Source organism: Bordetella sp. 15P40C-2, from assembly GCF_009763235.1.
GTDB lineage: Bacteria > Pseudomonadota > Gammaproteobacteria > Burkholderiales > Burkholderiaceae_B > Bordetella_A.
Genome location: NZ_WSJA01000034.1, coordinates 57672 through 114694, shown reverse-complemented (window position 1 = coordinate 114694; position 57023 = coordinate 57672). Strand labels below are relative to the sequence as shown.

55 protein-coding genes and 1 pseudogene (2 of these 56 cut by a window edge) are annotated in these 57023 nt (G+C 59.7%); 13 read left to right on the top strand and 43 right to left on the bottom strand.

Annotated features, from left to right (window positions below; translation table 11 throughout):
• Nucleotides 1–516, bottom strand: the 5' portion of a protein-coding gene (locus tag GOQ25_RS14920; RefSeq protein WP_160351269.1) for a hypothetical protein. It extends 63 nt beyond the left edge of the window; the window shows 516 of its 579 coding nt (coding positions 1–516); it begins with the start codon at nucleotides 514–516; the stop codon falls past the left edge of the window.
• Nucleotides 517–543: 27 nt separating this feature from the next.
• Nucleotides 544–1443: a LysR substrate-binding domain-containing protein gene (locus tag GOQ25_RS14915; RefSeq protein ID WP_160351268.1), complete on the bottom strand. Its 900-nt coding sequence runs from the start codon at nucleotides 1441–1443 to the stop codon at nucleotides 544–546.
• Between the two features lie 144 nt (nucleotides 1444–1587).
• On the opposite strand from GOQ25_RS14915, the gene GOQ25_RS14910 reads away from it, so the two are divergent.
• A complete protein-coding gene (locus tag GOQ25_RS14910) occupies nucleotides 1588–2574 on the top strand; it encodes a tripartite tricarboxylate transporter substrate binding protein (protein WP_236844589.1) in 987 nt (328 codons plus the stop codon).
• Nucleotides 2575–2594: 20 nt separating this feature from the next.
• Nucleotides 2595–3974 carry an amidase gene (locus GOQ25_RS14905; protein ID WP_160351267.1) on the top strand — a complete coding sequence of 460 codons (1380 nt, stop codon included), beginning with the start codon at nucleotides 2595–2597 and terminating at the stop codon, nucleotides 3972–3974.
• A gap of 286 nt (nucleotides 3975–4260) precedes the next feature.
• Here the strand turns inward: GOQ25_RS14905 and GOQ25_RS19575 are convergent, their stop codons facing one another.
• A complete protein-coding gene (locus tag GOQ25_RS19575; RefSeq protein WP_160351266.1) occupies nucleotides 4261–5166 on the bottom strand; it encodes a Hint domain-containing protein in 906 nt (301 codons plus the stop codon).
• Between the two features lie 463 nt (nucleotides 5167–5629).
• On the opposite strand from GOQ25_RS19575, the gene GOQ25_RS14895 reads away from it, so the two are divergent.
• Nucleotides 5630–7018 carry an FAD-binding oxidoreductase gene (locus GOQ25_RS14895; RefSeq protein WP_160351265.1) on the top strand — a complete coding sequence of 463 codons (1389 nt, stop codon included), beginning with the start codon at nucleotides 5630–5632 and terminating at the stop codon, nucleotides 7016–7018.
• A 38-nt stretch (nucleotides 7019–7056) separates the two neighbouring features.
• On the opposite strand, the gene GOQ25_RS14890 is transcribed toward GOQ25_RS14895, so the two are convergent.
• The 7 genes from GOQ25_RS14890 to GOQ25_RS14860 all read right to left on the bottom strand — a co-directional run bounded on the left by GOQ25_RS14890 (nucleotide 7057) and on the right by GOQ25_RS14860 (nucleotide 14959).
• A complete protein-coding gene (locus GOQ25_RS14890; RefSeq protein WP_370519963.1) occupies nucleotides 7057–8178 on the bottom strand; it encodes a CaiB/BaiF CoA transferase family protein in 1122 nt (373 codons plus the stop codon).
• A 6-nt stretch (nucleotides 8179–8184) separates the two neighbouring features.
• Nucleotides 8185–8760 (bottom strand): nuclear transport factor 2 family protein, encoded by a 576-nt coding sequence (locus GOQ25_RS14885; protein WP_160351264.1) that lies wholly within the window; start codon nucleotides 8758–8760, stop codon nucleotides 8185–8187.
• 23 nt (nucleotides 8761–8783) lie between these two features.
• Nucleotides 8784–9761: a tripartite tricarboxylate transporter substrate binding protein gene (locus tag GOQ25_RS14880; RefSeq protein ID WP_160351263.1), complete on the bottom strand. Its 978-nt coding sequence runs from the start codon at nucleotides 9759–9761 to the stop codon at nucleotides 8784–8786.
• A gap of 48 nt (nucleotides 9762–9809) precedes the next feature.
• Nucleotides 9810–10682 (bottom strand): patatin-like phospholipase family protein, encoded by an 873-nt coding sequence (locus tag GOQ25_RS14875; RefSeq protein WP_160351262.1) that lies wholly within the window; start codon nucleotides 10680–10682, stop codon nucleotides 9810–9812.
• Nucleotides 10682–11899, bottom strand: coding sequence for a CaiB/BaiF CoA-transferase family protein (locus GOQ25_RS14870; protein ID WP_160351261.1), 1218 nt, complete (start codon nucleotides 11897–11899; stop codon nucleotides 10682–10684). The genes GOQ25_RS14875 and GOQ25_RS14870 overlap by 1 nt, the downstream gene beginning before the upstream one ends.
• Before the next feature lie 3 nt (nucleotides 11900–11902).
• Nucleotides 11903–13876: an NAD(P)/FAD-dependent oxidoreductase gene (locus tag GOQ25_RS14865; protein ID WP_160351260.1), complete on the bottom strand. Its 1974-nt coding sequence runs from the start codon at nucleotides 13874–13876 to the stop codon at nucleotides 11903–11905.
• A gap of 123 nt (nucleotides 13877–13999) precedes the next feature.
• Nucleotides 14000–14959, bottom strand: coding sequence for a tripartite tricarboxylate transporter substrate binding protein (locus GOQ25_RS14860; protein ID WP_160351259.1), 960 nt, complete (start codon nucleotides 14957–14959; stop codon nucleotides 14000–14002).
• A 189-nt stretch (nucleotides 14960–15148) separates the two neighbouring features.
• Here GOQ25_RS14860 and GOQ25_RS14855 point away from each other — a divergent pair, with 189 nt between their 5' ends.
• Nucleotides 15149–15928: an IclR family transcriptional regulator gene (locus GOQ25_RS14855; RefSeq protein ID WP_370519962.1), complete on the top strand. Its 780-nt coding sequence runs from the start codon at nucleotides 15149–15151 to the stop codon at nucleotides 15926–15928.
• Nucleotides 15929–16027: 99 nt separating this feature from the next.
• Here the strand turns inward: GOQ25_RS14855 and GOQ25_RS14850 are convergent, their stop codons facing one another.
• The gene (locus GOQ25_RS14850) at nucleotides 16028–16438 is read right to left on the bottom strand and encodes a LysR substrate-binding domain-containing protein (RefSeq protein ID WP_370519965.1); all 411 of its coding nucleotides are present in this window, start codon (nucleotides 16436–16438) and stop codon (nucleotides 16028–16030) included.
• A gap of 216 nt (nucleotides 16439–16654) precedes the next feature.
• Nucleotides 16655–17014, bottom strand: coding sequence for a hypothetical protein (locus GOQ25_RS14845; RefSeq protein WP_160351256.1), 360 nt, complete (start codon nucleotides 17012–17014; stop codon nucleotides 16655–16657).
• A 39-nt stretch (nucleotides 17015–17053) separates the two neighbouring features.
• Here GOQ25_RS14845 and GOQ25_RS14840 point away from each other — a divergent pair, with 39 nt between their 5' ends.
• Nucleotides 17054–18193, top strand: a complete 1140-nt coding sequence (locus GOQ25_RS14840; RefSeq protein WP_160351255.1) for a hypothetical protein — start codon at nucleotides 17054–17056, stop codon at nucleotides 18191–18193.
• Between the two features lie 104 nt (nucleotides 18194–18297).
• Here the strand turns inward: GOQ25_RS14840 and GOQ25_RS14835 are convergent, their stop codons facing one another.
• The 4 genes from GOQ25_RS14835 to GOQ25_RS14820 form a co-directional block, all read right to left on the bottom strand.
• Nucleotides 18298–20202, bottom strand: a complete 1905-nt coding sequence (locus GOQ25_RS14835; RefSeq protein WP_160351254.1) for an ankyrin repeat domain-containing protein — start codon at nucleotides 20200–20202, stop codon at nucleotides 18298–18300.
• A gap of 281 nt (nucleotides 20203–20483) precedes the next feature.
• Nucleotides 20484–21278 carry an N-acyl homoserine lactonase family protein gene (locus tag GOQ25_RS14830; RefSeq protein ID WP_160351253.1) on the bottom strand — a complete coding sequence of 265 codons (795 nt, stop codon included), beginning with the start codon at nucleotides 21276–21278 and terminating at the stop codon, nucleotides 20484–20486.
• A 4-nt stretch (nucleotides 21279–21282) separates the two neighbouring features.
• Complete coding sequence (locus GOQ25_RS14825) at nucleotides 21283–22272, bottom strand: tripartite tricarboxylate transporter substrate binding protein (protein ID WP_160351252.1); 990 nt, start codon at nucleotides 22270–22272, stop codon at nucleotides 21283–21285.
• Nucleotides 22273–22294: 22 nt separating this feature from the next.
• A complete protein-coding gene (locus GOQ25_RS14820; protein ID WP_160351251.1) occupies nucleotides 22295–23680 on the bottom strand; it encodes an MmgE/PrpD family protein in 1386 nt (461 codons plus the stop codon).
• Between the two features lie 273 nt (nucleotides 23681–23953).
• Between GOQ25_RS14820 and GOQ25_RS14815 the strand changes: the two genes are divergently transcribed.
• From GOQ25_RS14815 to GOQ25_RS14805, 3 genes are all read left to right on the top strand, one after another.
• Nucleotides 23954–25417, top strand: coding sequence for an aldehyde dehydrogenase (locus GOQ25_RS14815; protein ID WP_160351250.1), 1464 nt, complete (start codon nucleotides 23954–23956; stop codon nucleotides 25415–25417).
• A gap of 127 nt (nucleotides 25418–25544) precedes the next feature.
• Nucleotides 25545–26468, top strand: a complete 924-nt coding sequence (locus tag GOQ25_RS14810) for an NAD(P)-dependent oxidoreductase (RefSeq protein ID WP_160351249.1) — start codon at nucleotides 25545–25547, stop codon at nucleotides 26466–26468.
• A 16-nt stretch (nucleotides 26469–26484) separates the two neighbouring features.
• Nucleotides 26485–27192, top strand: a complete 708-nt coding sequence (locus GOQ25_RS14805; protein ID WP_160351248.1) for an IclR family transcriptional regulator — start codon at nucleotides 26485–26487, stop codon at nucleotides 27190–27192.
• A gap of 89 nt (nucleotides 27193–27281) precedes the next feature.
• On the opposite strand, the gene GOQ25_RS14800 is transcribed toward GOQ25_RS14805, so the two are convergent.
• The 14 genes from GOQ25_RS14800 to GOQ25_RS14735 form a co-directional block, all read right to left on the bottom strand.
• Nucleotides 27282–28514, bottom strand: coding sequence for an alpha-hydroxy acid oxidase (locus tag GOQ25_RS14800; protein WP_160351247.1), 1233 nt, complete (start codon nucleotides 28512–28514; stop codon nucleotides 27282–27284).
• Nucleotides 28515–28648: 134 nt separating this feature from the next.
• A complete protein-coding gene (locus GOQ25_RS14795; RefSeq protein ID WP_202109491.1) occupies nucleotides 28649–29536 on the bottom strand; it encodes an NAD(P)-dependent oxidoreductase in 888 nt (295 codons plus the stop codon).
• Between the two features lie 43 nt (nucleotides 29537–29579).
• Nucleotides 29580–31055: an aldehyde dehydrogenase gene (locus GOQ25_RS14790; protein ID WP_160351245.1), complete on the bottom strand. Its 1476-nt coding sequence runs from the start codon at nucleotides 31053–31055 to the stop codon at nucleotides 29580–29582.
• Between the two features lie 177 nt (nucleotides 31056–31232).
• Entirely contained in the window at nucleotides 31233–31946 is a 714-nt protein-coding gene (locus GOQ25_RS14785; protein WP_160351244.1) for an ABC transporter ATP-binding protein, read from the bottom strand.
• Entirely contained in the window at nucleotides 31933–32715 is a 783-nt protein-coding gene (locus GOQ25_RS14780) for an ABC transporter ATP-binding protein (RefSeq protein WP_160351243.1), read from the bottom strand. The genes GOQ25_RS14785 and GOQ25_RS14780 overlap by 14 nt, the downstream gene beginning before the upstream one ends.
• Complete coding sequence (locus GOQ25_RS14775) at nucleotides 32712–33689, bottom strand: branched-chain amino acid ABC transporter permease (RefSeq protein ID WP_160351242.1); 978 nt, start codon at nucleotides 33687–33689, stop codon at nucleotides 32712–32714. Before GOQ25_RS14775 ends, GOQ25_RS14780 begins: the two co-directional genes overlap by 4 nt.
• Before the next feature lie 3 nt (nucleotides 33690–33692).
• Entirely contained in the window at nucleotides 33693–34562 is an 870-nt protein-coding gene (locus GOQ25_RS14770; protein WP_160351241.1) for a branched-chain amino acid ABC transporter permease, read from the bottom strand.
• 18 nt (nucleotides 34563–34580) lie between these two features.
• The gene (locus GOQ25_RS14765) at nucleotides 34581–35744 is read right to left on the bottom strand and encodes an ABC transporter substrate-binding protein (RefSeq protein WP_160351240.1); all 1164 of its coding nucleotides are present in this window, start codon (nucleotides 35742–35744) and stop codon (nucleotides 34581–34583) included.
• A gap of 43 nt (nucleotides 35745–35787) precedes the next feature.
• Nucleotides 35788–36636, bottom strand: coding sequence for an alpha/beta fold hydrolase (locus tag GOQ25_RS14760; protein ID WP_160351239.1), 849 nt, complete (start codon nucleotides 36634–36636; stop codon nucleotides 35788–35790).
• Nucleotides 36633–37016 (bottom strand): hypothetical protein, encoded by a 384-nt coding sequence (locus GOQ25_RS14755; RefSeq protein WP_160351238.1) that lies wholly within the window; start codon nucleotides 37014–37016, stop codon nucleotides 36633–36635. Before GOQ25_RS14755 ends, GOQ25_RS14760 begins: the two co-directional genes overlap by 4 nt.
• Nucleotides 37017–37097: 81 nt before the next feature.
• Complete coding sequence (locus GOQ25_RS14750) at nucleotides 37098–38522, bottom strand: FAD-binding oxidoreductase (protein WP_160351237.1); 1425 nt, start codon at nucleotides 38520–38522, stop codon at nucleotides 37098–37100.
• Complete coding sequence (locus tag GOQ25_RS14745) at nucleotides 38519–39484, bottom strand: 2-hydroxyacid dehydrogenase (protein ID WP_160351236.1); 966 nt, start codon at nucleotides 39482–39484, stop codon at nucleotides 38519–38521. Before GOQ25_RS14745 ends, GOQ25_RS14750 begins: the two co-directional genes overlap by 4 nt.
• Nucleotides 39481–40161 (bottom strand): RraA family protein, encoded by a 681-nt coding sequence (locus GOQ25_RS14740; protein ID WP_160351235.1) that lies wholly within the window; start codon nucleotides 40159–40161, stop codon nucleotides 39481–39483. The genes GOQ25_RS14745 and GOQ25_RS14740 overlap by 4 nt, the downstream gene beginning before the upstream one ends.
• Nucleotides 40162–40193: 32 nt before the next feature.
• Nucleotides 40194–41162 carry a tripartite tricarboxylate transporter substrate binding protein gene (locus tag GOQ25_RS14735; protein WP_160351234.1) on the bottom strand — a complete coding sequence of 323 codons (969 nt, stop codon included), beginning with the start codon at nucleotides 41160–41162 and terminating at the stop codon, nucleotides 40194–40196.
• A gap of 167 nt (nucleotides 41163–41329) precedes the next feature.
• Between GOQ25_RS14735 and GOQ25_RS14730 the strand changes: the two genes are divergently transcribed.
• Nucleotides 41330–42259 carry a LysR family transcriptional regulator gene (locus tag GOQ25_RS14730; protein ID WP_160351233.1) on the top strand — a complete coding sequence of 310 codons (930 nt, stop codon included), beginning with the start codon at nucleotides 41330–41332 and terminating at the stop codon, nucleotides 42257–42259.
• Nucleotides 42260–42359: 100 nt separating this feature from the next.
• Here GOQ25_RS14730 and GOQ25_RS14725 read toward each other — a convergent pair.
• The 7 genes and pseudogenes from GOQ25_RS14725 to GOQ25_RS14695 all read right to left on the bottom strand — a co-directional run.
• Nucleotides 42360–42527 (bottom strand): annotated as a pseudogene (locus GOQ25_RS14725) (hypothetical protein); the annotation flags it as partial.
• A 189-nt stretch (nucleotides 42528–42716) separates the two neighbouring features.
• Complete coding sequence (gene arsH, locus GOQ25_RS14720) at nucleotides 42717–43475, bottom strand: arsenical resistance protein ArsH (RefSeq protein WP_160351232.1); 759 nt, start codon at nucleotides 43473–43475, stop codon at nucleotides 42717–42719.
• 24 nt (nucleotides 43476–43499) lie between these two features.
• Nucleotides 43500–43925, bottom strand: a complete 426-nt coding sequence (arsC, locus tag GOQ25_RS14715) for an arsenate reductase (glutaredoxin) (RefSeq protein ID WP_160351231.1) — start codon at nucleotides 43923–43925, stop codon at nucleotides 43500–43502.
• Complete coding sequence (locus tag GOQ25_RS14710) at nucleotides 43922–45007, bottom strand: ArsO family NAD(P)H-dependent flavin-containing monooxygenase (RefSeq protein WP_160351230.1); 1086 nt, start codon at nucleotides 45005–45007, stop codon at nucleotides 43922–43924. The genes arsC and GOQ25_RS14710 overlap by 4 nt, the downstream gene beginning before the upstream one ends.
• Nucleotides 45004–46065 (bottom strand): ACR3 family arsenite efflux transporter, encoded by a 1062-nt coding sequence (arsB, locus tag GOQ25_RS14705; protein WP_370519961.1) that lies wholly within the window; start codon nucleotides 46063–46065, stop codon nucleotides 45004–45006. Before arsB ends, GOQ25_RS14710 begins: the two co-directional genes overlap by 4 nt.
• A 13-nt stretch (nucleotides 46066–46078) precedes the next feature.
• Nucleotides 46079–46582 (bottom strand): arsenate reductase ArsC, encoded by a 504-nt coding sequence (locus GOQ25_RS14700; RefSeq protein WP_160351229.1) that lies wholly within the window; start codon nucleotides 46580–46582, stop codon nucleotides 46079–46081.
• Nucleotides 46563–46907, bottom strand: a complete 345-nt coding sequence (locus GOQ25_RS14695) for a helix-turn-helix transcriptional regulator (protein WP_160351228.1) — start codon at nucleotides 46905–46907, stop codon at nucleotides 46563–46565. Before GOQ25_RS14695 ends, GOQ25_RS14700 begins: the two co-directional genes overlap by 20 nt.
• A 124-nt stretch (nucleotides 46908–47031) precedes the next feature.
• Between GOQ25_RS14695 and GOQ25_RS14690 the strand changes: the two genes are divergently transcribed.
• Nucleotides 47032–48291, top strand: coding sequence for an MFS transporter (locus GOQ25_RS14690; protein WP_202109490.1), 1260 nt, complete (start codon nucleotides 47032–47034; stop codon nucleotides 48289–48291).
• A gap of 162 nt (nucleotides 48292–48453) precedes the next feature.
• Here the strand turns inward: GOQ25_RS14690 and GOQ25_RS14685 are convergent, their stop codons facing one another.
• The 5 genes from GOQ25_RS14685 to GOQ25_RS19685 form a co-directional block, all read right to left on the bottom strand.
• Nucleotides 48454–48870 (bottom strand): TetR family transcriptional regulator, encoded by a 417-nt coding sequence (locus GOQ25_RS14685; protein ID WP_202109489.1) that lies wholly within the window; start codon nucleotides 48868–48870, stop codon nucleotides 48454–48456.
• Nucleotides 48854–50740, bottom strand: a complete 1887-nt coding sequence (locus tag GOQ25_RS14680; protein ID WP_160351227.1) for a site-specific integrase — start codon at nucleotides 50738–50740, stop codon at nucleotides 48854–48856. The genes GOQ25_RS14685 and GOQ25_RS14680 overlap by 17 nt, the downstream gene beginning before the upstream one ends.
• Nucleotides 50667–52055: a hypothetical protein gene (locus GOQ25_RS14675; protein WP_160351226.1), complete on the bottom strand. Its 1389-nt coding sequence runs from the start codon at nucleotides 52053–52055 to the stop codon at nucleotides 50667–50669. Before GOQ25_RS14675 ends, GOQ25_RS14680 begins: the two co-directional genes overlap by 74 nt.
• 275 nt (nucleotides 52056–52330) lie before the next feature.
• Complete coding sequence (locus GOQ25_RS14670) at nucleotides 52331–53482, bottom strand: site-specific integrase (protein ID WP_160351225.1); 1152 nt, start codon at nucleotides 53480–53482, stop codon at nucleotides 52331–52333.
• Nucleotides 53483–53808: 326 nt separating this feature from the next.
• Entirely contained in the window at nucleotides 53809–54048 is a 240-nt protein-coding gene (locus tag GOQ25_RS19685; RefSeq protein WP_370519960.1) for a LexA family protein, read from the bottom strand.
• A 255-nt stretch (nucleotides 54049–54303) separates the two neighbouring features.
• Between GOQ25_RS19685 and GOQ25_RS14660 the strand changes: the two genes are divergently transcribed.
• On the top strand, nucleotides 54304–54699 hold the full coding sequence (locus GOQ25_RS14660; RefSeq protein WP_160351223.1) for a hypothetical protein: 396 nt from the start codon (nucleotides 54304–54306) through the stop codon (nucleotides 54697–54699).
• The gene (locus GOQ25_RS14655) at nucleotides 54696–55340 is read left to right on the top strand and encodes a zeta toxin family protein (protein WP_202109488.1); all 645 of its coding nucleotides are present in this window, start codon (nucleotides 54696–54698) and stop codon (nucleotides 55338–55340) included. Before GOQ25_RS14660 ends, GOQ25_RS14655 begins: the two co-directional genes overlap by 4 nt.
• 446 nt (nucleotides 55341–55786) lie before the next feature.
• Here GOQ25_RS14655 and GOQ25_RS14650 read toward each other — a convergent pair whose 3' ends face one another.
• Entirely contained in the window at nucleotides 55787–56410 is a 624-nt protein-coding gene (locus GOQ25_RS14650; protein WP_160351222.1) for a hypothetical protein, read from the bottom strand.
• Nucleotides 56411–56558: 148 nt separating this feature from the next.
• Here GOQ25_RS14650 and GOQ25_RS14645 point away from each other — a divergent pair, with 148 nt between their 5' ends.
• Nucleotides 56559–57023: the beginning of a phage integrase family protein gene (locus tag GOQ25_RS14645; RefSeq protein WP_160351221.1), read on the top strand. It continues 1497 nt past the right edge of the window; 465 of the gene's 1962 nt are visible here — the first part of the coding sequence; it begins with the start codon at nucleotides 56559–56561; its stop codon lies off the right edge, out of view.

Genomic DNA, 57023 nt, shown 5'->3' with positions numbered 1-57023 from the left:
CTGCTCATTCTGAAGGATGATCTGTTCACACAGGGCATAGACCCGCTCTGTATGCAAGACGATCTCATCCTGATGCGCTTTCTTCTTGTCATCCGCGGGCTGGCTCAGGTGCTGGTGCAGAATCTCTTCGCAGAAGAACAACTCGAATGCCAACTGCGTGAGGTCCTCGTCATAGATCTGGCTGTGCACGAAGATATGCAGCTCTTTGGAAAACACCGGGATCAGCTTTAGATACATGCTGTCCAGGGTATGCAGGATGTTGTCGGGATTGTCCTGATGCTTTTCCATCTTCGCCAGGAATTCCCGGCTGTAGCGGCGAATTCGATACAGGCTGGGAAACAGAATGACGAAGTACTTTTGCTTTTGCTGGAGGAGGGCAAGCTTGCTTTTTTTCTGCTCCAGATAGTTCAAGTACAAAGGAATGCTGATCGCCACGAAAATGGCGAACACCGAGCCCAGAGCCTGCACCCATGCCGCCAGTTCCTGGTTGAAGATCAGGTCAGATTGCGTCTGCAAGACATCCTCTCGAGTAAGGGGGGCGAATTAGCACGGGATGGCTTCGCCGATCGAGATGGATTCTATCCATTTCCGCATCGCGATGGCCTCGGGCGCTTGGGATTCGTAGTTCCGCCTTGGCATGACGATGTAGTAGGTGAAAGCCCCCAGATTCATCCATCGATCGAATGGCGCAACGAGCCGGCCGTCAGCGAGCTCTTGTTGGATCAAGGACTTCTGACCCATGGCGATACCATAGCCGGACACCGCCGCCTCATATGCCAGCGCCGAAGACTCGAACCGCATATCGCGACTGGCGCCCGCCAACGGCAATCCGACGTGTTCAAACCACATCGTCCAGTCATCGGGCCGTGCGTGCGTATGCAGGAGGGTTTCGTCTAGTAGCTGTTCGATGCGTTCCAGCCGGGCTGCCACCGTTGGTGTACAAACGGGGGAAATTTCGTTTTCGAGGATCTGGTAGTGCACCAGACCCGGCGCGCGCCCCTCGTTCAGAACCACGGCCGCATCCAGATCCTCGCTATCGAAATCAGGCGGAAAGGCCGATGTATGCAAGCGCACTTCTAACTCAGGGTGCGCGGCGTGCAGGCTGGCCAGTTGCGGCAGCAGCCAGCGCATGGCGATCGTATGAGGCGCGCGCAGATTCAAAACACGAGAGGCCGCCGCGTGCCGTAGCGTGCGCGTCACGCGGCGGATCCCCGCCAGATGTCGCGTGATCTCCTGGTGATAGTCCCGGCCCGCTGCGGTCAGCGTGATCCGACGGTGCCGCCGGTAAAACAGCGCGGTGCGCAGGTAATCCTCCAACAGATGAATCTGCCTGCTTACCGCGGCCGGCGTCACGCATAGCTCCTGCGCGGCAGCGCTCACGCTACACAATCGACCCACGACTTCAAACGCGCGCAAGGCGTTTAACGGAGGCAAGGAGTCCATGGAAGTTCAGTTAATAAAAACTAAATCGTAGCAAAACATAAGTTGATTGACCCGCGCTTTTCTCCCTCCCTATGATCTGCCCACTGCACCACGCGTCGTGCGGCTTTTAATTAATCTTAGGTCAATCAAAAACAGGGGGTATGCATGAAAACCGGTTTCTTGCGCCTATGCGCTGGCGTGACGATGTCGTTATTAATGGGCGGACAAGCCGCGTCCGCATCCGAGCAGGCCAATTATCCTTCTCGCACCGTCTCTATCATTGTGCCGACTACGCCTGGCGGCACCGCCGACATCTTGGCGCGTCTGGTCGCTCCCAAGCTATCTTTGATGTGGAAGCAACCCGTTATCGTCGAGAACAAACCCGGTGCCGGCACCCTGGTGGGCACCGACTACGCGGCGGGAGCCAAGCCGGACGGCTATACATTTCTGCTGACCTTCAACGAACTGGCTACCTTGCCGGCAATCAATAAGAACACCAAAGTCGATGTGGTCAAGGACTTCGAACGGATTGGCAAGATCGGTACCCTGCCGGTGCTGATCCTGGCCAACCCGAAAGTTCAGGCCAATACCCTGAAAGAGCTCATCGACGAAGCCCGTCAGAATCCGGGCAAGCTCACTTATGCCTCCAACGGATCGGGTGGTGTGCTGCAGCTCTATACCGAGATGTTCAAGCAAGAGGCCAATATCGACCTGCTGCACGTCCCCTATAAAGGCGCTCTCGAAGCATCCACCGCAATGCTGGCGGGCGAAGTCGACGTCCTGGTGCAGTTCGCCAACGGCAATGTCAAGAATTACGTCAAGGCAGGGCGCACCAAGCCCTACGCCGTCGCATCCGCCGAACGCCTGAAAGATCTGCCGGAGGTGCCGACCACTGCCGAGGCCGGTCTGCCATCGCTGAAACTCGAGGCCTGGTACGGCATGTTTGCCCCTGCCGGCACGCCCAAGTGGATCATCGACAAGGTGAACAAAGACTTTATCGAAGCCATGCAGATGCCTGACGTGCGTGAACGTTTAAATGGCATCGGCATGTCCGTCGAAACGTCGACGCCCGAAGAGTTCGACGCCTTCTTCAAGAACGAATACCGGCGCTGGACGGATCTGATCGTCAATGCGGGCATTCAGAGCAACTGATGGCGGTTTAAGGAGACACGATGACTTACCACCCCGATACCTATCAGCCATTGTCGTTCAGCGCCGCGCGCGCGCGTTTTCTGTCAGGAGAACAACGACCGAGTGAATTTCTCGAGGCGTGCCTGGCGACCATCGCTGAGCGCGAGCCCGAAGTCAAAGCGTGGGTCGTTCTGAATGCGGAGGCAGCCCGTGCTGCCGCGCGTGAATCGGATCGACGCTATCAGGCCGGAGAACCTTTATCGCAAATCGACGGCATGCCCGTCGGCATCAAGGATCTGATCGAAACCAAAGACATGCCCACGCAAATGGGCAGCCCGGCTTACGAGGGTAGCTTCCCCAAGCGCGACAGTGCGCTCGTGCGGGCGCTGCGCGATGCGGGCGCGATTATTCTAGGCAAGACGGTCACCACGGCGCTGGGCTTTCTAGACCCGGGACCCACGACAAACGCTTTCGATCCGCAACGCACGCCTGGCGGATCGTCCAGCGGGTCGGGTGCCGCCGTCGGCGCGAAGATGGTGCCGGTTGCCATCGGTTCGCAGTTGGTGGGCTCGGTGCTGCGTCCGGCGAGTTTTAATGCCAACTGGGCGCTCAAGCCCACGTTCGGCGGCATCAACCGGGGCGAACGCCTGGGGTACAGCCAATCGCACGTTGGCATTCACGCCGGCTGCGCCGAGGACATGTGGGCCACCACCATGGAAATCGTGACGCGGGTCGGCGGCGACCCCGGGCACCCCGGCGTATACGGCGAGCTCACCGCCCCGCCGCCGCAGCGACCCAAGCGCCTGGCCGTGCTGGAAACGGAAGGTTGGCCACGCCTGGATAGCGCATCGCGCGAGGCGTTTGAGAGTCTGCTCGAGCGGCTGCAGACCGCCGGCGTGCAAATCATCCGTCGTGCGGACCTGAGCCTGCTGGACTTATTAGAGCAATCCATCGCGACGGCGACCGCGAACATGCTGCGACTGATTTCCTGGGAACAGCGCTGGTCGCTGGAAAATCTGGTCGAGCAACACCCGGGGACGCTGGGGCCCAGCCTGATCCGTCAGCTGGAAAGCGGACGCAACGTGACGCTGGAAACCTTCCGCGAGGACTTGGCGCTGCGCGATCTGGCGCGTCAACGCATGGAAGCGCTCGCGCCGTATTGCGATGCCTTGATTAGTCCGGCGTCTTGCGGTCCGGCGCCAAGGTTCGACGTGACGAAACAGACGGCGTTTCCCACGGGCGACGTGTCGTTCAGCTGCGTGTCGTCGTATCTCGGCACGCCCTCGGTGGCCGCGCCTTTGCTGGCGGTCGAAGGCATGCCGTTCGGCGTTCAGATCATGGGACAGGCTCATGAAGATGAACGTGTGACCGCGTATGCGCGTTGGATGGCAGAGGCGACGCGTCACGCGGATCAGGTGTGATGGTTCGCGGCTAATCCGTCCAGGCAGGTCGCTGCTAATTCAGCGGCCTGCTGGTGCTCGGTGGGCAGCGGGCATGGATGACGATGCTCCGTGGCCCCGGCGTGAATACTCGCCGCAATGAGACCACGGAAGCGTTACCTCGTTTTAGGGGAGTGGTCGACCCTTCTCGTCTAACTATCCGTCAATGTGTATGTCCAGCGTCAACACGAGAGACAAGTGGCGCTGACGGACCGCAGCTGGGTCCGGCGGCGGCGCTCCATATCCTAGGCCGGCCCAGCTCCCCGTGCTATGCCGCCTTCGCAGCCATTTCGACACCCAGCGCCTCGGCGCGCTCGGCAATCCGGTCATGGATTACGGCGATCTCCGACGCCTTACGCAAAGCTTTGAATCCCGGGCGGGGCGCATGTCGCCGCACCTTGTCTTCGGGGCGCAGCGTGGTCACATCCACGTTCTGGAAGAAATCGCGATTGCCGCCGTCGGCCCACGATTCTGAGTACACGCCATGTGCTTGGATGACGTCGAACTGATCCAGCTCGATGTGGTAGTAGGAAAATTCCTGGGCCTGAATTTCCTGCACCACGGTTTTGCCATTAATCAGGTCCTTTGCACGGACCAGCACACCATCGATATAGATGTGGTGCCATGGCGAGACCCGCAGGTCTTGACTGGGTTGGTTATCGGCCAACGCACCGGCGTGAATTCGCACGGGCGTACAGTCACTGCGTTGCTCGGGGGTACGTAATGCAATGGCATGATAGTGGCGCCAGCCGATCCATTTCACGGTGCGCAGACCGGTGCTACCAACGACCTTGTCGCCGATCGCGAGTGACTCAATGGCGACGGGGCCTTCGCCGGTTTCTATCAATGTGCCTTTAACGAAGCAGACCGGCGTGAACGGGCCGGTGTTGGTGACCAGGATGTCTCTGAGCGAATACGACGCGTTGGAGCTCACGAACGTATAGAAGCTGCCATCGAGAGTTTGCGAAATGATGCCATCGCTGGTGAAGGCGAGAATCTTTTCCGTCCCCTGATAGCCACTAAGCGAGACCCTTACAAGCTCATCCACGGCGAACACATCGCCCAACGAGTTGTTCGTAACGCTGGTTGCATCCCCCTCATTCCTTTCGATGATTTTGTACTGTCCGTTATTGAAACTTAATTCATACCAGACGTTCGTCGCGAATGTTGCCACGGATACCCTTCTTCATATGATGCCCGGCAATACTCACGCGGTGACGAGGGCCGTCCGACAGGGAGGCCGCTGGATTTCTCTAACACGTGGCCCGCAGCTAAAGAGCAGTGCGTGCAAATTTTGGATGAAATGTTCTTGCTTGGCCTTGCTACTTAATTCTGGTTGGCAGACTGCTTAAACTCATAGAGGCGACGCAGACCGCAAACGAGGCGCGATTCTAACAAGTAACGCCACGTAACAAAGCCCTATGAAGCGTGACAACATGGCGCCGAGTAGTCCTGCAGCACCTTTATGCGCTGGTTGTGGGCCGCCCAACTTTCACAGAACGCCGCGCCTGAGGGCTCGCGTGCCTCGCTTCCGCCCGCCGCCTTGAAAAGTGTCAAATATTTGGCAGATTCGAGCGCGCCGTACGGCTAAAGTAGGTGTCTAGAATCCGTATCGCCAATCTCCAGAGGTAGAGTTCATGAGTGTGTCCACAGATGCCGTCGCCCACCTGTTGCTGAACCGTTTTGGACCGACCTCGGTATTGCTCGGCGAGGACGTGCGCGAGCGCCCGGTCAGCAAGCAGATCGTCTCGGGATGCGAGGCATTGGCGCTCTTACGACCGGCTGACACACAGGAACTAGCGAGTATGGTCCGCTTCTGTGTGGAGCATGAATTGCCAATGGTGCCCCGGGCCGGGATGACCGGTCTTGTCGGTGGTACCGTGACGAGTCCGGACGAGGTGTCATTGTCACTCGAGCGGATGAACCGCGTCGTGTCCGTCGACCGGGATGCTCAGACCGCTGTGGTGCAGGCCGGCACGCCGTTGCAGGCCATACATGAGGCGGTGCAGGCGCACGGCATGCAGTTTCCGCTGGACCTTGGCGCGCGCGGCTCGGCGACGATAGGCGGAATGCTCTCGACCAATGCCGGCGGCAACAAGGTGCTGCGCTATGGCATGACGCGCGATCTGGTGTTGGGTCTGGAAGTGGTGCTACCCGATGGCCAGATCATGAACTCCATGTACAGGCTGCTCAAGAACAATACGGGACTGGATCTAAAGCAGTTGTACATCGGCACCGAGGGGACGCTGGGTATCATCACCCAAGCCGTGCTTCGCTTATTCCCCAGCACGGATGACCGCCATGCCGCGCTATGCGCGTTCGAGTCTTTCGACGCCATGGTGCAAATGCTCAACCTCATGCGCGCCCATGCCGGGCCGGCGCTCAGCAGCTATGAAGTGATGTGGAATGCCTACTATGCACTCGTCACGCAACCGGGCCGCTTGCGCGCGCCGCTGTCGCGCGACTACCCCCTCTACGCGCTGATCGAATGCGAGTATCCAGCGCAAGGGCGGTCCGCGCAAAACGGTGAAAGGTTCGCGCAGACGCTGCAAACCGCCATGGAGCAGGGGCTGGTGATCGATGCGGTAATCGCCCAATCCGAAAGCGAGCGCGGCGCGCTCTGGCGTCTGCGCGACGAAGTGCACTATATCCGTACGCTTTCGCCGATTTATACCTTCGACGTCAGTTTGCCGATTGGGCAGATGCAAGCTTATCTGCGCAGCCTGCGTAGCGAACTACGAGCGCGATGGCCGGATGCGGTGTTCATCGTCTATGGCCATGTCGGCGATGGGAACCTGCACCTGGCGATTTCCTGCGGGGGCAAGGAGGATGACCACACGATCGAGCAGCTAGTGTATGAACCGCTGGCAGCCATCGGAGGATCGGTCTCCGCCGAGCATGGAATCGGGCTGTATAAGAAACCTTATCTGCAGTTCAGCCGCAACCCCGTGGAACTGGCGGTCATGCGCAGCGTCAAGGCGGCTTTGGATCCCAAGAATCTGATGAACCCGGGGAAGATTCTGTAGCCGTGGGCCGTTGATGCATGACAGCTGTAGTCATGCCGCTATTCACTCAGCCATTCGCACAGGACTTCCTCAGTATGTTCGCCTGGAGAGGGCGGGCCTCTGCGAATGCGCGAGGGCGTCTTGCTGAATCTGGGCGCCGGTGCGGGCTGTACGACGCCGTCCACCTCGACGAAAGTCCCGCGGGCTGTCATTTGGGGGTGGGAGGGCGCTTGCGCCATGGACAGCACCGGCGCGAAACAGGTGTCGGATCCTGCCAATCGATGGTCCAGCTCGGCCAGTGTCATGGCCGCCACTGCATCGCCGATGTGTTGTCGCAGCGTCGGCCATGCGGAGCGGTCGTGCCGCGGGGGCAGTTGACCGGGAACCAATCCAAGCTGCTGAATCAGGGCTTCATAGAAGCGAGGTTCTACAGCGGCCAGCGAAATATGCTTGCCGTCTGACGTGCGGTAGACGCCATACCAGGGCGCGCCGCCGTCGAGGATATTGGAGCCGCGGGCGTCCTGCCACACGCCCGCCGCCAGCAGCCCGTATGTACTGGCCATCAATTGACTGGCACCGTCGACCATGGCAGCGTCGACAACCTGACCCGTGCCGCTGCGCAGCGCTTCGACATAAGCCGCCAACATGCCGGACAGCAGCAACATCCCACCGCCACCGAAGTCCCCAATCAGGTTCAGCGGCACCACCGGTTCGCCGTCTTGCGGGCCGATCGCCTCCAGTGCGCCGGTCAGTGCGATGTAGTTCAGGTCATGACCCGCACGGTTAGCCATCGGACCAGACTGACCGAAACCTGTCACGCGACCATAGACCAGCGCTGGCGCATATTCGAGGCATTCCTCCGGGCCTATGCCCAACCGCTCCATGACACCGGGCCGAAAGCCCTCGATCAGCATCTGCGCTTTCGCGACTAATTTCAGCAAAGTTGAACGCCCGGCTTCGGTCTTGAGGTCGATAGCGACCGAGCGGCGGTTGCGGTTCAACACTTCGTACCTTGCCGGAATGGGGATGCCGCGCTCCGGCGCGTTCGCGCGCTCAATTCGTATGACGTCGGCACCCATATCCGCGAGAACCATCGCGCAGAAGGGGGCCGGCCCGAAGCCGGCCATCTCGATCACGCGCACGCCGCTGAGCGGGCCTTTCAAAGGATCAGTTTCGCTCACGTCGCCTCACTCCAGCCCCAGTTCCCGACGCGCCACCTGCATGGCGTCCTGCCCATCGCGCCGGCCAGTGATCCATCCTTCCTTGGGTTGCAATGCGTTGGTTCTGACCTCTGATATCTGTTTCCAATCCTGGATCAGCCTGCGATGGGCAATGCGCCACGTTCCCGACTCGCGTCGCACGACATCCAGATAGCGCGACGACGTGAACATGTCTACAGCCGCTTGGGGATCACCGCTGGCTCCGCCGGTGAGTTGCGCCAGCTGCTGTTTCGCCTCGGGCGGATATTGCTGGATGGTGCGCACATAGGTTTCGACCAGCGCTACGTCGGGCTCGGCGAACTCGATGAGCATGTTGCCCACGAAGTGGCTCGAGAACCCGATAGGTTTGTGACGTTCCATCAGCCAGTCCACTAGTCCTTCTATCGGGCCGATATAGGGCCCATGGCTGTCGATGGCACCGGGGTAGAACAACGCAAGAATCCCCTCGCGATCCAGCCGATCCACCGCGCGGCACCAGCGATAAATCAAATCCTGTATTTGGGCTCTGTCCGCCATGCGTTCGACGCTATATTGCTCAATCACGGTCGTTCTCCTTTGTTCAAGATCTAGGTCGGTTTGAAGTTCACTTGTCTGGCAAGAGATTCGATCGTCCGTGCTTCCGATGCGATCAGTGCGCGAATCTGCTCGGTCGAACCGCCAACTGGGGTCGCTCCGTACGATTCGAGCAGGCCCCGTACACCGGCGTCCTTGAGCATGGCATTCAAAGTGCTGTTAAGTTTTTCGATGACTGTGGGCGGCGTGCCCGTGGGCGCCGCCACGCAGAACCAGGGGGCCATGACATAACCGGGCATACCCGCCTCGATCATGGTGGGCAACATGGGAAGCAGGGGTGAGCGTGCCCGCGAAGTCACTGCAATCGCCCGCAGTTTGTTGCTCTTGATCAGTTCCAGGGACGAAGAAATGTTGTCGATCGTGAAGTCTATGGACTCGCCCATGAGGTCGGCCAGCATAGGCGTGCTGCCCTTGTAGGGCACATGCTGACCTTGCACACCCGCACGCAGCTTGAAGAGCTCCGTTGATACATGGGAACTGGAGGCCAGGCCCGGGCTGCCATAGTTGAGCTTGCCGGGGTGAGCCTTCATATAGTCGATCAACTCCTGCACGGAGTGCACGGGCAGGCCCGCTCGAACGATCACGACATTGGGCGTCTCCGCGATATTAATGATCGGATCGAAGGCACTAAGCTTGAAAGGCAGATTGTCATAGACGAAGTGGTTCGTCACGACCGTACCAATGGAGCCCATCAGTAAGGTATAGCCGTCGGGAGACGCCCGCGCGACGGCAGCCGTGCCGATGGTGCCGGTCGCCCCAGGTAGGTTCTCGACAATCACAGGAACGTTAAAGCTTTTCTGCAGGTAATCGGCGGTGCGTCGGCCAAGGATATCGGTCGACCCGCCAGGGGGAAATGGTACGACGATGCGAATGCTTTTTGCTGGCCAGGCATCCTGAGCGTACGCGCGGAATGTCAGCATCGCGCCACCTACTGCTGCACCGACCACGAATTCTCTTCGTTTTATGTTCATGCTGCCTCCTCGTTTCTGATTAAGTCAGGTCATGGGTACATCATGCGATTAGCCGCTATTCAACCTCCATACCGCCGGAAGCGATGCCGCCAGCTGGACGCCCTGGGCCAGACCGGCTTGCGCGCTGGCGCCGCGCCTGGCGGGATCGAGGACGTTGTCGCCGATGGCCACGCGGGAGGACGCATCGGGCAGCAAGACGATGACCCGCGAGCCACCCTGCCGGAGCATTTCGATCTCGACCCGCAGATGTCCGCTCACGGGGTTGTCGTCGCAATATCCCAGCGGGGCCATGACGATGACTTCCTTGTGCCCGGCGGCGAGATCAGCATTGGTCATCGAGTACAGGCCGCCGTCCATGAGTAGGCGATCTTGAAACGGTACGGGGGCCCACACGCCGGGCACTGCGCAACTCGCCATCACTGCATCGGTGAGCCCGAGGCCGCAACGAGCATCCAGAATGTGTCGCTCTCCGGTGTCAACGTCGACTGCGGTCAGCTGTAAGGGGCGAGCGGGCCAAGCCGGCAGACTTAACCTGTTTTCGATGATGCGGCGTCTTTGGGCGATGGGAGGTGTCTGGGTGCGTCTGGCGAAAGCGCCAATTTTCTGCCGGGCCTTCATTAAGTCGTGATGGACTTTGTCCATCAATTGCCGATTCTTCTCATGCGCGACTTGCTGCGAGTAATCCCGATAGACCTCCGTGAAAGCTTGCGTCGGTGCGAGCTGGCGGGCTAGTAGCGTCTCGGTGTCTACGCCATGCGCCAGTTCGGCTCCTGTCACGGCTCCGGCTGAGGTGCCGATCAAAAGGCAATCGTCACCGATGCCGATCTGGCGCCGTGCAAGGCCCGCGAGAACGCCTATAGTCCAGGCGATGCCTGTCACGCCGCCGCCACCCAGTACGAGGCACTTTGAGACCGGCACCATCAGATCACCTCTTTCTCGCGCAGATGCTTGAGGTCCTCGGGCGACAGCCCTAGCAGGCCGGTGTAGATGGATTCATTGCAGTCGCCAAGTTCAGGCGCCGGACGTATCTCCTGCTCTGGCGCGTTGGAAAATTTGGGTATGACGCCAGCCATCCGGATGGGGCCTATCTTCGGATCAATAACAGAGGTGATCGTTCCTCGCGCCTGATAGTGCGGGTCATTCACCATGTCTTCGACGTTATAGATGAAGGAGTAGGCCAGCTTTGCTTCATCCAGAATGTCGCAGATCTGCTGTACCGGCCGGCTGAGGATCCATTCGGCCACCGCTTTGTTCAACTCATCCACATGCTCCCACCGGGACTCGTGCGATCGAAAGCGCGGATCGTGGAGCCACTCGGGGCGCTGCATTGCGTGACACAATCTTTCGAACCCCGCATTGGCCGAAATGGTCAGAATGATGTATCTGCCGTCACTGGTGAGGAAATGTTCACCCGGAGCGGAGGCGAAATGCGTATTGCCACGTCGTTGACGGATCCGGCCAAGGCGATCGTAGGTAGGAATCAGAACATCGGTAAAACGGGCGATGGACTCGTACATCGCCAGATCAATCTCTTGCCCCCCGCCGGCGTGCACATCGCGGTGATAGATCGCCATCATCAGTGCAAAGGCCCCCAGGATCGCAGTTTGGTAGTCCGCGATCGACGTGCCGATTTTGACGGGTGGCCGATCGGGAAAACCGGTAATCCCCATCACACCGCCAAAGGCGAGGGCGATGCGGTCGTATCCGGCGCGCGCCCGATAGGGCCCCGTCTGCCCGAATCCCGAGATACGCAGCAGAATCAGGTTTGGATTGTGTTCCTTCATGAGGGCATAGGGCAGGCCCCACTTCTCCAGCGTGCCCGGCCGGAAGTTCTCAACGACGGCATCGGCATGCTCGACGAGTCTGAGGAGCAGGTCACGTCCTTCTGCGGTACGCAAATCCAGGGTGATGGACTTCTTGTTCCGGTTTTCGACGCTCCAATACAAGCAAACGTCGTCCACAAAGGGTCCGATGTCGCGCACGGTATCGCCACGTTTCGGCACCTCCACCTTGATGACTTCCGCGCCGAAGTCCCCAAACAAGGTGCAAGCCACGGGCCCTGCCACCATCGTCCCCAGGTCCAGGATGCGCAGACCGCTAAGCAGGAAATTCTCTTTTTTTGCGTCGTTGCTTTGCATGGTTTACTCCACTTCCTGGGGGCTTGGTTGCACGGACTCGCAAGCCTTGATATTCACAACGTAGTCGCCGAGATCGGTCTTGCGCAGCATGTGCCAGTAGTCATCATTGCGAAACGGCGTGGGTGCTACCACTTTCCCGGTCGACGTGCGATACCAGTTCGACATGCCTTTATGGGTCCAGATCATCTTGTCGTGGGCGCGTTGGACGCGTTGGTTGAACTCATCGCAGACATCGCCCTTGACTTCGATCTCGAACCGTTCTTGACCCGCAAGATCCATCGCCTGACGCAATAGTCCCATCACGTAACGCACCTGGATTTCGAGCGTGGCAACGACACTGCCGCCGTGACCAAGGGCCGTGTTCGGACCTGCCAAGACGAAGAAGTTCGGCAAACCGGGCACGGCAACTCCCAGATAGGCCTCGGCGCCTTCTCGGTCCCACCGCTCGCGCAGCGATTCGCCGCCGCGGCCTTTTACGTCAACGGACGAGAGAAAATTCACCGCATTGAATCCCGTGGCTACGATCAGTACGTCCAGTTCGTACGCCTGGCCATCCCGAGTCTTGACGCGGTTCTCGTGGATCTCGTCGATACCGGTATTGACCAGCGTCACATTTGGCTTGGTCATCGTCCGGTACCAACCGTTATCCATGAGCATACGTTTGCCAAATGGCGGATAGTCCGGAAGCACGTCTGGCAACAGGTCCTGCCGCTGGCCTAGTTCCGCTTGGATGTAATGGGTGAAGAATTCGCGGTGTTTCTCGTTGCGGCGATTGATAGATCGCTCCGGATGCGGCCAGGTGGGATCGATCTGTAGCGACGCATGGATACGATCATTAAAGACCCAGGCCAGGCGCTGGCGATACCACTCTTGATAGAAGGGAACCTCGCGCAGTAGGAACCGCACGTCGGACGGGACATCCTTCTTGAACCGCTCAAACGGGGCTGCCCACTGTTTAGATCGCTGGAATACGGTCAGCTGCGCCACGTTGTCGACGATAGCGGGCACGATCTGCATGGCGCTTGCCCCATTGCCGATGACGCCGACGCGTTTGCCTGATACGTCCAGTCCTTCAGGCCAGCGCGCGGTGTGAAAGCAATCTCCCGCAAAGCTCTCCAGCCCCTTGATCGCCGGAAACTTCGGCACATTCAGGATGCCGACTGCGCTGATGACGACATCGGCCTTGAGTGTTTCCATCCGGCCATCGTGTCGCTTGACCGTGACAGACCAGCTCGCGTCGTCTTCGTTATACACGGCGCTTTCACATGCGGTGTTGAACTGGATGTTCGAGCGCAGTTTGAAGTCATCGACCACCTTGACGAAATACGCCTGGATCTCATCGCGCAAGGCGAAGTATTTCGTCCAGTCCTGCTTGGCAAAGGAAAAAGAGTAGATGTGGTTCGGCGTGTCCACCCCGGCGCCGGGGTAGCGGTTCTCATACCACGTGCCCCCGGCTTCTGAGTTTTTCTCGATCACCGTATAGTCGATGCCCGCACCCTGCAGCCGGATTGCCGCGCAGATGCCCGCGACGCCGGCCCCGATCACCAGGACCTTGAAGCCCTCGCGCGGCCGAAAACTCTGTTGTTGATCCAGTGCAAACTCTTTATCCAACCCCAGCCATGACGCAATCATGGAGCCGTACGACTCCGGCACTGGTTCGCCGATGCTCGTCGCGAGCATCTGAACCAAATCGGCGGGCGCGGGCGCCGGCAGCGCGGCGGGCGCGCCAGATTTCCAATCCAATATGGCGCGCCATGCCGCATTGCGGATTTCGGCTTGGCGCGCGTCTGGCAAGCCGCCCGTATCGTTGTCATCCAGTCCCGCGATGCGGGTGCATTGGTATTGCTGTGACAACCATTTCCTATCACCGGTTAGGTGAATGAGCACCATTAGCAAGGTGGGTACGTTGGCGGATCGGAGCGACTGACGTAGTTGGGTCTGCCAGTCCTGAGCCTGACTGGAGAGGTGAACGGACATACGGCTTCCTAAAAAAGGCAAAAGATTCCCCCTGCCATGCCGAGCAGTCGGCAGGGGCACTAAGCGTTATCGTGTTGAATCGGGCCGCCGGTCATTGGCGGCCCCAGGACTTTTACTGAGCGGTCATTCCGCCTTCATGCCAGCGGTACGTACGACTTCGCCCCACTTTGCGTAATCGGCTTCGATCGTTTTCTGTAGGCCTTCGGGGGTGCTGCTCTCCGGCTGAAACCCTAGCGCCATGAGCTTGGTCTTGAACTCCGGCATTTGGACGATGTCATTGACCTGCTTGCTCAATTTGTCGACTACAGCGCCGGGCGTGCCCTTGGGAGCAAGCAATGCGATCCATCCCACGGCGTCATATCCAGGCACGCCGGCTTCCTGCATCGTTGCAACGTCGGGCAACACTGGTGATCGCGCGTCGTCGAGCACGGCCAAGGCGCGCAGATTGCCTTGCTTGATATTGTTCAACTGGGCTCCCACGCTGTCGATCATGATGGGAACTCTGCCCGCCATCACGTCGATCGAAGCTGCAGCGCCGCCTTTATATGAAGCCGAGGTGATCTGCACGCCGGCCTTATGGTTGAGCAGTTGCAATGCGAGTTCAAACGCTTGCGCGCCCGAGGCGAAGATGATGCCCTGTGGGTTGGCTTTGGCCTCCGCGATGAGTTCCTCAACGGAGTTTTGTTTCAGGGCCGGCCCGCCCAGCAGAACCATGGGAACCTTGGCGACCATCGCTACCGGTGCAAAGTCGCTCTTGGGGTCATACAGCTGGTTCTTCTGCAAATGCGGCCCGGTGACCAGGGTGCCACTCACGCCCAGACCGAGCGTATAGCCGTCGGTCGGACTTCTGGATAGCGTGCTCAGGCTTAACATTCCGCCCACGCCCGGTCTATTTTCGACGACAAATGGTGTCCCGTTGACTTTTTCGAGCTCGGCGGCCAACAGTCTAGCGACCATGTCAGACGCGCCGCCAGGTGGATATCCAACGATCATGCGGACTGGTTTATCCGGATAGTTCGCGGCCTGGGTTGGTGCCCCGACGAACATGAAACTTGCTAGTGCCAGCAACAATGCGCGCTTCATTCCTCTTGTCTCCTTTAGTTGGTTTTTGAGGACTTCACGATGGCGCAAGTATTTCTGCGGACGACGCTCACGGTCAAAGCCGACTTGGCAAAATGTGCATATGCTGCACATTTGGTGTGAATGTGGTCGGGTTTGCCGGTCCACGTTATTCATAATATGCACAACCACAATTCGGAAGAAAGGTGCGTCGTGACATCTGATCTGAGCAGGCCGACGGGAAGCCAAGCCGTCTCGCGTGCGCTGACGCTGCTAAAGCTCGTGGGTATGAATCACGATAGTGGAATCGTCTTGCGTACGATTGTCGACGTCTCCGGCCTAGACCGGACAACCGCGTATCGGCTGTTGAGTTGTCTCGTCGAATCGGGAATGCTGGAGCGAGATCAAAAGAAACGCTATCGACTGGGACTGGAGGCGATGCAACTCGGGTTGAGATCGATGAGCCGCGTACCCATTCTGGAGCGGTGTAGGCCCTTAATGATCAGACTGGCGCGCCGCACCGAAGACACGGTTTATATCGTCGTGCGTAACGGCGACTATGCGCATTGCATCCATTATGAGGAAGGCAGCTTTCCCATCAAGGCGTTGGTACTGCAGATTGATGGCCTGCGCCTGTTGGGTGTCGGTTCTGCCGGCACCGCCTTGCTATCGACTTTAAGCGACGCCGAGATACGGGACTTCCACCGACGTCAACATAAAGAGCTGCCTGCGCAGCGCGCAAAGTTGCCTTCACTGTTAGACGAGTTGCGCACCATACGTAAGCGTGGCTATGCCACTACCGAGAACCTGGTCGCCGAGGGGGTGAGCGGAGTGGGAGTGCCTTTTGAAATCACGCCGGGGTCATATGCCGCTATCAGCATCGGCGCTATCCGTAGTCGTATGGCACCGGAGCGGTCCCACTGGATCGCAAAGGTGATGCGCGAGGAAATCAGCGCTACGGGCTGGACGCTACATCCGGCTCATACAGAATGAGCATCGGATGAGCGATGCGGACCATTCCACTCGCCCTGAACGCGTTAAGTGCCGGCAGCGCTTCGTTCCTTTCCCGATAACGCACGGTTTATGCGTTGCTTAAGCGCTGCTACGCAACCAATCCTGAAAGCTTTGTAGTTCGGGTCGTATCGGGCGGTTGGCCGGACGGACGAAATAGTAGGTGTATTCCTTCATATCCAGTTCGTGAGCGAAAGGAAAGACCAGGTCGCCACTATCAATCAGCGGTTGGACGAGCGCTTTCTGCGCGATACCCACGCCCTGTCCTTCTATCGCGGCCTGATATACCAGCGTGGAGCTTTCATAGTTCCGATGACGCAGGCCGTCCATATCCTTCAGGCCAGCGGACTGCAACCAGTGTTGCCAGTCGTCCGGCCGCGCCATCGTGTGTAATAGCGTGGTCTGCTTCAGATCGCCGGGACGGCGTAGCGTCCTGGCCAGGGCAGGGCTGCACACCGCCGCGAGAATATTGGGCACCAGGGGTAATGCGATAAGCCCTGGTCATTTTCCATCGCCGAGGCGTATTGCCGCATCCACATCTTCGCTATCAAAGTCGATCCATCGCAATGAGGTGGTCAATCTCTCGTCTGGCCGAAGCTCGAACGCATGAACGGCCTCGCCCAATCGTCCGTGTCATGCGAACATTTCGAACGAGGCCTTTGAATCGGAATATTTTAGCGATCGCCGCCATTATGGCTCGCTTCAGCTCTAATCCCTTTTTAGGGCAAGAATAGCCTGACCGTCGTGCAGCATATCAGTCTGTACGACAATGCGTGTGGCCTGGCCGTCACGCTGCTGCAGCGCACGCAACAAGGCGTAGTGGCCGCTGATCATATGGCGGCCGCCGGCGTGGACGAGAGCATCAAGGACCACCATACCCAACCAACCGAAGTCCGCCATCGTCGTGCGAGTCGTGCTGGAGTTGCCGCCGACGGCCAGTGCAGCCGAAATTCCGGTCAGCTGGTGCGTCGAGCCACAGTATTGACTTGAATGGCCCCGTTTAACACCGCACCGGCGCGTGAGTGCCCCGAAATAGAAAAGCTTCCTGCTTTCCGCAAACCGATCCATAATCTCTAACACTGCTTTATGCAATTAACGGAAAGTAAAATGAGCACGAAACAACTTCTGTTATTCAAGAACGAGGGTCAAGAACGCCCCGACCCGCGTAACCCCCAAGCGCCCCCGATTACGGTAGACGAGGCCAACACCGCCTTCGAGCAATGGCTGAACAATCACGTACCGCGGCTACGCCCCAGTTCAATGAAGGTGTACCGGGCGCTGTGGGAGACCTTCCTAAGGTTCCAAAAATCCCGCATGGCCACCTGGGAAGACACGACAGCGGAAACAATTAAAGCCTTCCTCGCAAGCCTCGAGTATTCCAAGCGCCCACACCGCGAGCGTTACCAATCCGTGCTCGAGCGCGCCTTCGAAGAAATCGAAGTCTTGCGCAAACCGCTAAATGAGAATCCCGCATCAAAGACCGCGGTGGCCGTACCCAAAGGCAAGGAATGGCGTGACGCCAAGGACAACGACCCAACACAATTCTTGACCAGACTCGATCAGATCATCCTCCGAGAAGCACTACTCAAAGCCGCTGCCAAACTAAAAGGCCACACGCTCACGCCGCCTACGCGCTGGCGTCTGTCTCGCGACACCGCGATTGTCACCACGCTCTTTGCCTGCGGAGTCAAGCCAGCCGAACTGACGGTGCTTTCCGTTAATTGCATATATCGCAACGAGGAAGGCGCGCTGCTCGACACGGGTGCGTACCAGGGCTTGGCAGCCAACGAACGTGGGCACCGGCAAGATCCCAATCAGGATGCCACCCATGCTTATATCGGCGATGGTTTGGGGGCCCGGCGCATTGTCACCATCCCTGAGTGGGCCTCCGAGATCCTGGAGCAGTGGCTGGCCATTCGCGCGTTGGCCCCGAGTGGGCACGCCTCGATGCCCATTCAGCGCCTGTTTCCCGGCAACCGAGAGGTGACTGTGCATCGGCAAAGCACCGTGATGAACCCAGCAACTCTGGTTCGAATCGTCACGAAGTGGGGGCGGGTCCATGCGGGGCTGGAACTCACCCCCCAGCGCCTGCGCAATACCTTCGGCGCCATGCTGCTTGCCGCCGGCACGGAGTTAGGCGAGGTAGACCACGTGATGGGATATGCCCCAGGCGCGGCCAGCGCCTTCAGGCTGCGCCAAGCGTGGCTTGCCTGGTGTGCCACGCACAATGAGCACACCACGGCATAATTACTTGCTGTGCCAGCACCTCCAACTCTCACGCGCGCTTGACCGCGTAAGCGGTTGGAAGCCTCGCTATTGAGCTGCTGGCGCCGCTTTCTCAGGAAGTACTGTTATAGATTGTATTCACGTGTCTGCCGGGAAAATAATGGACTCGTACTCTCTTGACGCAGAAGCTGAGGGTCAATGTCTATCCCGTCGATGCTAGACCGCGGGGCACCCAAGGTGTACAAAATGATCGCGATCCGAGCCCTATCAACATTAGGCATGTCGATGGCCAGCCGTAGTGCACTGCCGAGGTCGACGATTTTCCAGGAAATCAATTTGCCAGCCGCTTCATATTCAAATGCGTTCAATGCGCTTACCAGTGCTGCGGTCGCGTTTGCGTTAAGACGGACGAGTGTTCGCGCTAATGCTTCATTTTCCGCAAGGGCAGCATAAACAAGCTCCTTCGCACCGTCCGTGATGGCAGGGATGAATCTGCGCGCGGTGGTTTCGTCATTGTTCTGGAGACGATCAATCAATGCTCGGGTGGCGAGCGATGGTATGCCATGTGAGGCGCGCGTCGATACGTCCGACCGCTTTGCATCGGTCTCGATTAAGGCCTCTATCGCGGGGTTCAGCTCCTCGTTGATCGCGTAGACAAGCGCTTCAATCGGGTTCACGCCTGCATCAATCAGCACCGGTACCGCAGACTTATCGAACTCGCTCAGCCCTTTTAACGCACGCTTCCAGTCGCCACCTTTATCAATCAACGTTTTCACATGGGCCACGTCTTTTTTGAGCGCTGCGTCGAGGAGAAAGTAGTCGTGCTCCCTTGACGTCGCATTGCTTATAACCTGATTCTGCGCCGCTATCTGCGCGAGCGTTTCCTCGGGCAACGAGCTTATGTCAGCCCCCGCGCAAGCAAGCAGCCTGAACGCCTTTAACGCATCCACAGGGCCTGATCCGCTATGGACCTGATCGCGATACTTCGCTTGAACGTATCGCAAAAATGGGCCAGTAGGCACGCCCGCCGTTATCATGGTTCGTAAAGCACGTAGGTTGCCGACATTGATCGTCGAGCGAGAAAATTGAGGCTGAAACTTTCCGGCGTCGAGCAATGCCTTAATCGCCGCCGTATTGCCGAACTCCGCGATTTTTTTGCAGCGGACGAAGGCGCTCGTTATTAACGGCGTAAGCAGACGCAGCGCGTTGGCATGGCGGACTGGATCTTCATCTCTAAAGGTTGCGGCTATCTGCTGAAACGCATCTCTTACCGCCAATGTATGCGTGACGTTGATCGCGGTCGCGGTCGCACAAACCAGATACAGGGCGTCCCACTGATCTGCTTTGGCCAACTTGCTAATGGCTGCCCTGACCGTCGAAATCTCGCAGGTAAGTTGCGTCACCTTTTGGGTGTCTTGCTCAATAGCTGCCCTGACGAGCGCCTCTGAGCTCGGCGCGCCGAGGATCGTAAGCAGCCTTATCGACTCGGGCCATTTATTTTCCACAGCGATGGCTAAAGCTTCAGTCAGATCTGGGCCTGTTCGGATCAACGTTTGCACGGCATCTCCGCGGCTACCATTCCACACAGCAGGGAGCTGAAGCACTTTTGCGAGGCTGTAGGAGACGGGTGCCCCCGCTCCGCAGAGGTGGTCGACCACGCAGGGCCCAATGTGTGAATGTAATAGGCTGTGCTCTAACGGTGTCATGCCGTCGTCGTCTCTGGCGTTGACCAACTCGTGTACCACGTCATAGTTCAAGGCAAGGAGATGTCTGACGACTATCGTGCTGCCACACTCCATGGCCAAGTGCAGACAGTTCCGGCCACCTTCGAAGCGTAGGCTTCCTATATCTATAGAAAAACGCATCGCCCGGTCGATGAACGCGTCCACATCGTCATCCCGAATGGCATGCCGGATTGCAGCGATGGAGCCGTGTGCGTTTACGGAGCAATCCTCTTTTTCTGAAGAGGGGTCTGAATTGACACGAAAAGCCGGAGACAGGCGCGAATAATTATCGAACAGATTGTCCATGAGAGCCCCATGAGTGAAGGTTGACTTGTGCTTCTTTACATGGGCTCGATAACAACACGGTCACGACCACTCTTTCCGAGAGGCTCCCATAAGCGGACCGAATGAACCGAAATCTACCGGGTATTCAGTGCGACATAGGCACCCATATGCGCGCGCCTGACGCCGATGCGGGCATGCTGCCACCGACGAGCGTGTGGATCATGCTGACAAAGATCTCCATACCCGCAGCGATATTCTTCGTCTCGCGTGGCATACCATGCCTATCGCTCTGACCGGCCGAATCAAACCGGCACAGGAGCTTCATGCAGCACCGCGATGTCGGCCGAGCCTTTGAACGCCGGATAGCGTTGCAACACGAGTGGATCGTGGCCGGGGACGACATGGTCGGGGCTGTCTGCTTCAGCGTAGAGCCGCACATGTCCTGTGAGCATGTCGGCCACGTTATAGACAATGGGGAACGGGCGCTTGCTGTCCATGTTTTCGTAATAGTGGCTCGCGTCAGAGGCCAACACCACCCAACCGCGTTGCGTGTGAACCCGCACGGATTGCAAACCCTTGGTATGGCCACCGATGCGCATGAGCTCAATCCCCGGCGCGAGCGTTTGATCACCATCATGAAAAGTGACGCGGTCTTGGTAGACCCGCCGTACCAATAGCGTCACGTCGTCGACCGAATAGGCATGCCGCATCGGCGCGAAGCACATGCAGCGCCCCGTGGCGTAATCCATCTCGGCATCTTGCAAATGGAATCGTGCGCGGGGCAGCTTGTCGAGGTTGCCCGCATGGTCATAATGCAAATGCGTGAGGATCACGTCGTCGATATCCTCGGCCGCCACGCCGAGCGCGCTCAACGCCTCGATCGGACAGTGCAGCATCTGGCGGTTGCGGGCCTGGGCCGTGGCGGCATTGAACCCCGTGTCGATCAGGACGATGTGACCCGGGGCGCGCAGTAGCCAGACAAAAAAGTCCATCGGCATGGGGCCGTCGTGCGGGTCTCCACCGATGAAGTTATCGGCCCGCTGACGAGGCATTTGCGCGTAGCGGATGGCGTAGGCTTCGTATTTCGGTAGGGACATGGTGTTACTCCGCTTTGACGCCAGAGGCCTTGACGATGCCGGCCCATTTTTCGTCTTCGGCCTCGATGAATTGTTTGAATGCGGCCGGCGATGCGCTGACCGACGGCTGTACGGCAGCCTTGGCGAGGCTTTCCTGAACTTTAGGTAGCTGCATGACCTTGGTCAAGGCGTCGTGCAATTTGTCGATGATGGGTTCGGGCGTTTGTGCGGGCGCGATGACACCGATCCAGTTGACCGCGACAAAGTTCTTCACGCCCTGCTCGTCAGCGGTCGGCAAATCAGGCAAGAATGCCGAGCGTTGATCATTGGCGATAGCCAAGCCACGCAGTCGACCGCTAGTGATCTGTTGCGACACGGCAGGCAAGTCGACGACGACGCCCTCGACGTGTCCCGCCATGACATCAGTCACGGCCGGGGCGGCGCCTTTGTAAGGCACGTGCACGATGCGCGTGCCCGGCGCAGCGCGCTTGAACATCTCGATGGCCATATGCGGCAGTCCGCCCGTGCCCGAGGAGGCCAGGGTGACGTCGCGGGTTTGCGCCAGTTTGACCAGTTCCTCCAGATTGGCCGCGGGCACCTTGGGATTGACGGCGACGGTCTCGGGCGTGATGCCCAGCAGACTGATCGCCGCAAAATCCTTCTTGGCGTCGTAGGGCAACGTCTCGAGTGTGTGTGGCGTGAGTACCAACGGACTGGCGCTGGTGACGCCGAGGGTATAGCCGTCGGGCATCGCGCGGCTGATGTATTGGGTGCTGATCACGCCCGCAGCGCCCACCCGGTTCTCCACGGCCACCGGGACGCCCAGCAATTCAGACAAGGGCTGCGCGATCACGCGCGCGGTAATGTCGTTTGATCCGCCGGGAGAAAAACCGACTACCAGGGTGATGGGTCGATCGGGATAACCGGCGGCGGCAACGGGACAGATTAGGGTGGCCGCAGTAATGCCAAACGCGGACAGTGCGGTTAACCAACGCTTTGCTTGGATCGCTTTCATCTCGTTCTCCTCTGTTTCTTGTTCAAGCTTCGACCGATGTGTGCTCACGACTCAGGGCAACAATTGCCGAGGCGTCTGGCGCGTGTTCGAGGTTCAGGCAGCTCTGTAGCAGCCGAGTGCACCCCGCCTCACCCAAACTGGGACTGACCAAGGATCGGAATTTTTCGATTAACTGCTCGTCAGTCATGGGATTGGTGACGCTGCCCGTGGCATCGCGCACGTGGCGTGACCCGACGCGGCCATCTTTCAGGCGCACGATGACTTCGGCCTCGTTGTCGGCCATCGTGCTGATCGCCTCGGCCTGCGTGCGCGCTTGCAATGCGCGCACGCGAGGGTCGAGCACGCAATCCAGCTCACCCTGCGCCAGCCCGGCCGCGCGATGTACCAGCGCGGCGGCGACCCAGTGAAACAAGCTGACCTGTGCATCCAGCGCGGTATCCGGCAGTTTGCGCCACGTCAGGTTCAGCGCATCGGGATGGACTCGCAACGCCACGCTCTCGATATCTTCGACTGGCACGTGCTCATTGCGAGCCAGTTCCAGACAGGCATCGATGGCGGGATGGATCACGATGCCGCAGGGATAGGGCTTGTAGGTATTGTTGAGGAATTCATAACGCGTCCCGAGTTCGGCGCGTATCAGTCCGGCATCGTTCGAACCGGTCAGTACTTGCAGCAAACCGTTGCGACCGTCCACCGCGATCGAGCCGCACTCGAAACCGCCCAACGCCATATAGGCGGCGGCTACCCCGTTACGCGCGGCCATGCCCGGAACGTAGGTGATGGCCATGCTGCCGTGAGTCGCGCGAAATCCGCCCGCTTGCGCCGCAGCGACACCCAAGGCCCACACCATTTGCTCGTGATTCAAGCCTAATAGCCGGCCGGCCGCTGCCGCGGCCCCTATGCCTCCGGATAGGCCGGTCATATACCAACCGAGACTGCCCCCACCCGCGGCGATCGCGCAGCTCACTCGGCATTCCAATTCCAGCCCAGCCACCAGCGCAACCAGCAGATCGCGGCCCGAAACTGGCTGGCCGGCCCCGGCGCGCTTACACGCCACCGCTAAAGCCGCCGCCGCGACGGGGCCGGTGGGATGCGTGATGGTGGCCAGATGGGTATCGTCGTAGGTCTGCGAGGAAGAGCCCAGGCAATTCAACAGGGCCGCATTCGACACGCTGGCATTTTCGCTACGGCCGAGCAGACCCACTTCGCCGGCAGATTCCATCAACAACACACCACGTGCCGCCGCTTCCATTGCGGGGGTGCGGGCCGCGCCCACTGTGCAGGCCACCCAATTGAGCCATGCCCGGGGTGCCTCGCGGCGGACCTTGTCGGGCAGGGTCGCCCATTCCAAGTCCAACGCGAAGTGCGCCATGTCGTGTGTCACGGATTGTGGATCAAATGCCGTCATATTTCGAATGCTCGGAAAAATGTACGGGGGAAAAACAGCCAATGGCCTAGAGCCACGACTGCATGAACGATGTGGGTATTGACCGCGGGATGGCGCATCGAGAGCACGCGGCCATGGGCCGCGGGCGCCGGACTCCAATGGGTCGTTGTCTCCAAACTCGTTGTTTTTAAAACTCGGTTCGTTTATTCTATGTTCTGTTCGACAGAACAGTCGTTCTATTATATTCCGCAAACAACGACTGTCAATCAGTCATAACAGTGAGGAAGACACCCCATGTCCACGTCCACGCAAACGCCCGAAGGGCAAAAGCCTTTGCTCATCGGCGGCGAATGGATCGTCGCTCCCGGCGCGGGCTTTGCCTCGGTCAATCCGGCGACAGGTCAGACGAATTATTTGATCAGCGCCGCAACCGCCGAGCATGTCGAGGCCGCCGTTAGCAGCGCGTGGCAAGCCGTGCGCCAAAAGGCCTGGCGCGACATGCTGCCGCATCAGCGCGCCGCGCTGCTGCGACGTATCGCCGATGGGATTGACGCCAATGCGCAAGTGCTGGCGCGGCTGCAGATGATCGAGAACGGCAAAGTGTGGAGCGAGTGCACCGCGCAGGTGGCCAGCGCCGCCGCGACGTTTCGCTATTACGCCGGGGTCTGCGAATCCGTCACCGCCGAGGTCACGCCGCCCCGCGGTAACTACCTGTCGCTGACGCAATACGAACCTTATGGCGTGGTCGTTGCCATCACGCCGTGGAATTCGCCTCTGACCATGGAGGCGCAAAAAGTCGCGCCAGCGCTTGCCGCAGGCAATGCCGTGATTCTTAAACCGTCCGAGGTCACCTCGTCGCCCGCGCTGGAGCTGGGTCGCATCGCGCTTGAGGCGGGCTTGCCCCCGGGCATCTTGAATGTGGTCACCGGTCTGGGCAGCGGCGCAGGCAAATTGCTGGTCGAGCATCCCGGCGTGCGCATGGTGTCCTTTACCGGCGGTACCGCTAGCGGTCGCGCTATTGCGCGGATCGCGGCGGACAAATTGATGCCCGTGGCCTTGGAATTGGGCGGCAAGTCGCCGCACATCGTGTGCGCCGATGCCGATCTGGACGCGGCGGTCGAGGGCGTGATTGGCGGGATTTTCGAGGGCAGCGGTCAGTCCTGCGTGGCGGGCTCGCGCCTGTTTGTCCAGCGATCGATCCAGCAGGCATTTCTGGAAAAGCTCTTGGCGCGGGCGCAGTCGATACGCGTCGACCAGCCCGATGCGCAAGGCGCCGGCATGGGTCCAATCGCCTCGTTCGCGCATCGCGAAAAAATCGAGTCCATGGTGGCTAGTGCCGTCAAAGAGGGCGGCGAGATTTTGACGGGGGGTTGCCGTCCCGATGCTGATCATCTGGCTGCGGGTGCGTATTACCTGCCGACTGTGATTGGTAGCCTGAAACCCGACGCCTACGCCGTACGCGAGGAGATTTTCGGGCCTGTGCTGTGTGCGCTGCCTTTCGATGACGAAGACGACCTGATCGCCCAAGCCAATGACAGCGTCTACGGCCTGGCCTCGGGCATATGGACCGCGGATTATCGCCGTGCCTGGCGCGTCGCGCGACACCTCGAAGCGGGCAGCGTCTGGATCAACACCTATAAACAGTTGTCGATTTCCACGCCCTTTGGAGGCTTCAAGCAAAGCGGAATCGGTCGCGAAAAAGGCGTGAGCGGGCTGCGCCTGTATCAGCAATCCAAGGGCATTTACTTCGCCATGTGAGACAGCGATCGGATGCGTGCCGGACGCGGCCAGGCGGCGCGGGGGGCTCCGGCTGCGCTGATACGCATTCGCTGTCCATCATGGCATGCATCACATCACTAACACTATTGAATCTGAGAGACACCACATGACTTCATTCACTCGTATTGGCTTTATCGGGCTGGGCGTAATGGGCGAGCCTATCTGCCGTAACCTTGCTCAGAAATGCGGTTTGCCCGTCCTGGGCTGCGACATGAATCCCGAGCCCCTCGCGCGCCTGGCGCAGCATGGCGTCCAGGCGGCCGATGTCGCGACCATCGCCGCTCAATGCGACGTTATTTTTCTCTCGCTGCCGTCTGGCGAGGTCGTCGAGAAACTGGCCCAGGGACCGCAAGGCCTGCTGGCGAGCTGCCGTCCCGGTCAAATCATCGTGGACACCAGTACCTCGCCGGTGGACACGACGCGCAAACTCTCCGCCGAGTTCGCCGAACGTCAAGTGACCTTTATCGATGCGCCGGTCGCTCGTACGCGCGCGGCCGCCGAGGCCGGCACGCTGTCGGTCATGGTCGGGGCGGCCCCCAGCGTATTCGAGCGCGTGCGTCCGTTGATCGCCACCTACGCCAATGAGATCACCTTATGTGGCGACGTGGGTAGCGGTCAGGTGGTCAAGATCCTCAACAACATGGTGCTTTTCGAGACAGTCACCGCGCTGGCCGAGGCCTGCGGCATCGCACGTCGCTCGGGCGTGGATACCAAGGTCATCATGGAGACCTTTATGCTGGGTTCGGCCGATAGCTTCGCGTTGCGTAACCATGGCTTAAAGGCTATTCTGCCTGGTGAATTTCCCGAAAAGGCCTTTCCCGTCAGCTATGCGCGCAAAGACTTGAACTATGCGCTGCGTTTAGCCGAGCAGACAGGCATCTCCGCGCAGGGCGCCCGAAACGTGGATCAGTGGTTCGAGGCGGCCTTGGAACGAGGCCTGGGTGACAGATATTGGCCCGTCATCAGTCGCTTGATTGATGATGAACAAGACACTGCACAGGAAACCGCCAGCCCGGGCCATCAGTCCTGATATAGTCAATTTACTCATGAGCCGTACCGCCCCTCCGGAATCCGTCGATGGCGTAGCCGCCGTCGATCGGGCCCTCGCCATTGTCGACGCCATCGCCCAGACGACCGAGCCGATCAGTCTCGCTGACCTGTCACGCGTGACGGGGTTTTATAAGAGCACTTTGCTGCGTCTGATTGCCTCATTGGAGAGATCCAATCTGGTGGTGCGTCGGGCAGATGGGCGGTATGCCTTGGGCCTGTACGCGCACCAGTTGGGACGTGCATACGAGGCCGCCTACCACCTGACGGATGTCTTGCAACCGATATTGCAAGCATTGGTGGATCAGGGCACGGAGAGCGCCTCCTTTCACGCCTATCACGATCCGCAGTCGCGCATTTGCCTGCTGCGGATCGATTCCCTGCATTCCACGCTGGATCGCATCCGCGCGGGCGATTTGCTGCCCTTGGATAAAGGTGCCGCGGGCAAACTGCTCACGGCCTATCGCGTGCTTGGCGAGCGTGCGGACGCAGCGGGTTTGGTAGCCACCTCCATGGGCGAACGCGACCCCAGTTGCGCGGCCGTTGCCAGCCCCGTGTTCGGTCCCGGCGACGAGATTCGCGGCGTCATTTCTCTGTCCGGGCCGAAAGAGCGTTTTACCGCCGCCGCGATCAAGAAGATGTCCCAACTGCTACAGGATAGCGCGGCGCGCGCCACCCGATCTCTGGGTGGCCGCTGGCCGGGGTAATGACCGGCTCTTACAGTTGACCCGTGGGGAAAGGGACAATCAGCGTGATGCTCGGAGTAGGCTCGTCCCGCGCGCCGAACGAAGGCGGATTACCGGGCGGCAAACGGCGCGAGCACGTGCGGCCCGATGTCGCCGATCGAGGCAAGTCCACTGAGCCGCATCGTCCGTAGGAGCTCTTCGCGCAACAGGAATAGCGCTCGCGCAGCACCCGCTTCGCCACCGGCGCTGACGCCGTATAGCAGGGGTCGGCCCACCATTACGGCCTGTGCGCCCAAGGCGAGGGCCTTAACGATATCCGCCCCGCGACGCACGCCGCCGTCCACGATAATGTCGAGCCGTCCGCTCACCGCTTGTACGATGGCGGGCAAGGCATCCAACGCCGCCGGCGCCCCGTCGAGCTGCCGACCTCCATGGTCTGAAACGATCAGCGCATCGCAACCCAGATCGGCGACGCGCGCGGCATCGTCTGGGTGCAGCACCCCTTTGACCAGCATGCGGCGCGGCCACACTTCGCGGATCCTGGCCAGGTCATCCCAGTTAAACGCGGGGTCATAGTTTTTCCCGACCGAGGAGGCGATGGTAGAGGTATCGAGCGTGTCCGGCACGAAGCCCAACATGTTCTCGAGTACCGGCATGCCGCTACGCGCCAGCCGCGCCACCCATCCGGGACGACTGGCAAAGTCCAGCACGTTACGCGCGGAGAATCGAAACGGCAGCCCGAAATCGTTACGCATATCCCGCTCGCGCTTTCCGCCGGTAGGCATATCGATGGTGATAATCAGCGCCTCGTAGTCGGCATCGCGGGCGCGTTGAATCAAGCCCATCGTGAAATCCCGCTTGCGCAGCATGTACGACTGAAACCATAGGCGTGTGTGAGGCGCCTCGCGCGCCACGCGCTCGATTGACGACGTCGAGGAGGTGGGTAGCGCATAGGGCAGACCCGCCGCGCCTGCCGCGCGGGCGATGGCCACATCGCCAAACGGCCAGCCATAGCCAATCGCACCGGTAGGGGCGACGGCCAGCGGCATGGACACGGGCTTGCCCAGCAGATTCATCGTCGTGTCGATGCGGGATACGTCCACCAGAAAGCGTGGCAGTATCGCGTGCCGGGCAAAGGCCGCCCGGTTCGCCTTTAGCGTCGATTCATCTTCGGCCCCTCCGTCGTAGAAATCGAATACCGCGCGCGGCAGCGTGCGCTGCGCGATATCACGCAGCGACTCGATCGAATAGGCGTGGTACAGCCGGCGCGCTCGACGTGCGCTGGCCGCGGGCGACGAGGAGGGAGGCAGCGCACCGTGCGCTGAAGCGGTCTCATGTGACATAGGAGTTTCCCACTGTGCAACGATGAACGTGGCCGGCTGCGCGCAACAGTTTGCCCATAACACCTCGGTATTGGTTTCATGTCGCGTACGCTCTCGCCGTGCATATCAGGCGACTCGCGCAGCGCGATGAGATGTCAATCAGGAACGGCCGGACGTCCCCAGTCGGCCCATAGCTTGGCGATGGCGGCGTAGTCGTCGCGTCCATAGCCCGCCGCCGCCGCGATTTCATACACTGTGTGCGACCCTTGAATGGCGAACAAGGGCACGCCCAACGAATGGGCCAATTGCAGCGCCAGGGTCGAGTCTTTGCGCGCAGCCTCCAGCGGCATGCCGCCCTCGTAGTTGCCTTGCACGACGCGCTCGGCATAGCGATGCGTCAACGGACGGTGCAGACCCATCTGCGGATCCGATAGCAGGCCGATCAGTTTCTCGCAGCTCACACCCGAGGCCGTGGCCATCGAGCCGGCCTCGGCGACCACGATCATGACCGCATGCGCGACCGCATTGTTAATGACCTTGGCCGCGGCACCTGCGCCGACCGGTCCGAAATGAATTTGCTTTGCCGCAATCGCATCCAGCGCAGGTCGGCACGCCTCGATGGCAGCGGCATCGCCGCCAAGCAGCAAGGTGGCGGTACCCGCCTGCATCTGGCTGACCCCCGCCAGAATCGACGCATCAATGATGCGCGCGCCGCTGGCGGCCAACATCCGTTCGCAAGCCTGCACATCGGCCGGATTCACCGTGCTGGTCTCAATCACGACATGGTTGGGCGACAAGTACGGCGCGATCTGTTCCAGTACGGCGCGTGACGCGGACGGGCTGGGCAAACACAGCACCACCGCCTCGGCCTGCGCGACGTCTTGGGGTTGCGCGATCATGATGGCGTCGAGCTCGCGCGTGGCGCGCTGTGTTTGCGCAGCGTCGAGGTCTGACACCAGCAGGGAAAACTGGCGCGCGAGGCGCTCGGCCACGAGATAGCCCATATTGCCCAGGCCATAAATTGCAATCTGCTTGCGACTCATAGAAGTCATCCGTTGGTTACGTAAATAGCGGTGTGTCCGGGGATCACAAACCCATCGGCTGGGCGTGCATACCGAAATACATACTCTTGACCTGGCTATATAGACGCAGACCGTGCAGGCCTTTCTCGCGGCCAATACCACTGTCCTTAAAGCCGCCAAAGGGCGTGGCGATATGCGATTGTTTGTAGGTATTGATCCAGATGGAGCCTGCCTCCAAGGCGCGCCCCACGCGCCAGGCGCGCGCGTAATCGCCCGTCCACATCCCAGCGGCCAAGCCAAACGGCGTGTCGTTGCCCTGTGCAATGACGTCCGCCTCGTCGTCGAACGGCAGCGCCACCAGGACCGGGCCAAAGATCTCTTCGCGGCAGGCACGCGCTTGATTCGTCAAACCGTCAATAATGGTGGGCAGATAAAAGCTGCCGCGTTCCAAACGCGCATCCCGTGGTCGGTCGCCGCCGATCAATACCGTACCGCCTTCCGCGCGCGCCAGATCTACATAGCCAGCAACCTTGTCACGATGACCTTGGGACACCAGCGGGCCCATCTGCACATTGGCATCATCCGGCAGGCCCACCCGCAACTCGCGCGTGAACGTGACCAGCTGATCCATGAAACGCTTATAAATACTGCGTTGTACGAACAATCGTGAGCCCGCTACGCAGCTTTGTCCGGCAGAGCCAAAAATGCCCGACGCCACCCCCGCCACGGCGCGCTCGATGTCAGCGTCGTCGAACACGATATGCGGAGATTTACCACCAAGTTCCAGGCCCACCGGAATCAGGCGCTGGCCCGCGATGGCACCAATCGCGCGGCCGGTTTCCGTGCCGCCAGTGAATGACACCATGCGCACACCCGGATGGCGTACGAGCGCGGCGCCGACATCCTCGCCCAAACCGGGCAGGGCAGTCACCAGCCCCTCAGGCAAGCCCGCCTCACCGCAGATCCGCGCCAACTCCAGCGCCAACTGGGGCGTTTCCTCCGAGGGCTTGACCAAGACCGCATTGCCGGCCGCCAGCGCGGGCGCGACCTTTTGCGCCTCATTCATGATCGGCGAATTCCAGGGGGTGATACATGCCACCACCCCGAATGGCTCGGCCAACGCCATCGAAAAATATTCCCCGCGCGGCGAAGTGACTTCGTTCTGCCAGGTCTCGCAAACCGCCGCGTAATACCGGAAATGCCCCGCTGCGGCATCGACCATATGCAGGCACTCTTTCCATGGCTTGCCACTGTCGATCATCTGCAAGCGAGCCAGGGATTCACGTTCGGCAGTCAGACGCCGGCCGATTTCATACAAGGTCGTGGCGCGCTGATCGGGGCGCAGATGACGCCAGGGTTGGTGATGAAAAGCCTCCCACGCCACCGCCACCGCGGCATCGACATCGGCGGGCGTCGCCCGCGTGACCCGGCCGGCCACACTGCCATCGGCCGGGTTGATGGAGGTCAAGATCTGCGTTTCGTCAGAGGCGTGGCGCCATTCGGCGCCGACACGGAAAGGCTTGATGGAGGAAGCGTTCATGATGGACCCTGTCTCGCGGGCTATGTCGTGTTCTCGGGCGATCATGATGCGCCGGCTGATTCATAGACTCAAATTGGAATTTATATAGAATTATTAGGGTTCAACTATGAATATGCAGCAAGGTGTGTTCGCTGGCGCTGGGCGTTCGCGCGAGACGCCCAGACGCCCAGACGCGGCTCAAATCCCCAGATAGGCCTTTTGGACAAACGGGTCGTCCAGCAACTCCGCTCCCTGACCCGCGCGCACGATTTCGCCATGGTCCAGCGCATAGGCGTGGTGCGCGAGTCTGAGCGCCAGCCGAGCGTTTTGCTCGACCACCACGATGGACATCCCGTTATCGGTGTTCAGCCGCTGGATGGCGGCCGCGATTTCGGCGACCACCTTGGGCGCGATGCCCAACGACGGTTCGTCCAACATCAAGAGGCGGGGATTTGACATCAGTGCGCGGCCTATCGCCACCATTTGCTGCTCGCCGCCCGATAACGATCCGGCCAGCTGCGCGCGGCGTTCCAGAACGCGGGGAAACAAGGTGTAGATTTCCTCGAGATTGCGTCGAATCACACTGGCGCTGCGTACGCCGTGTGCACCCACCAGGAGATTCTCCTGCACGCTCATGCGGGCAAACAGCCGCCGTCCCTCAGGCGACAAGGACAGGCCCGCCGCGACGCGGGCCGCCGGACCACGCCGCGTCACGTCGGCGCCTTCCAACTGAATGACGCCGGATGCCGCGTTGGCCAAGCCGATCACGGCCTTGAGCGTGGTGCTTTTGCCCGCGCCATTGGACCCGATCAACGCAACAATCTGCCCCGTTTCCACCGTGAAGTCGATATTGCGCACGGCCTCGAGCGCGCCATAGCGGACGGTGAGTCCGCGAACCTCAAGCATGGGCATAGTCGGGCGCTCCCAGATAGGCCTCCACCACCGCCGGATTGTCGCGCACGTCTTGAGGCGAGCCTTCGGCGATTTTCTCTCCTTGTACCAGCACTACGATGCGCTGGCTCAGCGCCATGACAAGCGCCATGTGGTGTTCGACCAGCAGCATCGTCAGCCCCCATTCCTGATGCAAACGCCTGAGCAGACGCGCCAATTCGTTGCACTCTTCGTGGTTCAAGCCGGCCGCTGGCTCGTCGAGCAGCAACATGCGTGGGCGCGCCGCCAGCGACACGGCAATGCCCAGCCGCTTCTGTAAGCCATACGCCAGACTGCCCGCCATCGCGTCGCGCCAGGCAAAAAGATCGGTGATTTTGAGGATATTATTGATCTCGGTTTCGACGCCATCCGGCTGTAAAAGCCAATCGTGCCGACCGCTCAGGCGATTCACCACCGAGCCCGATATGCGCGACAGGAGTCCCCGGTAGACGTTTTCGGCGACCGTCGCCTCCGGATAGGTCGAGGTAGATTGGAAAGTGCGCGCGAGACCCAGCGCGACCACCCGGCTGGGCGGGCCGCCCGAAATATCCCGACCGTCGAACAGCACCTTGCCGGAAGAGGGCGGCACTGTCCCGCTGATGACGTTAAACGCGGTGGTCTTACCCGCACCGTTTGGGCCGATCAGGCCTACCAGTTCCCCGGCGGCCACGGAAAATGACAGATCGCGCAGCGCGACAAGCCCGCCAAAACGCCGCGTAATATTGTCGACTTGCAGCAAAGGCTGGGTCATGACTGTTTCTCCTTTCGGCCCGCATAACGCTGCCATAGACTCGCCAGTCCGCCCGGCAGGAATCGCATGATCAGAATCAGCGCCGCGCCATAGAACACATACTGCGTCTGCACCGCGCCTCGGAATAGCTCGGGCAGCGGCGTCATCACCAACGCACCGATAAAAGGCCCCCACACTGACGCCCGTCCGCCAATGACCAGCATGATGAGAAACCCGATGGTCACGCCCGTGTTGAACGATTCCGGCGAGATGTAGCCGATATAGCGTGCCTGTAGCACGCCGCTTAACGCCGCGAGCCCGCAGCCCACGATAAAGGCCAGCACCTGAAGCCGAAAGACACTCAGTCCGGTGGATTCCGCCAGCGCGGGATTTTCGGCAATGGAATCGATCGCGTGCCCCAGCGGCCTGCGAAACACGCCACGGAAGGCCACCAGCACCAGCAACACGACCGCCACGCTAAACGCGTAAAACTTCGGCCGCGTGTCCAGCACGAGGCCGAACAACTCTATGGGCGCGATGCGGGTGATGCCATTGGCGCCTCCGGTGAGGCCGGACCAATCCAGCAGACTCAGACGCATCAGCTCGCCGAATGCGAAAGTCACCAGCACGAAATACACACCCTTCAGCCGCAGGATGATCCCGCCCAGCACGCCGGCCAACACCGCCGCCGCCACGATGCCTAGGAGGGCGGCCAACCAGAGATTCAGACCCAGCTCACGTTCCGTCAGGACCGAGACATACGCCCCGACCGCCACGAACGCCGCCTGGGCAAAGGATAGCTGGCCGGAACGACTGATGATGGCCAGCCCGGTGACCGCGATCATGTTCAGGCATGCCATGATGGCCAGATGCTGCGCGAAGCTGCCCGCGAACCACGGTGCGATCAGGATCGCCGCGAACGCGATGCACCCGAGTGCGCGCAGGCCCACCGGCGCGCTCACGTTTCGCGCGCCTATCGATTGAGTTGGGGTCATGCGTCAGGCCTCCCCTTTGCCTAACAAGCCGCGTGGTCGGAACACCAGCATCGAAATCACGATGACAAAAATCAGCATGTCGGCCGCACTGCCACCGATCAATAACCCGGCGTAGCTTTCCGCCAGACCCAGCAACAGCCCCGCGGCGACGGCACCCGGAATGCTTCCGAGGCCGCCCAGCACCACCACGATGAACGCCTTGAGCAGGGGGGTCGCACCGGAAAACGCCGACACGGAAAACAGCGGCGCCATCAGTGCCCCCGCGACGGCGGCCAGCCCGACACCTATGCCAAACCCCAACGGATAGTAGATGCGGGCGCGCACGCCTTGTATGGACGCGATTTCAAAGTCCTCCACGACGGCGCGCAATGCCCGTCCCGGGCGAGAGTGGCGTAGGAACACATAGAGCAACACCAATACGACCAGGGCGAAGACCACCACGTAAATCCGTGAGTTGGGAATCACCACCGCACCCAACCGTGTGGCGCCACGCGCGATAGACGGCATGGACAAGGGATCGGGACCAAAGAACATGAGCGCCAGATTCTGCAAGACGATGGCCAAGCCTATCGTGACGATCATGCCATTGAGCTCGTCCCTTCGGAACGGCTTTAACACCCCCCATTCCAGAATGGCGCCCACAACCACGGCGCCCAGGAATGTCAGGCCCACCGCGGCCAAAAAGGGCAGGTGAGCCTGGGTCGTCAGGATGTAGGCTCCGAAGGTACCCAGCATGTAGAACTCGCCATGGGCGAAGTTCACCATACGCATGACCCCGAACACCAACGTGAAACCCACCGCCATCAGCAGATAAAGCAGCCCGACGATCAAGCCATTGACCGTCGCCTGCGCCAGTAGAACGCTCCAGTTCACTTGGGTCGCCTCGCTCGTTTACTGGCAACCGGAGACGGTGCAGGCGGCGCGGATGACTTCCTTGCCATCCTTGACCTCGGCGACGTAGAACGGCACACCCAGTTGATGGTTAATGCCATACACGTCCTTGCCGGTCCAATTCAAGGTGCCAAGCACGCCCGGGAAATCGGAGATCTTTTCCAGTTCGGCGCGTACCTTGTCGGTGTCATCCACGGTCCCCGCACGACGCATCGCCTCGAGCAACATCGTCGTCCCATCATAGAAAGACGGGCTAAAGCCATTCATCGGCGTCTTATATTTGTTGTTGTAGAGCTCGATATAGGCCTTCACCGACGCCAGCTCGGGGTTGATTGGCGTATGCACGAACATCCCTTCGGTGGCCTCCTTGCCAGCCACGTTGACGATGTCCTGCGTGGCCGGACCCCCGGTGCGCACGATGCGTCCATCAAACCCCAGTTCGCGCGCCTGTTTGACGATCATGCCAGCCGTGGCCGGGGAGTTCACCCCGAGTTCGATCGTATCGATGCCTTGCGCCATCATGCGTGTCAGGATGGGCACGAAGTCCACGCGGTCCCGTTCAAAGAACTCCTTGGTCGACAACTGCGCGCCGGCGTTTTTGTAGGCGGGCTCCAGGTCACGAGCAGCTTGCTGACCAGTTTCGTCGTTGGGAAACAGCACGCCGACCTTTTTGATTCCCAAAGACTTGACCAGCCACTCGATCTGCGGCTTGGAGATCTCGACCGTAGTCGCGTTGGGACGGAAAGTAAAAGGATGATCGGGCTTTAACGCATGCGTGGTAAAGCCCAGCGTCATCACCATGACTTTGTTTTTTTCCGTGATGGGCTGGATCGCGAGCACCGAGGCCGAACCCACCGGGCCGATGATGTACTTGACCTTGTCATCGAACACCAGTCGGTTGGCGGCGGTCATGGCCTCGTTGGCTTGGTATTTTTCGTCGTACGGGATGACACGAACCTGATATTTCTTGCCGCCGACTTCCAGTCCACCTGCCTGGTTGACCTTGTCGGCGGCTAACTCCGCCGCGTTTTTCATCCCCTGTCCCCAGGCCGCGCCGGGGCCTGACAAGGTCACCAAGGCGCCGATATTCAGCGTCTCTTGCGCATGCAGCGAGAAAGAAAGTAGTAATCCGGTGGTCAGTACGGTGGTGGTCAATGTTTTCATGGTCAGTCTCCTCGTTGTTGTGTTGTGTCGCGCAGGGCGCGGTTTACTGCTGCTCGATCTCGTCCAGAACCGGCATCAAATAAGAGCGAAACTGCCGCGGGTGTTCGCTCATGGGAAAGTGGCCCAGCTCGCGCATGATCGTGACTCGCGCACCGGGAATGGCATCAGCCGTACGCAATGTGTCCTCAGGCGTGCACGAGAAGTCGTATTCGCCGGTCAGCAGATACAGCGGGCAAGTCGCGGTGTCGATACCGTGGAGTGTGCCGCGCAGGTCGGCATCCACGCGGTAAAAATGCAGATCGCCCTTGAACACGCCGGGTCCGCCTTGCATGTACTGCCACAGCGTCTCGTGACGGTGTTCGGCGGGCGCCTGCGGCGCGATCAATCCGGACACCAGTGCCGCGCAGACTTCGCCGCCGTGGACATCGCCTCGATGCAGCCACGCGGTGTCGTACCAAGGCTCCTGAAAATCCGCCGCCTCCAACCCGATCAGCGCGCGAAACCGGTCGGCATGTCGATTGGCGAGTTCCAGCACGATACGGCCCCCGATAGAACATCCCATCAACGCAGGCCGCTCCAGTTCGAGCGCGTCGCAAAACGCCAGGATGGTCTCCAGATAACGCTGCGTGGTGAGTTGGTACGGTACGTCCTGCCAACCTACGGGTGGATAAGACTTGCCATGCCAAGGCAGGTCAAACGCCAATACGCGATAGCGACTCGTGATGGACTCGTCGCATAGGATGTGACGATACTGCCGACCATCCGCGCCGGCCGTATGCAAACACACCAGCGGTATGCCGCTGCCTGCTTCCTCGAAATACACACGGTGCGCGGTGCCATCGATGTCAAACGTGACATATCGGCCCACGATGGGTTCGATCTTCGCTGTCATGCGCGTGCCTCGCGAGGCAACGCGAGCAGATCCTTGATCGCTTGCAAATTGGCCATCAAAGGCTGCAGACGACCTTCGATACGCATTTCACCGCGTTTGCTCAACGCCAGGATGTCATGCCAACCCGGTTGGGGGAGGGGCTCCCAATAAGACCGCCACGCCTGTTCCGAACCCCAGATCGAAAAATCCCAGGATTGCAGGGGCCGCACCGGTATGACGATGTCGGTGACCACGCCGCCGCGCACCCGCACCAGGCGCTTGGCGTCTCCGAACTGCAGCAGCATATCTGCATCAAAAGCCTCTCGCTCGCACGCATAGTTCGATGCAGTACGGCTAAACCGCTCGGCCAAGGCATGCCCCGGCGAGGTCCCTACGGTCATATTGCCTCCGTTTGTTCGTTCTGTGTAGAAGAACAATTGTTCTGTTATCAAGCACAGATTCTACGGCGGCGTTTCAGCCTGTCAAGCCAGGACTTTTCCGGGATTCATCATTCCTTGCGGATCCAGCGCCTGTTTCACCCGGCGCATGAGGTCCATTTCGACGGAGTCTTTGTAGCGTTGCAGATCACTCACCCGGCGCTGACCGATACCCTGTTCAGCGCTGATGGAGCCGCCCGCAAGATGCACACGCTCGTGCACCAGGGCCTGGATGGCATGCTCCAAGTCCGGCACGGTGGCAGGATCGCGGTCCACGGGCGGCAGCAGGTTGTAGTGCAAGTTGCCATCTCCCAAGTGGCCAAACACCCGCATACGTACGCCGGGAAACGCTTGCGCCAGCGCCCGGTCGGTCTCTGACACAAAGGACTCAATGCGCGATACCGGCAAGGAGATGTCGTGCTTGATACAACGGCCCGCTTGGGCGAGCGCCAACGTAATGCTTCCGCGCAACTGCCAGAAGGCTTCCGTCTGCGCATGCGAACTCGCCACCGCCGCATCGCGCAGCATGTCTACTTCCATCGCATGCGACAACACCGTTTCGAAACGGGCTTGCGCGTGTTCCTCACCTTCGGCATCGGAGAGCTCCAGCAAGGCGTACCAGGCGCCCGGCGGGGCTTGCACCGGCAGGTGCAAATGCGGAGACGTCTGCACCACCATATCCAGGCAGTCCACGGACATGACCTCGAACGCCGTCAATGCAGCTCCGAAGCCGGCACGGGCGAGGTTCAGCACCGCAAGCGCATGGCTTAACGAGTCCACGGCCAGCATCGCCGTGCGGCGCGCGCGGGGCAGGGGAAACAACTTGAGTACCGCGGCCGTGATGACGCCTAAGGTGCCTTCGCTGCCGATATACAGATCGCGCAGATCGTAGCCGGTATTGTCTTTACGCAACCCGCGCAGTCCATTCCAGATCTCTCCCTGCGGCGTGACGACCTCCAGCCCCAGCGTCAGTTCGCGTGCGTTGCCATAGCGCAGCACCTGGGTGCCACCCGCGTTGGTCGCCAGGTTCCCCCCGATCATGCAGGACCCCTGTGCTCCGAGTGAGAGCGGAAACAATCGATCCGCCTCGCGGGCGGCTTGCTGGACCTCCTGCAAAATGCAGCCGGCCTCTACCGTCATCGTGTCGTTCTCGGTATCGATCGCCCGTATGCGGCGCAATCGCTGCAGGAGCAGTACCACCGCGCGCCCGCACGTATCCGCGGTGGCGCCAGCGACCTGACCGGTGTTGCCGCCTTGGGGCACGATGGGCAGATGGGCCGCCGCGCACAGACGTACGACGGCTGCAACTTGCTCGGTCGACTCGGGCCGCACCACGGCCAGCGCGCTTCCCGTTGTGTAATGCCGCCAGTCCGTCAGATAGGGGGCTGCGTCCGCGCCGGTCAATACATGCTCGGCACCGAGCAGCATGCGCAAGTCGGCCAACAGGCCGGCATCGCGGCGGGAACTCATCCTTGCCCCGCAATGGGAATGGGGGTCAACAGGCCTTTGCCCGCTAGCCAGGCGTCGACGTTGTCCATAACCAACTGACTCATGGCCTCGCGCGTCTCATCCGTGGCGCTGCCCACATGCGGCATCAAGACAACTTGATCCATGGCGCTGAATTCCTCGGCCGTCGAGGGCTCGGATTCCAAGACATCCAGGCCCGCGCCACCCAATTCGCCCGCTCGCAACGCCGCCACCAATGCCGCCTGATCCACCACACTGCCGCGCGAGATATTGACCAGAATGCCGCGCGGCCCGAGCGCGCGGATGACGTTCGCATCCACAATCCGGTAGGTAGTGGGCCCACCCACGCAGGCAACGATCAGAAAATCCGCCCACTGCGCCAAAGCCTGCAACTGCGGTTCGTAGGTGTAGCCAGCATCGGCACGGGGATGACGGCTGTGATAGCGCACCTCCATATCGAACCCCATGGCGCGCCGCGCAATGGCATGGCCAATACGACCCAGACCGAGAATACCGAGCCGTTTGCCCGAGACCTTGATCGACAACGGAAATTCGCCCAGCGCGCGCCACTGCGCGCTTTTGACATAGCGATCGCCCGCCGCCACACGGCGCGCGGTCGCCAATAACAGTGCCCACGCCAAGTCGGCCACACAGGCGTCGAGCACACCCGGGGTGTTACTCGCCTGCACGCCAGACTCCCGCGCCGCCTCAAGGTCGAGCGTGTCATATCCCACGCCCCAACTGCAGATCGCCTGCAGTCCGGGCAATCGTTCGAACATCTGCCGCGTGAAGCCGCGTCGCACCGACGTCACGGCCAGGCGCACATGGCGCGTGAGGTCGGGGCCGTAGCCTTCCAACCCCTCCGGGTCGCGCCACACGGGCAGGACTCGGTAGCGTCGGGCCAGACGTTCGTCGAACGCGGGGCCCAGCGACGCCACCTGCACAATGTCGTAATGCTCGCTCATCCAGCCGCTCCGGGCCGGTCGGGGATATAACCGGCAGAGGCGGCGGCCTGCGCAAACGTCAGCCCATCGCGTATGCCTTGCGCCACTTGGTCATCGACTTTCAGTATGGCTTCGGCACGCGCGAGCAGATCGGCCAACTGAGATCTGGGTATCACCGCGAGGCCGGTGTCATCGCCCACGACCAGGTCACCCTGTTCCACCCGTATCCCACCAATCGTCACGGGCTCGCCCATGGATCGCAGGCTCAGCCTGGTCTTGCCCGTCGTGGGCGCGACCCAGCGGCTGGCCATCCACAGTCCGGCCTCGCGAATCTCGTCCACATCCCGGCAAGCGCCATCGATCACGACCGCGGTCGCCCCGCGTCTGGCGGCTGCCATGGAGGCATTGCCGCCAAACGTCGAGATCGGGGCGCCGTCCACATCGATCATCAGCACCTTGCCGGGGCCGGTGGCCTCGACCAGGCGACCCACCGCGAATTCCGTGCGGTCGAAATCCCCATACTCGCCATGCGCATGCCGGGCCGTCACGGCAAAACCGGCGATACGTCCCGTACCGGCCCGCTGGACGATACCCTGCGTCACCCCGCGGATGCCCAGCTCATCCATCGCGTCGGACCAGGCGCTGACACCGATCTGGGCGCACCGGGCAAGCAACTGTGTTTCTTCTTCAAGCGTCATACGAGTCTCTGTCGATTCAGGAGAGGAGAGGATCAATCAACACGCGCGCCGGAAAGCTTGACGGCCTCGCCCCAGCGGGCGGCCTCGGCGTTGATGAATTTCTGAAATTCCTCGGGCGAACTGTTGTTGACGTCACCGCCCATGTCCTGCAGCATCTTCGTGACATCCGGCTGCGCGACAATGCGGGAGACATCCTGATAGATCTTCTGACGCATGTCGTTTGGCAAGCTGGCGGGGCCGAACAGTCCAAACCACGTAGCGGCTTCGAAGCCCGGCATGCCCGCCTCGGCCATGGTCGGCACATTGCTAATGGCCTCGACCCGGCGCGGGTGCGCCAGCGCGATCGCGTTCAGCTTGCCGGACTTGATATGCGGCAGCGCCGCCGACAAGGTGACGAAAGCCATCTGCACCTGTCCACCCATCAGATCGGTGACCATCGGCGCGTCACCCTTGTAGGGCACATGGACCAGCTTGGCGCCCGTTTTTTCCTTGAACAGCTCGGCAGTCAAATGCTGCGGTGTGCCGTTGCCAGTCGAGGCGACCGTCACACCGTTTGGCGATTCTTTGGCGTAGGTGATCAGCTCTTGCAAGTTCTTCGCCGGTACGCCGGGCGCGGTCACCAGTACCAGCGGAATCGTCACCGTCAACGTGACCGGTGCGAAATCCTTGATCGGGTCGTAATTCAGGCGCGAGTACAGGCTTGCGCTGATGGTATGGGCCGCGGTGGTCTCATACAGCGTATAGCCGTCGCCCGGCGAACGGGCCACGAACTCCGCGGCGATGGTGGTCCCAGCGCCGGGCTTGTTGTTCACCACGACTTGCTGTTTCCAATCGTCCGACAGCCGTTGCGCGATGAGGCGCGCGACAACGTCCGTGGCGCCGCCAGGCGGGTAGGGAACAATTAGCGTGACCGGTTTATCCGGATAGGTCGCCGCTTGGGCGAGGGGCCCGACGATTGCGCTGGCCAACATCATGGCGGCGAAGCTTTTCCAACTTTTCATGCCTCTCTCCTTATTCTGGCGGGATCGCCAGTCATCTGTTTTTCTCATCGACCGAGTCACGGTCAGGCGCGCACCGCAGCGGTCATGGCACCGGCTGCCGCAGGACTAGATAATGCGCCGTCTGAACTAATAGGCACAAATTGGAATTTATGGACCATAATTAGGACATGGCTATCAATATCAAATATCGTCCATTAAAGGCCTTTTTGCTGGCCGTCGATAGCAACTCGTTCACCCATGCGGCGAACCGCCTCGGCGTGACTCAGCCTTCTTTCACGCTTCTGATTCAGGACCTCGAAGACGTCCTGGGCATACGCTTATTCGAGCGCACCACACGAAATATCGCATTGACCTCGGCCGGGCACGAGTTTCACGCTCGCATACAACGTCCCCTCGCTGACCTCGAAGAGGCCTATCGCAGCCTCACCGATCTGGCGGCCAAGCGTCGCGGCAACATTGTGCTCGGTGCGCTACCGTCTAGCGCATTGACGCTCATGCCTGCAGCGGTGGGCGCGTTGCACCGCGAGCACCCCGCGCTGAAAGTCCGTGTGCAGGAGGCCCACAATGATGAATTGATTGCCATGCTGCGCACCAACCAGATCGAATTCGCCGTGGCGACGTTGACCGATCCCGCGCCCGATCTGTCGTTTTCTCGGCTGATGAACGATTGTTTCTGCGCCGTGTATCCGGTAGGGCATCCGCTACAGCACGTGGCGCGGCCGCAATGGCGCGACGTTATCCGCTATGACCTCATATTGCTGTCCCACGGCTCCAGCGCGCGCTGGCAATTCGATCACGCGGTGCAAGATGAAACGCTGCCCGCAGGGGTAGGCTTGCGCTACGACGTGACCAACATGGGCACAGCCGCCGGCATGGTCCGACAGGGTCTGGGCGTGAGCGTGTTGCCCCGATTGGCGTTGCCCGAATTGAACCTCTCCGGCCTGGTATGCACGCCGCTCTATGACGAATCGGCACGTCGCGAGATCGGCATCCTGCATCGACGGGATCGTTCGCTATCACCCGCGGCCCAAGCGCTGGAGCACTGTCTGCGTCGGGTGGCGGAAGACTTGGCGCCACGCTTGTTGTCATATCCCTAAGCGGGCGGTGATTCTTGGTGTTTGGGCATGATCGGCGGTGCCGTGCGAATCTTGATAAGCCTATTAAATAGGTCTGGCAAAGTTGGGAATGAGTATTCGCGGAGACGGCGGCTGATTTGATGCCGAGCGCCTTGGCCTCATTGCTGCGTGAGACAACCGCCCCGTCATTGTTCGATAGGACGATGACGGGCTTGCCCTCTAGGTCGCGCCGAAAGATGCGTTCCGCGCTGTTCTGAATGGCGCTAACTGTTAGTAGCCTACAACGTATTGATTTGTATAGAACGCAGGTGGCTAACAGTTTTCGTTATCTCCATCTTGGGCTACCCGGTTCTCAGCGCTCAGTGCCTGCCTATTTCAGTCTGAAAACCGTGTCGAGCAACAAGAATCGCCAATGCGTTAGCCACGGTGTTCCAAACAGTGCACTAGGTCTGCTGGGCAGGAGGCAGAGGCTCAACCTTTAAGCCCTTTTAGCTTGACGCTCGTGCGACATCGCTGCGGCGGCTAAGCGTGCCACTTCAGCCGATGCAGATTTCCGCTCGCTGTAGCGGTCGACAAGGTATTCCGAACGACCGCGCACCAGCAGCGTGAACTTCACCAGTTCCTCCATTACATCCACGACCCGGTCGTAATAGGCCGACGGCTTCATGCGACCCGCCTCGTCGAACTCCTGAAACGCCTTGGCAACCGACGACTGGTTTGGAATCGTCACCATGCGCATCCAGCGCCCCAGCACGCGCAAGGCATTGACCGCATTGAAGGACTGCGAGCCGCCGCTGACCTGCATCACGGCCAGCGTGCGTCCCTGCGTGGGTCGGACGCTGCCGACTTCGAGCGGCAACCAGTCGATCTGGGCTTTGAAGATGCCGGTGATCGTGCCGTGGCGCTCCGGGCTGCACCACACCTGCCCTTCCGACCATTGCGACAGCGCGCGCAGCTCGGCCACTTTGGGATGGTCGGCTGGCACGCTGTCGGGCAGCGGCAGCCCATGCGGGTCAAAGATGCGGGTCTCTGCGCCCAGGCGTTGGAGGATGCGCGCGGCTTCTTCAACAAGAAGTCGGCTGTACGAGCGCTCGCGCAGCGAACCATAGAGCAGCAGGATGCGCGGCAGGTGTTCCGCATCGACCGGCACACCCAGTTTTTCATGGGTTGGCGTATCAAAAAGGGATTCGTCCAGAGCCGGCAGAGTGGCGTCGTGTAGTGAGGTGAATTGCTTCATGATAAATATTCCAGGTGCACAGATTCAGCGCACGCGCTTTCCCTGTTCGTCTATGACCACTTCGCCATCCTCCTTGGTGAACGGGCCACGTTGGGGCTGCTCGAGGATATCCAGCACCAGCTCGGACGGCCGGCACAGGCGCACGCCCGTTGGCGTCACGACGAAGGGTCGGTTGATCAGAATGGGATGCGCCAGCATGGCGTCGAGCAGAGCGTCGTCAGTCAACGATGCGTCATCCAAGCCGAGCTCTTGGAAAGGTGTGCCTTTCTCGCGCAGCGCCTGGCGTACCGTCAGGCCCGCACGCTCGATCAGTGATTTGAGCATGTCGCGATCTGGCGGGGTGGCGAGATACTCGATTACCTGAGGCTCGATGCCGGCATTGCGGATCAGCGCCAGCGTATTGCGCGATGTGCCGCACTTGGGGTTGTGATAGATAGTGACATCGCTCATGGCGAAACTCCTTGTGATTGAACGTGGCTGTCAGTCGACAGCGTTTCTCCGATTTCCTGTGCGGTGCTGCGGGCTGAGCGCATGACGCCAATCAGGGTGGCTGAGGCGAACCCGGTCCAGTCGCCATAGCCCACCAGCCAAAGGCCCGGCTCGGCCACGGAGCGTGTGCCATCGACGGCGATGCGACCTTCCGCGCCCAGCACACCGAGCGGCTGCAAGTGATCCAGCGCCGGCAGAAAGCCGGTGCACCAGACGACGGCGTCGACCTCCGATTCCCTGCCGTCAGGCCATACGACACCGGTTGGCGTAAAGCCTGTGAAGGGCCGGACTGACGTCAAGACGCCCCGGCGACGCGCTGCAGCCACCGGAGGCACCATCACGATGTCTCCGAACCCTGCGCTTCGTTCGGGTACCGGCAAGCCTTGCTGCATGGCCTGCCAGCGCGCGGTCGCCTGCTCGAACAGCACGCGCCCGTCCACATCATCCGGCAGGAAGACCGGGCCGGAAGGGGTGACCCAGGTAGCCTGCGCGATGCCGGCTATCTCAGCCATGATCTGTGCGCCGGAGTTGCCACCACCCACCACGAGCACACGCTGTCCGGCAAAATCCTGTGGATGCCGGTAGTGCGCCGAATGAATCTGCACACCTGCAAAGTTGTCCTGTCCGTGATAGACAGGCACATAGGGGTGACGCCAGGTGCCGGTCGCACTGATGACGGCGCGCGAACGCCAAATGCGGCCATCATCAGCCTCCGCCAGGAACAGGCGGCCCTGACGCCGGACTGCCTGCACCCAGACTGGTCGCACAACCGGCAGCTCGTAGCGGGTCTCGTAGCGCGCCAGATAATCGACGACGTGGTCACGAGACGGATAGCCCTGAGCAGGCGGCATAGGCCAGCCCGGAAGCGAACTCCATTGCGCCGGGGAGAACAATGTCAGTGAATCCCAGCCATGCCGCCAGGCCGCGCCCGGCCCTTCCTCTGCGTCCAGCAGCGCGAAGGTGAGCCCGGTGCGGCGCAGGAAGTAGGCAGTGGCCAGCGCCGCCTGCCCTCCTCCCACGATCACGACGTCGACGTCGGTCATGCCTTGCCTTGCAACGGCGCAGTGGAGGTGAAGTAGCGCCTGCCGAGCCAGAGTGCCACGTGTACCAGGGCGATCAGCACGGGCACTTCCACCAGCGGCCCGATGACGGTGGCAAACGCTACCGGCGATGCCAGCCCGAACGCCGCGATGGCCACTGCAATCGCCAGTTCGAAGTTGTTGCTGGCCGCCGTGAAGGCAAGTGCCGTGGTACGCGGGTAATCGGTTTCGATGAGCTTGCCCATCATGAAGCTCACAACGAACATGATCACGAAATACAGCGCCAGCGGCACGGCGATTCGCAGCGCATCCAGCGGCAGTTCGACCACTGACCCGCCCTTTAGGCTGAACATGGCCACGATGGTGAACAGCAGCGCGATCAGCGTGATGGGGCTGATGCGCGGAATGAAGGTGTCGTTGTACCAGGCTTCACCGCGCGCCTTGACCAGAAAGCGCCGGGTCAGGTAACCCGCCAGGAAAGGAATACCCAGGTAGACCAGCACGGCTTTGGCAATCGTCCAGAAGCTGACGTCGAGCACGCTGCTCTGCAGGCCGAAGACCGGTGGCAGCACATCCAGGAAGAACCAGGCGTAGACGCTGAAGAAGACAATCTGGAAAATCGAATTGAAGGCCACGAGCGCGGCCACATACTGGTTGCTGCCGCAGGCAAGCTGGTTCCACACCAGCACCATGGCAATACAGCGCGCCAGGCCGATCAGGATAAGCCCTGTCATGTAGGCGGGGTAGTCATGCAAAAAGAAGGCCGCAAGCGCGAACATCAGGATTGGCCCGATGACCCAGTTCTGCACCAGCGAGAGCGCAAGAACCTTCTTGTCCTGGAAGACCAGGGGCAACTCTTCGTATCGCACCCTGGCAAGCGGCGGATACATCATCAGGATCAGGCCGATGGCAATGGGAATGTTGGTCGTTCCTACCGAAAGGCTGTCGAGCCATTGCGGCAGGCCCGCGAAGGTGGTGCCAAGAAGCACCCCCAGCGCCATGGCAGCGAAGATCCAGAGGGTGAGATAGCGGTCGAGAAAGGATAGGCGTCGGGTTTGCACGGGAATTCCTGCGTTAGTCTTTGAGTACCTGGCCGATTTCGTTTACTTCGCGCTTGATGGCGTTGTGATCGAGCTTGTCGATAGGCAAGGCGCAGAAGAGCTGCACGCGGGTGGAAATCTGGCGGCACACCTTCGCAAACACGTGGCGTTTTTCCTCGTCGGAGCCCTCCGCCTTTGCCGGATCCTCAAATCCCCAGTGAGCCGTGATCGGGTGGCCAGGCCATATCGGGCAGACTTCACCTGCAGCGTTATCGCAAACGGTAATGACGAAATCCATGTGCGGGGCATCGGGCCCGGCAAACTCATCCCAGCTTTTGCTGCGCAGACCATCGGTGGGGTATCCCGCCTGCTTGGCCTGCTCGAGGGCAAAGGGGTTCACGGCACCAGCAGGGTGGCTACCAGCACTGTAGGCACGGAACCGTCCCTTGCCGATGGTGTTGATCAGCGCCTCGGCCATGATGCTTCGCGCGGAATTTCCTGTGCACAACACCAGGACGTTATAGATCTTGTCGTTCATTTGGTTGACTCTCAGTGAGATCGCAGGCTGGGACGCACGAAATACCATCGCAGCAGTTCTCTGCGAGGTATCCCAGCACAGCGTTCATGGTGGGATAGTTGGCGCTATAGATCACGAAGCGGCTTTCCTGACGCGAGGACACCAGCCCTGCATGGGAAAGCTCCTTCAGGTGAAAGGAGAGCGATGAGGGAGGGATATGGGCAAGTTCGGCAATGCGCCCAGCCGGAAGGCCTTCTGGTCCGGCCTGTACCAGCAATCGGTACACAGCCAGCCGCGATTCCTGGGCAAGCGCCGACAGCACCCGGATGATGTCTTTAGATTCCATACTTTCATTATCGTGGAAATATGGAATACAAACAAGTATCATCCGTCAAGCGACGCATCATCGAGCGCTGCAGTCTCGGTAAAAAGCAGCGTTGGCGCCCCTACTAACTCATCAAATCACGAGAGTGGCAGTGACGGCTGGCGTGGCTGCTCCTAACAACAAGGCAGGCTTTGTGCGCATTCCTTTACCTACTCACTCTTCCACCCCTGTTCGCTTGATCGGCGTGCTGGGCCTCACCCAGATACTGGCCTGGGGCAGCACGTTTTACTTGCCTGCTGTACTAGCTGCGCCGATTGCACGGGAAAGCGGATGGTCACTTGGTAGCGTAGTGGCGGGGCTTTCCTGGGGTCTGCTGGTAGCCGGATTCAGCGCACCTCGTGCGGGCCGGCTAATCGATCGATTCGGCGGCCGTCCGGTACTAGCCGCGAGCTCTCTACTGTTGGCAACAGGACTGGCCCTGATGGGCCTGGCGCCAAGCCTGCTTGTTTACTTCCTGGCATGGACGATCCTGGGAACGGCCATGGCTAGCGGCTTGTATGACGCCGCTTTTTCCACGCTGGGACGGCTATTTGGAGATGACTCTCGCACCGCCATGACAGGCGTGACGCTGATGGGCGGCTTTGCCAGTACGGTGGCCTGGCCGGCCATCACGGGCCTGGAAGCTGCACTGGGTTGGCGCGATACCTGCCTGGTACTGGCCGGTGTGCATTTGGCGGTAGGGTTGCCGCTGTATTTGCTGTTGATCCCTCGCGAGCAGCAGCGCAATAGCGAAATCGAGCCCAAAAAACAAGCCGCACAGCCGGCCGAGGCACTAAAGGAAGCCAGATCCCTTTTTCTGCTGGTTGCCATCCTCTTCACACTGCAGTCATCCGTGATGTCCAGCCTGTCCGTGCATCTGCTCGATGCCCTTGGCCAGCTCGGCTTTGCTGCGCCTGTGGCGTTGGCCGTCGGCATGATGATCGGCCCATCACAAGTGGTCGCTAGACTGTTGGAGTTTTCGCTTTGGCGATCACTTCATCCGACGTGGTCCGCGCGTGGTGCCGTGTTGCTCTGCTTTCTCGGCCTTGCCCTGCTGGCTGCGGCGGACCCTGCTCTGGCGTTTGTTGCAACGGCTCTATATGGCGCAGGCAATGGCCTTCTTACCATCGTGCGCGGCACGCTTCCATTGGCCCTTTTCGGACCTGAAGGATATGGTACCCGTATGGGCCTACTGGCACGCCCCATGCTTTTTGCCCAAGCTATTGCTCCCCTGATGATGGCAATGCTGCTCAGCGAACTGGGGCCTAATATCTTGTTGACCACACTCACCGCCCTGGCGTTGGTCGGGGTAGTGGTGACGTGGCGCTTGCCCATAGATCGCCGTGAGGCTGCCCATAAGACCTGATGGAATGTGTTCAGTACCTTCGGATCTGGCATCTTGTCGTAAGCGTTACCACGGCTATCGCGACAAAGCAGCGTCCTCGTACTCATTCTTCGTTAGCAAAATCCGGGATAGCGCCTGCTGCGCCCTGAGGGAGGGTAGTCTGTTGCCGAAAGCAGCCAGCCCTCAGTCTTTGGTCGCTTTACCCCGTTCAAGGTCGAGTGGGGTAACTTTGCCGTCAAGGGCGGCCGAAAGGATGGCAATACGGCTAAGCAAGGTCAGGTTCAAGGACGCGACCTTTGCTAACTCCTGCTTCACCCCTGCAATCTCAGCGCGCAACTCGCGGTTTCGCTCATGCTCTTGCTTGAGTTTCTCTGTCTTTGCGTCCCGCTGGGCTCTCACGCCCTTGCCCGATACAGCTCGGATTCGCTCTGCAATGTCAGGATAGCTGTTATGAACTAATGCGGGAGTGACGCCGGCGAGCTTGGCTACAGCGGAGATGGTCACCTTATTCGATTGCGACTGCAAGGTTGCAAGCGCCTGGCGTAACTGCTGGGCGGTTTTGTGTCGACCCCGGTCAGCTGCATTAGGTGTTGCGCTCATAGCCAATCTCCTTTCCAACTGCAAGATGCTGGGCCTCATCGTTTTGAGCCCCAAGGTCTGCCAAGACCTTGGCGGCAAGTGCAAGGTCGCGGCGAATTCTGTCGTTGGCGACTGGCCCCAAATCATCCAAGGCCAGCAGCTCCTTGTGCTGCCCATAAATCCCTTGCCAGACTTCTTTAAAGTCGTTGTCGATGACACCGTTTTTGCAGTCCACGCATCTGACGCTTTCATAAAGTCCCGCTCCGCCGCAGCCACTCTCTTGTGCGATACACCATCCATGGCCGGTTGCGCGTATGTGAATTTGTGCAGCGGTGTGCTCCACCAATCGTTTGCGGCTGGAAACAGCGGTCGCACGCATCTCAACGATTTTTCGCCCAGCGCCGCCACTCAACGGCGTGCCTGAGGTGGACCACCTGTCGAGCAGGTCTTTTTTGATGTCGAAATATTCGGCAAGAATGTCTTCGTAAAGCGCTGGGTCCTGTGCTGGGTTGGACGCATACAGCTGTGTCATGCTTATGCTTGAGTGTTTCAGCTGCCATTTGAGAAATACCAAGGACTGGCGCCCCATCTGGGATTCAACCACCATGCGCGCGTAAGTGCGACGGCATTGGTGAGGACTGAGACCCCAGGCGACACCGGCCCTGGTGGCGAGCCGACGAAATGCAACGCGGGAGGCAACAACACTCAAGGCTGAAATTTGGTTGAATTTGCCCATGATGATGCCGAGAAATAGACGGTTCACATCCCGGCGCGCTTGCATCAGGCGCTTCATAAAAACGCCTCTTTCCTTTGGTTGCGCATTGCTTATGCTGGCTTCCATGTCCCGAATTTCGGCTTGCAGCGCTTCCCGCAATGGTTGCGAGTAACGCTCCAGCACGCTGACAACTTTCAGCGCCATCGACGGAACCAGATACTCGACTCGACCTTTTCGAGTCTTGTGCTCGATGGACGCCAGCCAGGAATACTCCAACCCATCCTTGACTTCGGTACGACCACATCCCACATTGAGTCCGATGACCTCCTCGTTCCGCATGCCTGATGAGATCGACAACAAGTAAAGACAGGCGTCGCGCAGATCGCGCATTGGCTCCGATGAGGCGCCGATCTCGCCAGCATCCCGCATCGTCAGAAGCTGATCGGCATTGGCTAACTGCGCTTCACAATGAGTGAACAAGCGCTCCTGATCTCTTCGAGGAATAACAGGCGTTATACCGACACCCGCGCGGGATACGTTGCTCGCATTGCCAGTCATTCCGCAAAAAACGGATAAGGACATATCACCCCAGGGAGGAAATCTCAGTGGTCGGGCTAACTTATCTCGAAACGTCCATGCCAAGTCGATGATCTCAAAGCGAGTCATGATTCCGCGCGCACGAACGTGTTTTTCGGCGCGACTATCCTGTAGATACCTCGCCAGATGTAGCGGTCTGATCTGGTCAAACGCCTCGATCGCCTGGTCACGCAACCAGCGTAACAGCCTTCTGGCGTTGATCGCTGACACGACCAAAGTCCTGGCATTTGCACCGCCATAGCCCGGCCTACCCTCCTTGAACCAAGCAAAGAATGCAGCCTTCGAATCCGCCAGCAGGCTATCTGGCAAATCGGTAGGCCAGCAGATCGTTTTCATGGACTCAGGAACATTAGGTTGTTCAAAATAGGGTGTAAGGTCCCAGTTGGTATCGCCAAATCGACTGAGGACATGTGTTGTGCCGTCGTCACCGACCAACGAGCTAACGATGGTATCGTCATTGATTGACGGCTTGCGGTGGGCTACTTCGGTCAGGTTCAGGGCCGTATTACGCAGTGCGATCTCCCTGACGTCGTTGCAAGGATTGCATGCGAGCAGCCCAAAACGGATGAGGGGATACAAGGGATAGCGACCGAGCCTCCTGAACTACTGAGGCAGCAAATTTCGTCGACGTAAAATCGTCGATCAATGCGATCAGGTTACGGCGATGCTCTCGCCAAGCAGCCATGTCCGAGCCAGTCAAATACTCTATTTCGGCCTGCATGTATGCCTGAAAACTGAACAGGCGGTGAAGGTCTTGGACAGATCCGACGACCACATATGTTGGACAAGTCAGGCAGTCAGTGAATCGCGAGCAGTGGTCAACACCGTTATTAGGTGCAAAGCCGCCATGAACTGAGTCGCCACAACGCCCGACCGGCGTGCGCTGGATCGTCGCCAGCATATGAATGGGAATAGTTTTTTCCACATCGGCGGGCTCGCCACGCAAGACGCCAGGGAGTGCAAGACCGACGAAGCGCACCGCATCCGCCTTCATTTCGTCTGTCAAACTTAAATAATGGCGGTCAGCTACGGCGGGCGTATGGCCTACCGCCGCTGCTACAGCGATAAGGTCTCCATCGCTGAGGTGCCACAGCTTCATTTCCATTGTTTTGCGAAGCCTTTGAACGCTTGGAACGAGCGCATCGCCGTCGTCGCTGCGTAGACCGTGCCTTTTTGAAAACTGTCGAGCACAGGTATTCAAACGCTCCTGATCCAACACAAGCAAGGAGCCAAAAGTCCTTCTAGACTTTGCCCTGTAGAGCCATATCCTGTCCTTGAAACCCTCTGGAGCGATGGCCGCAAGCGCCTCTGTCCGAGCCAAAACGCCCTTGAGCACGCCAACCCCATCCATGGGCACCACGACGTCCGTCTGGGTAGTCTTTGGCGTGCGTAACGTCTGGGTCTGGCTACCGCCTCCGCGCCGTTTGAAAGTCCGCAGCAGCATCGTGTTGGGCATCAGCGGATTGACTTCCAAACAACTTCTCGATGCCTCGAGTAAAGGTGTTGTGTTGATCCCCGTGCGCATGGCCACGACAAGAAAGGCCACGGTCAACGCCTCCGAATCAGGTCCTTGAAAGCGCCCCTTATGAATTGCCACCAAATCTGTTTTCAGAGCATCAGCCAGCCGCTTGATCTCGGCCTGGCTCATGGGTTGGGGAGCCTTCTTTGGCCGGCGTACGCCAAATGGATGCGTCGGAAACAGCGTGGAAGACTCCGCCGCGATTAGCCTTTGGTCAATCATCCACTCGAGCAATGGTCGAATGTGACCATAGACAGTTGCCGCAGACGTTCCCTCCGGATATCTTTTTTTGAGCCAATCCACAAAGCCCACTATATGTTTGCGCGCGAGGGCTACCGGTTTGCTAGGTCCATCCGTGTCGAACAGGTATTCCATCCACCGGCAAACGCCCGAGCCGGCCAAGTTTTCGAGGGTTTTTATGGAAACTGTCCCAGATACTGATTTGGCTTGGAGCGCGGCGACACAAGCCCAAACCCAGTCGTCACGGCCACGCCCCAGCCAGTTGCCGTAGTTGAACCTTCGGCATTTGGTCGCTGTGGTTTCGACTCGAAAGACCGGCAACGATGGGCTTGTGATGCTATCCACCCCTGCCGGTGACGCAAGCCTACCAGCTTGGTCGACCGCTGGGGCAACGTAGGATTTAGGCCGCCTCATGCTCCACAGCCTATAGCGAACATACTGTCAACGAAATCCTCGTGCCGCAAGACGAGCTGCGCTTCCATTTGGTTAATCAAATGGAGGTATCGCGCCGTGGTTTGCACATCGGAGTGCCCAAGCCGATCTCGGACATACAGCAGTGGTTCGCCTGAGAAATCAGGTTTTCGTCTGAGCGCTGCCAACGTATAGGTTGCATAGGTGTGCCGTAGCATGTGGGCGGAAACCTTGAATCCGACGCGCCTGCTCAGGCCGCTGAATATGCCCACAAGGCTTGTTCTCGCAACTGGGCCGCCTGTTGAACTCAGGATCAGTGAGGGGTGATCGTGTCCAGCCCGCGCAAGACGTGACCGCCGTTCCAAGGTCTTATAGGCGGCCAGTTCTCGCATCAAATCCCAAGGCACATCAACTGATCGTGGCCGCTCATACTTGATCTCCATATCTCTGGGATCAAGGTCGACACGTATCAGCTGGCCAGGCCTGATATCCTCGCGACCGATAGGGTCGAAGACGTAGCTCACGGGGAGAGTCCGCGCCTCGCACGAGCGCAGACCTGAACGGAGCATCAGCTCGAAGAGTAGTCTATGGGTAGGGTTAGACAGGCACTTGCGGCTCTGTTGAACCTGCTCAGCCGTCAAGATGCGAATGGGACCTTTGTGCTCACGAAGCAAGACAGCAGCATGTTGCGACACTTTCGCATGCCGTTGGACATGGGCAAGTACGCCGCGGCCTGTTGAGCTATAGATCTGTCGATGGGTGAACGGCAGTCGATCAATATACCGATGACGCCGGGCCCATTCGTAAAAGCGAACAACCAGCGCTAATCGCTTGTTGATGGTCGTGGGGGCCAGCCTCAAAGTCCCGGCCGACCAATCGCGGTAGCGGCTCAACGGAGACGCTCCAGGTGGCGAGCTCGTGTCGTCCCACTGAAGTCCGTTTGCGTTGAGGAAGGCAAAATAGTCGTATAGTCGCCGCCCAACAGCCTCCCAGGTTAGCTTGCTACGCGCACGGCCATTTTCCATGAGGATGTGGATGATGAAGTCTTGCACTGGCTGCAACGGCCCGCCCTCATCGTTGATCAGGAGCGGTAGCCCTTCAACCGGATGGCCAGCGATTTCCAAGTCTCGCGTCGAGAACAGCAATCTCATATCTCGCGCTCTACCAGAAACCGAGAGATTTGCTTGAGCGACAGATCAGGTAGCTGCATGGTCAGCTCGACATCACCACGTCCACATGTTCCTGATCGGAGATTCCAGGACTTCTCGCGTGTGTAGAGAAGTGCGAAATCCTGTCTGTTGACGGATGCGTGCCACCGCATGGGCGCGGCAGGCAGCAAATGCCTGCGTCGGAGCGTTGAGTTATCTGAAGCCATAGACCTCCCCCAAACCCCGCCTGCTACTCGTCCCAAAGAGACCTAACCAGATAACAGATGGCAGGGAAACATAGCTCTCATCCTACTAACAATCCGATCAAGTCAGAAGCGCTGCAATAATAGTTGTTGCAGTCGACCAGGGCTAAGCTGCTCTTCGCATGACGGCTCCCGTTGCGGCCAGGGGCCGGTAGCCAGGTGATGCACGTTATGCGTGGTCACGCCAAAGATCCTCAGTTCCTGGCCGTCTTTGAAATCGATCGGCTCGAATTCGGGGTTCTCTGGCATCAGGCGCACGACCCCGCTACGGTGATAGAGGCGCTTCACTGTGAATTCACCATCCACCGCAGAAAGACGCCTGCGGGCACCGAGGTCTCCGCCATAAACAACGCGCAATCGAGCGCGGCAAGGGGCACCGGTTTGGTTATGACCAAAACTGGATAAAAACACAGCATAACCCCAATCCTATGGCCGCTGACCGGCTTGGGTTCGACCCCGAAGGGGCGCATGCCTCAACTAGGTCCGCCTGGAAGCGCTCTATATTGCCCATAATGGGTAAATTGGGTATATTGGGTATATCTTTAGAGCCAAGAACCCACCATGAACGCGTTTGGATCCCCAGCCACTCTGAAAACCGCATTTTCGGCCGATAGCCGCGAACCGGCCATTGATGACCTGCCAGTCGCTCCGGCGACTTCTGTAAAAAAGGAAGGCTGGCGAGGGATGATGCGCGCACTATCTGCGCACGGTAGATTGTTGGTCACCAACCATAATCAGCCAGAAGCGGTCATCCTGTCCATGGATGAGTACACCCAGCTGGTGCAGGCTGCCCAGAGGGCTAAAGCCGCTGAGCCCGATCCACTCGCTGAATTGCGCCGACAATTCGATGAGCGTCTGCAAAAATTACAGGCCCCCGACGCTAATGAGCGTCTTCGCAACCTGATGAAAAAGCCCGCCCCGCTGGCTGGTGCCGTCCTGTCTGGATCCTCCTATTGATCTCCCGCCCAGTTCTCTACGTATTAGCGGGCGTCAATGGCGCCGGCAAAAGCTCTATTGGCGGTCACCAACTCACGCAAGCTGGCCTAGCCTGGTACAACCCTGATAGCTTTGCCCGGGAATTGGTGAATGGCTATGGGTATGATCAAGAGCAAGCGAATGCTGCCGCCTGGAGTGAAGGGGTAAGGCGCCTTGATCAGGCAATTGACCGTGGCCAGGACTTTGCTTTCGAGACCACCTTGGGCGGGTTCACTATCTCCGCAAAGCTTGCCGCCGCATCGAGCACTCATGATGTCATGATTTGGTTCTGTGGCCTGCAATCTCCCGAGCATCACATTGCCCGAGTGAAATTGCGCGTCAGCCAGGGAGGCCACGCCATTGCAGAAGAGAAGATTCGACAGCGCTATCGCACATCGGTCCTAAACCTCATTGCCCTTATTCCGTACCTGCACGAGCTCCGGGTGTACGACAACAGCCACGACGTGAAAGTCGGTGAACCCATTCCTGAGCCAAAGTTGCTGCTCTACATGTCGGGCAAAGAAATTCTAATTCCGGGAAACCTGGACGAGGCGAGATTGACGCCTGACTGGGCGATTCCAATCCTCGAAGCCGCGTATCAGAGGAGCGCGCGACCGTCGTGAATCGATCCAGCAAATTTTGACTCCCATACCCAAGATTTAGGCCCGGGTTGCGGTGGTGGCGCTTGATGGATTAAACGCCAACAGCCGAATAACGGGTGAGGCCGATCAGAGCTTTTCTCGCCCCATGGGAGGCATTTCTTCCCATTCGGGATTCCTGGGAACGCCCTCGGGCATCTCTGCCATGAGGCCTTCCAACTTGTACTTGCGCGGGCGCCTGGGCTCGGCATCACTCTTGCGAGACGATTCAGGCGTTGCGTTCTCTGCGGGCGTGGGGTTTTTAGTCATGACGGGGGTGGATATTTACGCGACGGCTGAGCGCAGCAACGATAGCGGCGATCTCATGAGGTTCCTACCCACTTAACGGAATGTGAATCCAGTATAGATTGTCACCGTCTTCGAGTAAGGGTGCCAGATCCGCTTAAAAGGAACGGGCAGCCTTTGGCCACCTACAATGCGACAGGGGGAATCAGCTTCATGCCGGCGTAGACCCTTCGCTTAAGGTCTTCTAGCATGGGCACAATGGAGCGCGGCGGAGTCTTGGGCCCAAGGTCAAGGAGAATTCGTTGAAATGCCTCATCATCCGAGGTGGAAACCTCGCTAAGACTCAGGAGCACAGCGCAGGCTCTGGCGAGAGCATCTCCTGCAACATTGGCGCCGGCCGCGAACTGGTCGATTTCCAACTCAGCCTCGAGAAAGAGCTCAACACCGGGGTCATCTTCATCCCACGCGGCAAACGGGTCAAAATCCGCTTGCTCCACCAGGGTTACTTGATCCGAACTACGAATAAACGACGAAATCATCCGTTTTTTCCTTAAGCCGATAATCCGCTTCCGGGATGGAAGACGTGATCTCGGCCCTAGAATTTTGACGTCACGACTTTGGTGCCGCGCTATACGATAAGAAAAACCTCGGAGCAAAAGCCAGGGCCAGACAAAATTTTTCCCCGAAGGGCGCTTTTTTGGAAGTTTGAACGACCAAAATCCGGTCGACTTTTCATGATAACTTTTACTATCATGAAATCTATATCCTGTTGATATAAAGCGTATTTTCATTAAATCTTGCCATTCCATCCAACATCATCCAGCCGCGTTACATGACCAGACCATACACGCGCCAACTAGCCATCACCCGACTTCTGCCCGCCATTCTGGCCCTGCGCTGCCACCACCCCCAGCTACAATGACGTCAATCGGAGCAATCAGAAGTTGAGCCCGCGGCATGGATGAAGAATACGTTCCGTATAGATCGAATCGTGACCATCTTGAGTTCTACCGAGCCTGGATGGAGGGAACGTTCAATGTCGACCAGCTCGCAAACCGGTATCTGGAAACCGGCACGGATCGCGCGGCGGCCAAGCGCATACTGAAAGCCGTCCAAGCTACGTTGGTGACCGCTGCGCGCCGTATGGGCAAGCATGGCCAGGCGCGGCTTCTCATGCTCGACAGGGACAGGCTGCGCGAGGCGGATGCACGCTCCTATAACCGTGTCCCATCCGAACGCCGGCGCCGGGAGCGTGATGCGCGATTATTCCGACGGCGCTTGACGCTCATCGCGGAACTGATCGACTCCGTATCGGTGCCGCCCAAACCTGGCGATCTGACTGACAAGTGGTTCGACGAATCGGTTGCCAAACCTCTGATGGACGCCGGGCTTCGCACAATCGCGCAAGTCGCCGACCGCGCC

Excerpts from the sequence above, each read along its gene's own strand:
- GOQ25_RS14865 (WP_160351260.1), bottom strand. The coding sequence starts at position 13,876 with ATGTCCGTTCACCTCTCCAGTCAGGCTCAGGACTGGCAGACCCAACTA.
- GOQ25_RS14760 (WP_160351239.1), bottom strand. The coding sequence starts at position 36,636 with ATGACAGCGAAGATCGAACCCATCGTGGGCCGATATGTCACGTTTGAC.
- GOQ25_RS14750 (WP_160351237.1), bottom strand. The coding sequence starts at position 38,522 with ATGAGTTCCCGCCGCGATGCCGGCCTGTTGGCCGACTTGCGCATGCTG.
- GOQ25_RS14805 (WP_160351248.1), top strand. The coding sequence starts at position 26,485 with ATGAGCCGTACCGCCCCTCCGGAATCCGTCGATGGCGTAGCCGCCGTC.
- GOQ25_RS14695 (WP_160351228.1), bottom strand. The coding sequence starts at position 46,907 with ATGGAATCTAAAGACATCATCCGGGTGCTGTCGGCGCTTGCCCAGGAA.
- GOQ25_RS14730 (WP_160351233.1), top strand. The coding sequence starts at position 41,330 with ATGGCTATCAATATCAAATATCGTCCATTAAAGGCCTTTTTGCTGGCC.
- GOQ25_RS14660 (WP_160351223.1), top strand. The coding sequence starts at position 54,304 with ATGAACGCGTTTGGATCCCCAGCCACTCTGAAAACCGCATTTTCGGCC.
- GOQ25_RS14870 (WP_160351261.1), bottom strand. The coding sequence starts at position 11,899 with ATGCAAAGCAACGACGCAAAAAAAGAGAATTTCCTGCTTAGCGGTCTG.
- GOQ25_RS14735 (WP_160351234.1), bottom strand. The coding sequence starts at position 41,162 with ATGAAAAGTTGGAAAAGCTTCGCCGCCATGATGTTGGCCAGCGCAATC.
- GOQ25_RS14740 (WP_160351235.1), bottom strand. The coding sequence starts at position 40,161 with ATGACGCTTGAAGAAGAAACACAGTTGCTTGCCCGGTGCGCCCAGATC.
- GOQ25_RS14745 (WP_160351236.1), bottom strand. The coding sequence starts at position 39,484 with ATGAGCGAGCATTACGACATTGTGCAGGTGGCGTCGCTGGGCCCCGCG.
- GOQ25_RS14785 (WP_160351244.1), bottom strand. The coding sequence starts at position 31,946 with ATGCCCATGCTTGAGGTTCGCGGACTCACCGTCCGCTATGGCGCGCTC.
- GOQ25_RS14845 (WP_160351256.1), bottom strand. The coding sequence starts at position 17,014 with ATGGATCGGTTTGCGGAAAGCAGGAAGCTTTTCTATTTCGGGGCACTC.
- GOQ25_RS14915 (WP_160351268.1), bottom strand. The coding sequence starts at position 1,443 with ATGGACTCCTTGCCTCCGTTAAACGCCTTGCGCGCGTTTGAAGTCGTG.
- GOQ25_RS14800 (WP_160351247.1), bottom strand. The coding sequence starts at position 28,514 with ATGTCACATGAGACCGCTTCAGCGCACGGTGCGCTGCCTCCCTCCTCG.
- GOQ25_RS14780 (WP_160351243.1), bottom strand. The coding sequence starts at position 32,715 with ATGACCCAGCCTTTGCTGCAAGTCGACAATATTACGCGGCGTTTTGGC.
- GOQ25_RS14820 (WP_160351251.1), bottom strand. The coding sequence starts at position 23,680 with ATGACGGCATTTGATCCACAATCCGTGACACACGACATGGCGCACTTC.
- GOQ25_RS14830 (WP_160351253.1), bottom strand. The coding sequence starts at position 21,278 with ATGTCCCTACCGAAATACGAAGCCTACGCCATCCGCTACGCGCAAATG.
- GOQ25_RS14795 (WP_202109491.1), bottom strand. The coding sequence starts at position 29,536 with ATGAGTCGCAAGCAGATTGCAATTTATGGCCTGGGCAATATGGGCTAT.
- GOQ25_RS14815 (WP_160351250.1), top strand. The coding sequence starts at position 23,954 with ATGTCCACGTCCACGCAAACGCCCGAAGGGCAAAAGCCTTTGCTCATC.
- GOQ25_RS14905 (WP_160351267.1), top strand. The coding sequence starts at position 2,595 with ATGACTTACCACCCCGATACCTATCAGCCATTGTCGTTCAGCGCCGCG.
- GOQ25_RS14895 (WP_160351265.1), top strand. The coding sequence starts at position 5,630 with ATGAGTGTGTCCACAGATGCCGTCGCCCACCTGTTGCTGAACCGTTTT.
- GOQ25_RS14710 (WP_160351230.1), bottom strand. The coding sequence starts at position 45,007 with ATGACCGACGTCGACGTCGTGATCGTGGGAGGAGGGCAGGCGGCGCTG.
- GOQ25_RS14650 (WP_160351222.1), bottom strand. The coding sequence starts at position 56,410 with ATGGAATGGCAAGATTTAATGAAAATACGCTTTATATCAACAGGATAT.
- GOQ25_RS14765 (WP_160351240.1), bottom strand. The coding sequence starts at position 35,744 with ATGAAAACATTGACCACCACCGTACTGACCACCGGATTACTACTTTCT.
- GOQ25_RS14910 (WP_236844589.1), top strand. The coding sequence starts at position 1,588 with ATGAAAACCGGTTTCTTGCGCCTATGCGCTGGCGTGACGATGTCGTTA.
- GOQ25_RS14670 (WP_160351225.1), bottom strand. The coding sequence starts at position 53,482 with ATGAGATTGCTGTTCTCGACGCGAGACTTGGAAATCGCTGGCCATCCG.
- GOQ25_RS14685 (WP_202109489.1), bottom strand. The coding sequence starts at position 48,870 with ATGAGCGCAACACCTAATGCAGCTGACCGGGGTCGACACAAAACCGCC.
- arsH (WP_160351232.1), bottom strand. The coding sequence starts at position 43,475 with ATGAAGCAATTCACCTCACTACACGACGCCACTCTGCCGGCTCTGGAC.
- GOQ25_RS14810 (WP_160351249.1), top strand. The coding sequence starts at position 25,545 with ATGACTTCATTCACTCGTATTGGCTTTATCGGGCTGGGCGTAATGGGC.
- GOQ25_RS14875 (WP_160351262.1), bottom strand. The coding sequence starts at position 10,682 with ATGGTGCCGGTCTCAAAGTGCCTCGTACTGGGTGGCGGCGGCGTGACA.
- GOQ25_RS14840 (WP_160351255.1), top strand. The coding sequence starts at position 17,054 with ATGAGCACGAAACAACTTCTGTTATTCAAGAACGAGGGTCAAGAACGC.
- arsC (WP_160351231.1), bottom strand. The coding sequence starts at position 43,925 with ATGAGCGATGTCACTATCTATCACAACCCCAAGTGCGGCACATCGCGC.
- GOQ25_RS14790 (WP_160351245.1), bottom strand. The coding sequence starts at position 31,055 with ATGAACGCTTCCTCCATCAAGCCTTTCCGTGTCGGCGCCGAATGGCGC.
- GOQ25_RS14775 (WP_160351242.1), bottom strand. The coding sequence starts at position 33,689 with ATGACCCCAACTCAATCGATAGGCGCGCGAAACGTGAGCGCGCCGGTG.
- GOQ25_RS14835 (WP_160351254.1), bottom strand. The coding sequence starts at position 20,202 with ATGGACAATCTGTTCGATAATTATTCGCGCCTGTCTCCGGCTTTTCGT.
- GOQ25_RS14880 (WP_160351263.1), bottom strand. The coding sequence starts at position 9,761 with ATGAACATAAAACGAAGAGAATTCGTGGTCGGTGCAGCAGTAGGTGGC.
- GOQ25_RS14755 (WP_160351238.1), bottom strand. The coding sequence starts at position 37,016 with ATGACCGTAGGGACCTCGCCGGGGCATGCCTTGGCCGAGCGGTTTAGC.
- GOQ25_RS14700 (WP_160351229.1), bottom strand. The coding sequence starts at position 46,582 with ATGAACGACAAGATCTATAACGTCCTGGTGTTGTGCACAGGAAATTCC.
- GOQ25_RS14825 (WP_160351252.1), bottom strand. The coding sequence starts at position 22,272 with ATGAAAGCGATCCAAGCAAAGCGTTGGTTAACCGCACTGTCCGCGTTT.
- GOQ25_RS14675 (WP_160351226.1), bottom strand. The coding sequence starts at position 52,055 with ATGGAATACCTGTTCGACACGGATGGACCTAGCAAACCGGTAGCCCTC.
- GOQ25_RS14860 (WP_160351259.1), bottom strand. The coding sequence starts at position 14,959 with ATGAAGCGCGCATTGTTGCTGGCACTAGCAAGTTTCATGTTCGTCGGG.